Raw genomic sequence first — 53,295 nt, 5'->3', positions numbered from 1 at the left:
GGCCATAAAAATAGACAAACTCGATTTTCATCGAGTTTTTCTACAGTCTGAAAGCCCGTGTTTTATACACGGGCTTTTTCCTTTATCTGGGGCATTGTTTAAATATCGAAAGGGTTTTTTGATAGTACCTTAAACATGTTTCCATACAGGGAAAATGACGACCCTTTTTGGTCAAAAAGTCTAGATAGGGTAGAAGATTCTTGAGTACTCTCTTTAATACTTTGTTGTTTTGAAATCTGTTGAAAATGCGTGTATTTTAATCATTCCTCCTGTTTTAAACATGTCGATTTTAGATATACGGAAACATGAGATAGAAGATGGTATACAGCTGTATTTTTGAAAATTAAATAGTAACTAATTGGAAAGGTTAAATAAGAAAATCATAGTAACTTCGAGCATTGTAAGAATTGCTGGGATATTCCGCTAAACTTCTTATGAACTGCATAATACTAATAGAAAACTTGTAGATTTAACAAGCAAAAATTACTTATATTGAACTATCGAGGTAAGTTGGGGTTCAGACACTAAAGGGGAATAATTAATTTATATCCAAGCCTACGAAGGTATAGTCTGTTTTATTATTTGGAAAATATTGCGGTTGAATCAGTGTTTTTAAGGATACATTAGCAAATGGTTAGGTTATATATATCTTCTCTTAATTGATTTAAATCACTTGGCTACCTTTTTGAACTTGATACAGTACCGAATAATTGTGTGATGTAAGCAAAATGAACATACTTAACATAAAAGTATCCCTTAAAGTTAATAGAGTTTTTAGACCAAAGAGGTGTGTAGAAGTGAAGAAAGGTAAATGGAGTCTACAGTTTACTATTATGATACTGGTGTGTGGGGTAGTAGCCCTCTCGTTATTCATTACAGATATTCTCATTAGCCAAACAGTTGCAGATACTATAGAAAAGAGCCAGACTGAAAAAGCAGTAAACGTAGCACGCATGGCAGCACAAACCCCGCTTGTAATCGAAGCGTTAAGTGGAAGTGAAAACAATCAGGAAGTTCAGCAATTTACCAATAGGATTAAAAAATCGACAGATGTAGAATTTGTAGTAATAATTGATAATAATGGAATCCGGAAAACTCACCCCGATCCAAGTAAAATAGGAAAAAAATTTGTTGGAGGGGATGAGAAAGATGTGTTAAGAGGCAGAGAGCACATTTCTATTTCCAAAGGAACTTTAGGCAGGTCTTTGCGTTCTTTCACCCCTGTTTATGATTCAGAGGATAATCAAATTGGAGCCGTGGTGGTCGGTATTTCACTTCAAAAAGTTAATGATGCTGTTTTAAAAAGCCGTTTTAATATTTATGTAGGAACCGTTTTTGGAATATTGACCGGAATTGCCGGCGCAATACTTTTGGCAAGGTATATTAAGAAAATATTATTTGGGCTGGAACCTTTTGCTATTGCGAAGGTTTTAAAAGAGCGAAATGCCATTTTACAATCAGTTCGAGAGGGAATCATAGCGGTAGATCAGAGTTCAACCATTACTCTCGTAAACAAAGCAGCTTTAAAGATATTTAAGAAAGCGGGCATTAATGAAAATCCAACGGGTAAAAAGGTAACTAGTTATATGCCTGACTCAAACCTGGATAGAATCCTGGAGACCGGAAAAGTCGAATTAGATAAAGAGCAGGATTTAAAAGATAGTGTCTTACTAGTGAATAGGGTACCAGTATTTGTGAAGGATGAAATCGTAGGGGCTGTGGCTACATTTCGTGATAAAACAGAAATACATCTGCTGGCGGAACAGCTGACTGGAGTCCGCTTATATGCTGAATCGTTAAGGGCCCAGTCGCACGAATTCATGAACAAACTTCATGTAATACTTGGTATGGTGCATATGCATTATTATGATCAGCTTGCAGCATATATTAGTGATCTTGTTGACCACAGAGAAAACGAGATTGGCTTTATTACCAAAACCGTTAAAGATCCAGTACTAGCCGGTTTTTTAATTGGAAAACTAAGTTATGCAAGGGAAGCAGGTGCTAAGCTGGCGTTATCCTCTGACTTTCAATTGCCCGAACCAGAAAATGCAGCTATTACTCATGAGCTAATTACGATAATAGGAAATTTGATTGACAATGCTATAGAAGCAGTAGAAAAAAGGCCCGTTAAACGAATTGAATTAAAGTTTGATTATGCAGATGATATTTTAACTATTGAAGTTCATGATACTGGACAGGGAATATCTGATGCCAATCTTAATCATATCCTTCAAAAAGGATATACAACAAAAGGAGAGGACAGGGGGATTGGTTTATATTTAGTTAAGGCAAGCCTGGATAAGCTAGGAGGAGATCTCAATATTAGTTCAAAAGAAGGTCAAGAAACAACGTTTGTGGTTTATATACCATACAAAGCAAGGATGATGTAGGATGATTAAGGTAATGATCGTAGAAGATGACCCGATGGTTGCAGAGTTCAATAAGCGCTATTTGAATCAAGTCGATGGCTACGAATTAGCTGCTGTCTGTTCCTCAGTGGATCAAGCTCTGAATGTATTGGAAGATCAAAGAATAGGGTTAGTTCTATTAGACATTTTCATGCCTGGGAAAAATGGACTCGATTTACTCTCGCAAATTCGAGAAAGTGAAAAAGAGATAGATGTTATTGTCATTTCTGCTGCGTCGGACATTGAGAGGATTCAGAAAGCATTAAGACTAGGTGCTGTTGATTATTTAATTAAGCCGTTTGAATTTGACCGTTTTAACGCGGCCTTATCAGCATATCGGAACAAATCAGATTTTATTCAAGATAAAAATATGCTAAATCAAGAAGAATTGGATTATCGAATTTTGCATCAAGAAGAAATTCATTTACCAGAGGAATTACCGAAAGGATTAGCACAAGATACCTTAAAGATTATATGGAATGTGATACAGGAATTTAAAAATTCTCCCTTTTCAACAGAGGAAGTCGTAAATGTGGCGGGTATATCCAGGGTATCAGTAAGGAAATATTTAAAATTCATGAAGGATATCGGTGTCCTTGATGTTAAGGTAATCTATGGAACGGTAGGCCGACCAGTCTCCCAACACAAATTTAATGATGAAAAGAGCCATATTATTCAACGTTATCTGTAAGCAGCCAAAGTGCTGCTTACTTTTTTTAATTACATAATACTAAAATTAGTTAAATAAGCTAGTGTCCTCCGTAAATGACTACTAAGATATAGACTGGCGATTGAGTTATTTATAAATTTTTTCACAAGATTGAACAAATAAGCAGTAATGAGGAAATATTATTTTTGTGCTGTATATTTATTTTCCTTTTTACAGTTTTTTTTTAGTAATTACACTTCCCCAGGGAAGAATATACTCTATTGCCTGGTAATGATCATTTTTAAATATACATTTTTAGGAAGAGGGAACGTCTATGACAGCTTATGAAAAGACAAAAACGGGTTTGGATACAACTTTAAGAGGAAAAGGTGTTCTGTCAAACCCATTTATTAATAAAGGGGTCGCTTTCACTAAGGAAGAAAGAAAGGAGCTAGGATTGGTAGGCTTGCTACCATCCCAGGTGCTTACTCTTGAGGAACAAGTAAAAAGAGCTTATGAACAATTCTCCACTCAACCTAGCAATATTCGGAAGAATGGAATGTTATATGATTTATTTAATAGGAATGTGGTCCTGTTTTACCGTCTACTTAAAGACCATCTAAGTGAAATACTGCCGATCATTTACACACCTACTGTAGGAGAGGCTATTCAACAGTACTCCCAGGAATATCACCGTCCAGGAGGTCTTTACCTATCTATTGATAATATAGAGGGAATGGAAGATGCATTTAAAAACCTGGACCTTTCATCTGATGATATCGATTTAATAGTTGTTACAGATTCTGAAAGTATTCTTGGAATCGGAGATCAGGGAGTTGGTGGAATTAACATAGCCATTGGCAAATTGGCAGTCTACACAGCAGCTGCGGGAATTGATCCAAGCAGGGTGCTACCTATTGTCCTGGATGTTGGGACAGACAATGAAAGCCTGATTAGTGATCCACTGTATATTGGTAACAGGTTTGGGCGTGTTCGCGGTGATGAATACACCGAATTCATTGATTTATTTGTTAAAATGTCTCAAGCCTTCTTCCCAAGGGCATTACTTCACTGGGAAGACTTGGGGAATATAAATGCACGAAATATAATCGATAATTATGGCGAGAAAATTCTCACTTTTAATGATGATATACAAGGTACAGGTGCAGTAACACTAGCCGCCGTAATGTCTGCCTTACAAGTAACTGGTGTTCCTTTAAAGGAACAAAGGGTGGTTGTTTTTGGTCCAGGTGCAGCAGGAATCGGTAATGCTGATCAAATGGTTGAAGCCATGATCTTAGATGGCGTTTCCAGAGAAGAGGCATATGGTAACTTTTGGGCCGTCGATTATCGTGGATTGTTGATAGATGACATTCCAGATGTTTTGAAATTCCAAAAGTCTTATTGCCGGAAAGCTGAGGAAGTCGAGGACTGGGAGCGGAATGAAGTCGGAATTATTCCATTATTAGAGGTAATAAAAAAGGTTAAACCAACCATCTTAATCGGCACTTCTGGTCAAACAGGGGCTTTCTCAGAAGAAGTTGTAAAAGAAATGGCAAAGCACGTGGAACATCCTATAATTATGCCGATGTCAAATCCGACTTCCTTAGCGGAAGCTGTTCCTGAAGACCTGATAAAGTGGACTCAAGGTAAAGCCTTAATAGCGACAGGAAGCCCGTTTGATGATGTTGACTATAATGATGTGATTTATTCAATCGGACAATCTAATAATGCATATATTTTCCCAGGACTTGGACTTGGTGCGATCGTCGCAGAAGCAACAAAAGTCTCTAAGGGAATGCTTGCAGCAGCCTCATCTGCTGTTTCAAGATTATCGGATAGCAGTAAGCCTGGTGCTTCTTTACTCCCTTCAATCAAACAATTGCAAGAGGTTTCTAAATCTGTAGCCATTGAAGTGGCAAAGACAGCCATTGAAGAAGGCATTGCGAAAGCGGATATAACAGATATTGAAAAAGCAATAACAGAATCCATGTGGAAGCCGGAGTACAAAACTATTCGTGGGAAATAAATGGAAATAAATCCGGATTATTTTGTTGTCTCAAAAGAAAGGGGATCCGTTTTAGGGGAATCTCCGTATAAATCAGTCATAGTAATCTTTTAAATCGGACAATTTTTTGGAAAGAGAAGTGCATCTCGAGTGAATATTGGGAATATATTTTTAACATTAATACCAATCTTTTTTACAATTATTATTGGTTATTTGGGTGGATATTTTAAAGTTTTTAATTCAGAATCATCCAAAGGGCTTAACACGTTAGTTACAAAATTTGCATTACCTGCACACTTATTCATTGGGATCACAACAACCTCAAAACAAACCTTAATTAATCAATGGTCATTTTTCTTAACTATGACCATAGGTGTTATTGGCTTTTATATTATCCTTTTAATAGTGGCTCGTTTGGTGTTTAAATTCGATTTAACTAAAGCATCTATGTTTTCATTAAACGCAACTCAGCCAGCCTTTGCTTTTATGGGGATATCTGTATTAGGCAGCTTGTTTGGGGCGCAAGAGATAGCTATACCTATTGCGATTACCGGTATTGTGGTGAATGCCCTTCTGGATCCATTAGCAACAATAGTTGGTACGGTCGGACAATCCGGATTGGGTAAATCTAAAGATGAAAAAACAAACATTCTGGGTATCGTTTTGCATGGTCTTAGCGAACCGCTTGCATGTATTCCCTTACTTGCTGTTGTATTAACACTATTAGGGTTCCAGGCACCGGATATCATAAAAAATGCGCTCGATCAAATTGGGTCAGTGACATCTGGGGTTGCATTATTTGCTGTTGGTGTAACCGTGGGTATCCGTAAGATTAGCTTACGACCAATTGCTTTTGGTATTTCCATTTTAAAAGTTGTGGCTATTCCATTATATATGATTCTGGTTGCTCATCTAATTGGCCTTGATCATGCAGATACAATTAAAGCCATTTTGCTAGTATCATTTCCGGGATCTGCTGTAGCGGCAATGATTTCAACTAGATTTGATTCGTTATCAACTGAAACAGCATCTTCATTTGTAATTAGTACCATTCTTTCTTTAATTACATTACCTATCTATATATCCTTGTTAATGTAGCCTTCTAAGTATCCATCCTTCTTGGATGGATACTTTTCAACGGAAGTTTGTGAAATATTTAACAAACTTATTGTATAACATTAACCTTTTTTTGAAAAGAGGAGATGTTGGCTATTTTTATTTAAGGCTATGTTAAAGGTAAAGGTAAATTAATAAAATAGATAGTTTAAAAGGTATGGATGGCGATTTAATAAAGGTATAAGCCCAGGAAAATGCGTCGCAAAAAGTATCAATTGCAAAAATTCGCTATTAATCAAAATAAGAATATAATAAAAGAATTTGTGTAATTACACATTCGAATGCAGCAGTTGATGAAATTTTAAATCTAAATATTCGGCGTACAGGAATCATAGTTAAAAGCCAAATTATCTATGATCAGGAACGGTTTGCTGTTCATTTAGGTGGGACTACGACATAACTGAAAGAATTGTAGGGACATCGGTATTGGATTAAGACAGGGCCTTATTTGGGGGCAAAGCAAAGAAGAGGACTTATATCTTAGGGTATACTAGGCTGAGCCTATACGAAGCAAAGTATGGGTTTTCGTTTTGTGATAAAAAGGAATGAAGAATCGAATTCTACTAAAATAGATTATTATTCCTTTGACAATCTCCTGAAACTCCTTTATATTTAGCTAGTAACTTTAGTGCTTAAAAGCGTTTCAGTAATTATGAGGAGTGAAAAGGTCCGATCCTTACCTCAGTGAATACACAACATGAAAGCGGGGAATTACATCATGCGTCTTGAAGATGCAAAGCTAAAACTCTCCTTACCTGAAGCAATCGGGGTTTTGGCAGTTCTTTTCTTAATCATTGCAACTGGCATCATTCATTATGGACTTGCCCCCCATATTCCAATTATAGCGGCACTCCTTTTCTTATTTGTTTATGGGAAGATCAAGAAGCTGCCATTTTCAATTATGGAGGCAGCTATCGTCAAAGGTGCAGGTACTGGTATGGGAGCCATTTATATATTCTTTTTCATTGGAATGCTGATTTCCATCTGGATGGCAAGCGGGACAATCCCTACCATCATGTTCTATGGGTTTGACTGGATTTCTGGTGAATATTTCTATGCAATCACATTTCTGGTGTGTTCGCTAATTGGGCTCTGTATCGGGAGTTCACTTACAACATCAGCAACAATCGGCGTTGCTTTGATAGGGATGGCGGCGGCGATGGATTTATCGTTGGCGATTACAGCCGGTGCTATCATTTCCGGTGCATTTCTTGGCGATAAAATGTCTCCATTATCCGACTCTACCAACCTTGCATCAGGAACGGTTGGAGCACCATTATTTGAACATATTAATAATATGCTTTGGACTACGATTCCAGGTTTTTTCATATCGCTTATCATCTTTTACTTCCTTTCACCGAATGTCAAAGTTGCTCGCGTTGAGGAAATCGAAGCCATGACCAAAGCCCTGGAAATGGAAACGAATATAAGCATATGGAGTTTGATTCCGTTTGTCATCGTTCTAATCATGGCTTTGAAAAAGGTGTCAGCGATTCCGACATTGTCAGCAGGAATCATTTCGGCGGCTGTCATTGCTTTCATACAAACCCCAAGTTTGACGGTTGCAAAACTAGCGGATATCTTATACGGCGGTTTTGTACTGAAGAGTGGAATGGAACAACTTGACTCAATCCTATCKCGGGGCGGAATTGAAAGTATGATGTTCTCCGTTTCGATGGTGTTGCTGGCATTGGCGATGGGCGGACTATTGTTTGAATTGGGAGTCATTCCTTCAATTTTAAATGCAATCCAGGATTCATTGACGAGTGTAGCGAAAGTGGTTTCCGCTACTGTATTTGCAGGAATCAGCGTGAATTTCCTAGTGGGTGAACAATATTTGTCAGTTATACTGCCTGGGAAAGCTTTTCAGCAGAAATATGAAGATTTAGGCCTGCAGCCCAAAACGCTTGCGAGGGTACTTGAAGATGCGGGAACAGTTGTGAATCCTTTGGTTCCTTGGGGTGTCTGCGGTGTATTCCTGACACAGGTATTGGGTGTTTCAACCCTTGAATATGCTCCGTTTGCATTTTTCTGCCTACTTTGTCCTTTGCTTAGCCTGATTTCTGGCTTTACTAAAATCGGTATCCATTATAAATGAAAAAACAGGCAGTCGGATTCGACTGCCTGTTTTTTTTGTGATAACTTCCGTAACCTTACAGAGAAAGGAAACCCCTGACATGAACAGAAATGCCAGGGGTATTTGATCGTTTATTTTGAAGACGCGATCTCATCTTTTGGGATGGATACGACCTTTTCTTTCTGTTCAAGTAAATTCATTCTCATTACGACATTTTGGTATATGCCCATTGAGAGCATGAGCAATAGTAAGGAAGATCCTCCATAGCTGATGAACGGAAGGGTGATTCCAGTAATCGGAATGATTCCGGTCGCACCGCCGATGTTGATGCCAACTTGAATGCCGATCATGGATGAAATGCCGATCAATAATAGGCTTCCAAATGGATCTTTACATTTTGCTGAGAGTATAAATCCCCTAAGGACGATAAACCCAAGTGTCAATAGAACAAAGCCTACACCGAATATTCCAAGTTCTTCTGCAATGACGGAAATGATGAAATCCGTATGTGATTCAGGCAGGTACCCGTATTTTTGTACACTGTCACCAAGCCCCACACCTGTAAGGCCTCCTGATCCTATCGCATACAATGAATTAACGAGCTGATACCCATCTCCTCCCTCTTGACCAAAAGGATCTGCAAACCCCGTAAAACGAGACATCTTATTTTCAGAGAGAACGGATGAGAAATTTCCTGTCACGAGTACTCCTAATGCAAATATGGCAACGAATATCGCAGTAATCAAAGAGAGTTTGAATATGCTCTTAAAAGACATCCCGGATGAAATGATCATGGTACTTGAAATCAGGAAAATGACTGCTGCCGTTCCATAGTCAGGTTGTATCCCGATTAAAAAACAGATGAATACCAGAAAGAAAATCGGGGGGATGACGGCTTTATCAATACTATTGATTCGATCCTGCCTTTTTCCGTAAATGGCTGCCAGATAAATGATCATCGCCAATTTGGAAAATTCTGCAGGTTGGATCGATGCTGTCCCTAGCTTGAACCAGCTTGTGGCATTTCCTGCTGTATGGCCGAAGATAAATAGCATCAAAAGGATACCGGCCATTCCAAACATCATAGACATCAAGAACATTTTGTTTTTGTACATCTTATAAGGAAGGATCATCGTGACGATCATTGCCAGGAAGGAAATGAGAAAGGCCGTTTTTTGTTTCTCAAAAAAGAAATCCATGGGCTGACCGTATCGAGCAACAGCAGTAACCATACTCGAACTGTAAATCATGACTAAACCAAACAAACAGAGTAATACGACAGCGATGAAAATAGGGAAGTCGTATGCTTTAATTATTCTTTTCACTTGTGCGCTCACCTCAAATATGTATGCGCGAAAAAATCGCCTTCTTATATAGTAACGGAAAATCTGTTATATAGATAATAATTTATATTCGATAATATGAATTTATCCTCCATTACCCAGTATTAAACACTAAAACCGATAAACTTGTCTGCCGGATTATCAGAATTTCGATTCTTATATACATTACCTTCGATAAAAAAGTGAATATTCCTTTTTATAACGAAAAAATTTTACTATATATTCCATTTCGAAGTGCTATCATGTCTGGAAGATTAAGTTAATGGTATTTGCGATGGAGATGGATTTCATGGAGCCTTACCAATTGAGTTGTAAAACGTGATGGATGCAGTGGATACTGTAAACTGTAACGAATTTGTTAGTGTAATTCATCTTAAGGGGAATACACCGATTAAGCGGCAGGGAATCGGTCAGGAATCTTATGAAGAGAAAGAACCGGTTGTGAAGTTGGTTCCAAGCGATTATATTATACAGGCTGCTGTGTCTCTGGCATTATATAAAGAGGGTTCAGGGGAAGAATTTTCGTACGTTTAGTGAAGTATAAGAACGTATATCTGTTCAAGAAAAGTGCTCAGGCGCTCTTATCAATTCTTCCAGGCATCCTAATTTCACTTTTAAAAGGGCGTTTTGACAGCACTGCAGCCGAGAAGTTTTGCTGCATTTCAGAGGAGGTGTTCCTCCTCGGTCGATCTTTATTTAAAGCATAAAAATAATATGGAGTACCGATAAAAAAAGTTAAAGCAAGGGGAGTAGTTATGGAAGAAATACATGACAAGTTGGAAGTGTTTTCTCCGGCAACAGGTGAGAAGATTGCGGAAATCGTCCCAACACCATTGAAGTCGATTCCTCATATATATATGAAATCAAGACATGCGTTCCAATCATGGTCGAATCTTCCCATCAAGGAACGGCTGCACTATTTAAAACGGCTCCGTTTATTGATGGTTGAAAGGATGGATGAAATAGCAGAAGTCATTTCAAAAGATGCGGGAAAAGTGAAAATTGAAGCGCTGGTTGCTGACATCATGCCAACGATCGATGCAATCAAGCATATCGAGAAACATGCAGTGAAAACTCTTTCCGGACGGAAGGTCACCACTCCACTCTTGTTAATTGGTAAAAAATCTTATGTCCATTATATGCCCCGTGGAACGATTCTCGTCATTTCACCATGGAATTATCCGCTGCAGCTTTCCATGGTTCCCATTCTTAATGCCCTAGCGGCTGGAAATACTGTCATCGCCAAACCATCAGAGGTAACTCCTTTAGTTGGGGCGTGCATCGAAAATCTGTTTCTTGAAGCTGGTTTCCCAGAAGGAACTATACAGTTTGCCCATGGAGGGAAAGAATTGGGTGCGGCATTAACTGAGCAAAAACCAGATTATATATTTTTTACTGGATCTGTAAGGACCGGAAAAATGATTGGTGAGGTTGCAGCAAGAGACCTGATCCCAACGACTTTGGAGCTTGGCGGTAAGGATCCGATGATCGTTCTGCGTGATGCTAACCTGGAACGGGCTGTGAACGGGGCTCTTTGGGGGGCTTTCACAAATAGTGGGCAGGTGTGCATGAGTGTTGAAAGGGTTTATGTGGAACGTCCTGTTTATAAGGAATTCCTGATGCTTCTTAAAGAAAAAACGAAGTCTATGAGGCAGGGGGTGCAATCGCAGGATGATATCGGTTCAATGACTTTCCCTAAACAAGTCGATATTGTGGCTGACCAACTGGAGGATGCACTGAATAAAGGGGCCGTACTTGAAACCGGAACACCTCCGAAAGAGTGGAAAACGGGGCAGACCCATTTCATTCCGCCGACGATTCTTTCCAATGTCGATCATTCCATGAAAATCATGAAAGAAGAAACGTTCGGACCCGTGTTGCCTGTTGTGCCTTTCGATACGGAGGAAGAAGTGATCGCCCTGGCAAATGAAAGTGAATATGGACTCAATTCCAGCGTTTGGACAATGGATAGGGAAAAAGCAAGTCGGATTGCGTCACGGTTAGTAACCGGTGCGGTGACGATCAATGATGTGCTGATTACGGTTGCTAATCATCATTTACCATTTGGCGGTGCCAAACAAAGTGGGGTTGGCCGCTATCATGGCGAGCATGGATTGAAGATTTTCTGCCATGAAAAAGCAATCATGATCGATAAAGGTAAAAACGATACAGAAATACAATGGTATCCATATGAAGGGAAATACACGAGTTTTTTATCGCTGTTTCAGAACTATTTTTCTGCCAAACCGAACTGGATTCGTTTCGGCAAAGAATATTTATCGTTGGTAAAATTATCCAAAAGGAACAGAAAATGAGATCCATTTATAAAAAAAGATTGTTATTTTCATAACGAGCGCGTATACTATTAATATACTTAATAACTGATTTTCCTTTTCAAAGGGGAGTAGCGTTAGGGTTCGCCCTAAAACAAAGTCGTCATTACGTGAATGTTAAACATTCATCGGCTTTGTTGACATGATTTCATGTTCAGCAAGACCTTTGCCTATACGGCAGAGGTCTTTTTCTTTTTGCCAATGCCAATAGGAAGGAAATACCACTATTGGAGGTTGAATGGATGGAAGCATCAATGTTATTGGAATATGGCTGGGTCCTACTTATCTTGGTTGGATTAGAAGGGATACTGGCTGCAGATAATGCAGTCGTCATGGCTGTCATGGTTAAGCATTTGCCAAAAGAACAACAGCGGAAAGCCTTGTTTTATGGTCTGATGGGAGCTTTTGTTTTCCGTTTTGCCAGTCTATTCCTTATTTCCTTTCTTGTCGAGGTGTGGCAAGTTCAAGCAATCGGTGCGATTTATTTACTTTTCATCGCTTTTCAGCACATTTACAAAAAATACGCTGGTAAAGGTGAGAAGGAAATCACGAAACCTAAAAAGCAATCCGGCTTCTGGATGACCGTGGTAAAGGTTGAAGCGGCTGATATCGCTTTCGCAATCGATTCCATGTTGGCTGCCGTCGCGCTGGCTGTTACACTTCCTGCAACAGGCTGGATGAAAGTCGGCGGTATTGACGGAGGGCAATTCGCTGTCATGTTCCTCGGCGGCATGATCGGGTTGATCATTATGCGATTTGCAGCAAATGCGTTCGTTAAGCTGCTTCATCGGCGTCCTTCACTTGAAACGGCAGCATTTTTGATTGTGGGTTGGGTTGGTGTGAAATTGGCGGTACACACACTTGCACACCCTTCACTTGCTTTCATTGATCATCATTTCCCTGAATCAACTCTTTGGAAATCGATTTTCTGGACTGTATTGATTGGAATTGCAGCAGGTGCATGGATCATTTCAAGCAAAAAAGAAAAAAAAGAGAAAGAAGAGAAAAAAATACAGGAAGCGTAAAAAAACAGGCGTGCCGGTCACGCCTATTTTTTTTGCTTCTTAAAGTATTTATGGAGATGACCCTCAAAAGCGCAGGTATGTTTACGAATGATATGTTAAAAGATGTGAATATTAAATTCCGGTTATAAAAATGACAATTGTCCCATTGTATTGGGCAAAAAAACGGAAAAAGATATTTTACTGTAATTGCACTGTAACAAACGAGAAAAAACTAAGTATTTTATCATGTTGATAAATTGTGTGATTTCATTTTTATCGCAAAAATAGTTCTTTTGGTACTGTCTTTTAGACTCCCTCCGCTTAAGATAAGTATGTTGATGCGTATTTTATGTTCAACAGGAGCGAGGTGAGCAAATGCTTGGTTTGTTGTTTACAGCATTCAAAAAAAAGCGTTCTTTAGAAGAAACCGTATTGAAAATTCAACAAGGCGATAATAGCCTTCGTAATGATACTATAGAGTCATTCAAACCTTTTATTGCAAAAACAGTCTCATCGGTTTGCAAACGTTACATATACGAATCAGATGATGAATTCAGTATTGGAATGATTGCTTTTAACGAGGCAATTGAAAAATACTCCCCGGAAAAAGGCCGTTCTTTATTGGCATTTGCCGAAACCCTCGTTAAACGAAGGGTTATAGATTATTTAAGAAGCCAGTCCAAACAAAAAGAAATCCTATTGGATTTAACACTGAATGATGAGAATGATCAAAGCCAAATATATATCGATAATGAAAATTCCATCAATGAATACGAGATGCAGAAGGAATCGGAAAGAAGAAAAGAAGAAATTCAGCTTTACATAAGCCATCTAGAGGATTTTGGTCTGTCATTTGAGGATTTAGTTGAAAACTCTCCCAAACATGCAGATGCCAGGAAGGGAGCTATTATGATCGCTAAATTGTTAATGGAAGATGACGAACTGAAGGAAATCCTGTTTGCAAAAAAGCGGCTGCCCGTAAAACAGCTTGAGGGAAAAGTGGAAGTAAGCAGAAAAACGATTGAACGGAACAGAAAATACATCATTGCCGTGGCAATCATAATAAACGGAGATTTTTTGTATTTGAATGATTATATAAAAGGGGCTATCGATGAATGAAAAAAGGAGTTATTCTTTCAGTTAATAAACGATTTGTAACCCTATTGACCCCCGAGGGTGAATTTCTGAAAACCAAAAGGCAGGAAAGGGAATATGAAGTGGGTGAGGAAATCACTTTTTCACCTGCAAAACAAAAATTCACTTTAGCCTTTTCCAATATTCATTCATCTTTCAAAAAAACGGCCGTGCTAAGCATTGCCTCCACCTTCCTGATTCTCTTTTCAATTCTTCCTTCTTATTTCTCTGGTCCTGTGTCGGCATATATGACGATAGATGTGAATCCAAGCATTGAATTGGAGCTTGACGATGATTTAGAAGTTCTTAAGCTTACAGGATTAAATGAAGACGGAAAGCTTGTGATCGGTCAGCTGAAGGACTGGAAAGGCAAGGATATAAAGGCTGTTACAAACCGAATCGTTGAAACGACGAAGCAACTTGGTTATTTGAAAGGAAATAAACAAATAGTCGTTTCTACAACGTTAATGGAAAAAAATAAAGAACTGGATAAGAATTTAAAAGCGGAGATAAAAGAAATATCTGAGCAGGATAATGTTTCCAAAACAAAGATGAAAGTGATCCAGGCAACAAAAAGCGATCGGAAGCAAGCTAGGGAACAAGGCATATCCACGGGTAAGTATCTCGAAAAGAAGTTGAATGAAGATAAAGATAAGAAAAAGGTCAATAAGAGGGAGCCTGCCCCAGCGCCAGTTAAAAAAGTCGAGGAAAACGTTGGTATTCCGAAAGAAAAGGGCGTAATGCTAAGTGCGGAAAACAAATCGGATGGAGAAAAGAAAAAAGAGAATAATGAAAATGAAATAAAACAAAAGCCGGCCAATGAAGCCAAAACGACTGAACGGAAAAACGCGGAAGTTACCGAAATTAAGGAACAAACCGAACGGGAAGATACAAGTGGAAAACGGAATGCGATAAATGGATATAAGGAAAAAAGCAACGAGTCAAAAGGGAAATCGGATAGACATCACAGCAACCAATCAAAGGACAAGCAGAAAAATGAACAGAATGATAAAAAGTTCGATGAAAAAAAAGTTTCATCACTCAAAGAAAAGAATAGTGATGATTCTATAAAGCCCGACAATAAAAATAAGCAAAATAAACAGGGTAGGCATGATAGACAAGATAAACAGGATACACAGGATAGGCAGGAAAAACAAGTTAAACAAGGTAAACAAGGTAAACAGGGTGAGCAGTATAAACAAGATAGGAAAGATTGGGATAAGTCGAAAAGGGGTAAAGGCAATAATGGAAATGGAAATGGACATAATCATTAAAAAGAGTCCAGCATGGAGCTGGACTCTTAGCCATGGATATTTAATTGTGAATTATTGACCTTTAAGTTGAGATTGTGCTTGTTGTACAAGACGTTTCGTGATTTCTCCGCCAACTGAACCATTGGCACGTGCTGAAGTATCGGAACCTAATTGTACACCGAATTCAGATGCAATTTCATATTTGATTTGTTCTAATGCTTGTTCGATTCCTGGAACAAGAAGGTTGTTACTGCTGTTAGCCATTTAAATCTCCCCTTTACTTTTTCAACGGCTTTTGCCGCTGTAATGATAGTATAAGTAGAATGTGGAGTTTTACTTATGCGAGCAGCATCAAAGTTATTGGTAAACCTGCCTTTTTGTTGAAAGTAAGACAGTTTTAAAAGAGAATGGAAAAAAGAATGAAAAAAGGGTAAACTAGATTTTTAATGGTTATGTGATTTGCATAACTATAAAGGAGCAAGAAAGGAAACTCTTTATGTTTGCTATCAAAAAATTATTATCAAAGTTAACACCAGCTCAGCTTATCGTCGGTTATTATGTTTTGGCAGTCAGCATCTCGACCGTACTGTTGAGTCTGCCAGTCGCTCTTAAGCCAGGCGTGGAATTTGGATTCATGGATGCTTTATTCACAGCCGTAAGTGCAGTTAGTGTAACAGGTCTAACAGTTGTAAGTTTGCCCGAAGTGTATAATGAGGTAGGCTATTTCATTCTCATGTTCGTTCTCCAATTTGGCGGTATTGGCATCATGACACTCGGAACCTTTTTCTGGCTTATAGTGGGCAAGAAAATCGGCTTGAAGGAAAGACAATTGATCATGACAGATCAAAACCAATCGAATCTTTCCGGTCTTGTTAAATTATTGATCCAAATCATTCAGATATTTGTCGTAATTGAAATGATAGGGGCTCTCGTTTTAGGCATTTACTTTCTGAATTATTTTCCAAACGGGAAAGAAGCCTTTTTAAATGGCTTATTTTTAGCCGTAAGTGCCACCACGAATGCTGGTTTTGATATTACCGGTATATCGATGATTCCATTTAAAGACGATTATTTTGTACAGTTCATAACGATTATCCTGCTTACCCTTGGAGCCATTGGGTTTCCTGTCTTGATTGAGCTGAGGGAGTTTTTGTCCAATAAGGCCCGTACTTATAAGTTTCATTTTTCTTTGTTCACGAAGCTGACCTCAGTCACTTTCTTTTCCCTTATCGTTGGGGGAACGATCCTGATTTATCTCCTGGAAATTAATGGGTTCTTTAAAAATAAGAACTGGCATGAATCGTTCTTTTACTCATTATTTATGTCCTCCAATACGCGGAGCGGCGGGTTGGCAACCATGAATGTGAGTGACTTTTCGGAACCGACCCTTTTGTTGTTGAGCATATTGATGTTCATTGGAGCCTCCCCAAGTTCAGTCGGGGGAGGAATCCGGACAACTACACTGGCCATCATGATTCTATTTTTATGGAATTTCATGAGAGGAAGGCGTTCCATAAAAGTTTTCAAACGGGAGATTCATCCCGATGATATCCGAAAAGCGACAGCGGTTATGATCATGGGATCGCTTCTTTGCATAATGGCGGTCTTCATATTATCCATTACCGAAAATTTCACTTTGATGCAAATCATTTTTGAAGTATGTTCGGCTTTCGGTTCAGTCGGCCTTTCGATGGGAATTACACCTGACCTCAGCAATACCGGTAAAATTGTCATTATGATCATTATGTTCATTGGCCGTGTTGGGATAACCTCCCTCCTGTATATCATAGGCCATAAAGAAGTTAAGGAAAATTTCCATTATCCAAAAGAACGCGTCATCATTGGGTAAATGATTTAAGTTGAACAGTGACCTTTCCACCCGTGGGAAGGTTTTTTGTGTTGTTTGCAGGAATCATGGATAAAATGTTGAAATTTACCTATAAGTGAGTGTCCTACCATTTCAAATATGCATAATTTGATCCCTTACTTGGAATTCGAGCGGATGAAGTATAAATCATTTTGGTAAGGAGGTGGAGAATGTGAAGAAATATACTGGAAGGATCATTGTCCCTGTTCTTTTTTTTGTATTGATATTACCCTATATAGGGTGGCTGGGTCATGAAGAACGCGGGTTTTCCGCCTTTGCAGGAATATATTTAGTCGTAATTTTAACCATAGCCTGGTGTTTGGGTGCCATCTATGATCATAAACGGAAAACGATAGCTTTATTGCAGGATAGTGAAGGGCGTTATCGCATTTTCTCCAATTACTCTAAAGAATTGGTCAATAGCTTCAATGAGGTTATTTTCCAAACGGATGATAAAGGAAAATGGTTGTACTTAAACCCGGCATGGAAATCGATGAGTGGTGCATCCGTGAATGAATCCCTGGGGCTTCACTTTTCTAAACATATGGATAACAATTCTTATCAAGACGTATTAAAGGCCTTTGCGGACTCCTTTCATCGAGGGGATAAATATTTTCGTGCGGACATTAAACTAAATGCGAAAAAGGGAACAAGCTGGGTGGAGGCATTCGTTAAACTTATTTACGATGACGCTGGGAAATTCATCGGGACGGCGGGCATATTATCGGAAATTAATGAACGTAAACATGCGGAGGAAAAGCTTGTGAGCCTAAACGAACATTTGGCAATCACATCAAGCAAGTTATCAACGGCTGCCCAACTTGCGGCTGGGATTGCACATGAAGTCAGGAATCCGATGACGGCGATAATGGGATTCGTGAAGCTGATTAAAGATGGCGGTGCCGAAAGGGAGGAATACTACGATATTATTTTTTCGGAAATAAATCGAATCGAGAAAGTGCTGAATGAACTCTTGCTGCTATCAAAACCCACTGGGGCGGTATTCCTTGAGAAGGATATAAAGGAAAGCTGCAACCATGCCGTAACGCTGTTGGAGACAAATGCCGTACTGAACAATATTCAAATTCATAAAAATTATGATTCAGAACCAATTTTTATGTACTTTGATGAAAACCAAATCAAGCAAGTGCTAATAAACATGATAAAAAATTCCATAGAGTCGATGCCGAATGGCGGAAATATTTTTGTGAGCATAAATGAAAAAAATGGGGAAGTTTTTTTGAGCATTTTGGATGAAGGGGATGGTATTCCGGAAAACTCCCTTCAAAAAGTAGGAGAACCATTTTTCACTACAAAAACATCAGGAACGGGTTTGGGTCTTTCCGTTTGTTTTAGAATCATCGAAAAGCATGGAGGAAAAGTATTCATCACAAGTGAACTGAAAAAAGGTACGAAAATCGTTTGTATATTTCCAACCGTGCAACAAAAGCAATATAGTGAGAACGAAAAGGTCAAGATACGGGATCTTGAATGACAAGAAAACAAAAGATTTAATTATTGAAAAAATCAGAATCTTGTGTATATACTTTAAAAGTAATAACATACTAACCGGTTAGTAAGTTTAAAAGGAGGAATTCAATTTGCACTTTGAACATACTGAAAAGGTGAAAAATCTGGAAAAGAAGTTAACGGAATTCATGGAGAAGCACGTTTACCAAAATGAATCGACATACAAAAAGCAGCTCGAAGCACAGGAAAGTCGCTGGAGTGAAATTCCCCCGGTTTTATCTGAATTGACGGCAAAAGCAAAAGAAGAAGGATTATGGAATTTATTTTTACCTGATAGCGGTTATGGCGCGGGTTTAACAAATCTAGAATATGCCCCGCTTTGCGAGATCATGGGTAGGTCGACTATAGGACCTGAAATCTTCAACTGTAATGCGCCGGACACTGGTAATATGGAAGTGTTGGTGAGATATGGCTCGGATGAACATAAAGAACGCTGGCTGAAGCCTTTGCTTGCTGGGGAAATCCGTTCATGCTTCTCGATGACGGAACCGGAAGTGGCGTCTTCCGATGCGACCAATATCGAATGCAGGATTGAAAGGACGGGTAATGAGTATGTCATCAACGGCCGAAAATGGTGGTCTTCAGGAGCAGGCGATCCCCGATGCAAGATTGCCATCGTCATGGGTAAGACAGATCCTGAGGCGGCCAAGCATGAACAACAGTCAATGATTCTTGTCCCGCTCGATACACCTGGTGTCAAAATCGAAAGAATGCTCCCTGTGTTTGGTTATGATCATGCCCCGCATGGCCATGCCGAAATCACGTTTGAAAATGTAAGGGTCCCGGCAACGAATATTCTATGGGGTGAAGGAAAAGGATTTGCGATTGCCCAAGGAAGGCTCGGACCGGGAAGGATACATCATTGCATGAGGCTGATCGGCGCTGCTGAAAGAGCACTTGAAGAATTATGTAAGCGCATTCAAGAACGTGTCGCTTTTGGTAAAACATTGGCGAGACAAGGTGTAATCATGGAGTGGGTTGCTGATTCACGGATTGAAATCGAACAAGCAAGACTTCTGACCTTAAAAGCTGCCTATATGATGGATACCGTCGGGAACAAGGAAGCGAAGGCGGAGATCGCGATGATAAAAGTGGTGGCGCCAAATATGGCATTGAATGTGCTGGACAGGGCCATCCAAGGCTTTGGAGCTGCCGGGATTTCCGATGATTTCCCTTTTGCTGCTCATTGGGCCAATGCACGGACTTTAAGGCTTGCTGATGGTCCCGATGAAGTTCACCGCTCACAAGTTGCTAAAATGGAACTTCGAAAATACCAACAAAAGCATGAGGTGAAAATATGAAAGTTACCGACTTATTCGATCTAACTGGAAAGACGGCGATCATAACCGGTGGAGGGAGAGGGTTGGGAGCACAAATAGCGACCGGCTTTGCCGAAGCTGGGGCAAATGTCGTACTTTGTTCAAGGAAGAAGGAAGCATGTGACGAAGTTGCCTCGCAAATCGAAAAGCTTGGAGTCAAGGCGCTTTCCTTCAAGTGTGATATCACCAATCCGTCAGATGTCCAGGAAGTCGTTAACGAAACTTACCGTGAATTTGGTGCCATCGACATATTAGTGAACAATAGCGGGGCATCCTGGGGGGCACCAGCCGTCGACATGCCCCTTGAAGCGTGGCAGAAGGTGATGAATGTCAATGTAACCGGAACCTTTATCATGAGCCAGACAACAGGCAGGGTCATGATTGAGCAGGGACATGGGAAAATCATAAACATCGCTTCCGTTGCCGGATTAGGGGGTACCGACCCGAGGGTGCTCGATACGGTCGGATATAATACGAGTAAAGGGGCGGTCATTACTTTAACGAAGGATTTAGCCGTTAAATGGGGTCAGCATAATATCAATGTTAATGCAATCGCACCCGGTTTCTTCCCGACAAAAATGACGAAAGGGGTTCTTGAGCAAGGAAAGAATCCTATCTTGGATTCCACGCCGCTAAAAAGGTTAGGGAGTGATGATGATTTGAAAGGGGCAGCGGTTTTCCTGGCCTCAAAGGCATCTGATTTTGTGACTGGTAATATTTTGATCGTCGATGGGGGTTCACATGCAAAGTAATGAAAGGTAAGTAAATATGGCTGGAGGGTATGAAATGATGAATGAAAAAAAATGGCTTTCCGTTTATCCTGATTCAATTTCAAAGGAAATAAAAGTCCCTGAGTTCCCGATGCAAAGAATCCTTCAAAATGCATGTGAGTCCCATCCAAACAATACAGCTATTACTTTTTATGACCGAAAGATATCTTATCAGGAACTTTTTCATGCGTCGCGAGCCTTTGCTTCAGCCTTGCAAAAAAAAGGTGTTCAAAAAGGTGATCGTGTCGCCATCATGCTGCCTAACTGTCCGCAGTACGTCATAGCTTATTATGGATCATTGACAACAGGAGCCATTATCACCCAAATCAACCCAATGCTGGTTGAAAGGGAGCTGCAGCATATTTTACAGGACTCCGGTGCAGAAACGATCGTTGTATTGGATGGATTATACCCGAAAGTGAAAAGTGTGCAGCAACATTCAAATTTGAAAAATATTATCGTCGTAAGCCTGCAGACTTCGGATGCAGATTTTCAGCCTGATGCGTCTTTTGATCAATTCATGAAGACAGGAGACGGAAAAATCAATCCCGTATCAATCGATCCGGAAAATGATATAGCCGTTCTTCAGTATACAGGAGGAACGACTGGCCGTTCAAAAGGGGCGATGCTGACACACAGCAATATTCTGGCCAATGTCGTTCAAATGTATGAATTCTTCAAGCATGAATTAAAAATAGGTACTGAAAGAACGCTGTCGGTCATCCCGCTTTTTCATGTTTTTGGAATGTCGTCCGCAATGAATTTATCCGTGTATATCGCGGGTGACTCCATCATGCTGCCACGATTTGAAATAGAAGAAGTGCTGGAAACGATTAAGCGTGAACAGCCGACCACTTTTCCTGGTGTACCGACCATGTATGTAGCGTTGACGAATCATCCGAAGGCAGAAGAATATGGAATGGGCTCCATTCAGGTCTGTAACAGCGGAAGTGCACCGATGCCCGTGGAACTGCTGCGTGAGTTCGAACGAAAATCAGGTGCGAAGATATTGGAAGGCTACGGTCTTACGGAAGCTTCGCCAACAACGCATTGTAATCCGGCATTTGCAAAAAGGAAACCTGGGAGCGTCGGGATTGGTGTCCCTTCGACTGAATATAAAGTGATGGACCTGGGAGACGGAACAAAAGAAGTGGGATCTGGCGAATTGGGGGAATTGGTCGTCAAAGGGCCTCAAGTGATGAAAGGTTACTGGAATATGCCAGAGGAAACGGCGGTTACCCTAAGGGATGGTTGGCTTTATACGGGTGATATCGCCAAAGTTGATGAAGATGGATACCTCTATATTGTCGACAGGAAAAAAGATTTGATCATCGCAAGCGGTTATAATATATATCCGCGAGATGTCGAGGAAGTTCTCTATGAACATCCAGCTGTCCAGGAAGCCGTTGTCATCGGAGTTCCAGATGCTTACCGAGGGGAGTCGGTAAAAGCGGTGCTTGTACTTAAAAATAATAAAACGGCCAATGAACGGGAAATCATCGATTACTGCCGTGCAAACCTATCGGCTTATAAAGTTCCGCATTTCGTTGAATTTCGTGAAGAGTTACCGAAAACAAATGTCGGAAAGATTTTAAGGCGGGCTTTAAGAGAAGAACTTTCCAGGAAATAAAAGGGCTTTGATAGCACGAAAGCGTATGATATCAATTCAGCTGAAATTTTAACAGATTGCGAGGATGCATACATGAAAGAAAAAATGACAGAACATAGCATACGCTTATTTGAAAAGAAGGGCTTTAGTGAAACGTCGATTTCTGATATCGTCGAATCGGTCGGGGTGACGAAGGGAACGTTTTATTATTACTTTACGAGCAAAGAGCAGTTGCTAATGGATATTCATCTAGCTTATATCGACGAGTTGCTTAGTGATCAGGAAAGAATCATGTTGGAACCTGGGAAAAGCTGCAAGGATAAACTTTTCGATATGGTCTTGATGCTTTTAAAGAGCATTAAAACCAAAAAATCCAGCGCAACGGTCTTTTTCCGTGAAATGAAGAATCTAAGTGACGATAAGCTTGCACAAATCCTTCCTAAGCGGGATGAGTTCCGTATTAAAATCGAGCAAGTTCTGATTAGTGGCATCGAGAGCGGAGAACTGCGTTCCAATCTCGATGCATCGATCATCTCTTTTGCTATTTTGGGTGTGGCCAATTGGAGCTATCATTGGTTCGACCCAGAAGGTGAAAAAACCGAACAGGAAGTTGCAGCCATTTTTATGGGGATGATTCTGCAGGGAATTGAAGCGTGACCAGGTTACATACTAACCGGTTAGTCGAAGGGAGATAGAAGGCATGGCCAACAAGCAAATTCAATCAATTACCGTTATTGGGGCTGGGCAGATGGGGCATCAAATTGCGATGCTTGCTGCACTAGGAGGTTACGAAACGATTCTTCAGGATGTTCATGAAAACGCGTTGAATGCAGCCAAAGAAAAATTGGACGTCATTTTGACTAAATGGGTTCAAAAAGGGAAATTGTCTGAAGATCGTAAATTGGCTGCTTTTAGCCGTCTTCAATATACCACCGATCTTGAGAAAGCGGCCAGTGGGGCTGATTTGATCATTGAAGCGGTAGTTGAAAAACTTGATGTGAAGCAGGAGGTTTTCGCCAAACTTGAAGAACTGGCCCCAGCAGAAACCATCTTTGCCACGAATAGTTCAACGATTGTCAATAGCCTGATTGCGAGTGTAACGAATCGTCCGGATAAGTTCATTAATATGCATTTCTTTTTCCCGCCACTAGTAATGGATTGTGTTGAGGTTGTAATGAGTGACCAAACATCCGAGGAAACAGCGAAGCTTGCAATGGAAGTCACAGAGAATATGAATAGGACAGGAGTTTTGTTGAGGAAAGAGATATCGGGATTCGTAGCCAACCGAATTTTGGGAGCGTTGCAGCGTGAGGCCTTATATTTGTATGAAGAAGGAATTGTTGACTATAAGGATATCGATTTGATTTGCAGGAAAGCTTTAGGCCATCCCATTGGTCCTTTTGAACTGATGGATCTATCAGGTATTGATGTAGGATATTTTGTCATGCAGCAGCGTTTCAATGAAACTGGAAATCAAGAAGACAAGCCAAATGCTTGTATAGAAGAAAAGGTGAATAAAGGACATTTAGGCAGGAAAACAGGAAAAGGCTGGTATGATTATCCAAACCAAGGAGTGAAGAATTGATGACAAAATTAATTAAAGTGGTTAAGGAAAATAAGCTTGCGGTCATCACCATCGATAATCCTCCATTAAATGTAATCAGTAAACAAGTCTTCAGAGAATTGGGAGAATCATTCGATGAACTATCAAAAGATACTGAAACTGTTGCGGTACTCATAACCGGTGCAGGCAATATCGCATTTGCGGCAGGGGCTGATATAAAAGAATTCCCTAGCATGATGGGGAACCCGAATATGAAAGAAATGGTTAAGGAAAGTCATGCCGTCCTAACTAAAATCGAACAGTTTCCTAAACCTACGATGGCTGTATTAAACGGCCTGACCTTGGGCGGCGGATGCGAACTGGCACTGGCCTGTGATTTGCGAGTAGCTGAAACACAAGTTCAAATCGGACTGCCGGAAGTGAAATTAGGCTTATTCCCTGGAGCTGGCGGTACACAGCGTTTGTCAAGACTTGTAGGAAATGCAAAGGCAAAAGAGATTATATTTACCGGTGATCCGCTTGGTGCCGCGGAAGCGGAAAAGATCGGGCTTGTCAATAAAGTCGTTGAGCAAGGCAGCGGCTTATCGGAAGCGAAAATCTTGGCCTCACGAATGACAAGGCACTCACTTCAGGCACTTTCGAGAATCAAGAAGGCGATTAATGAAGGAAGTGAGGCAACGCTTGAACAAGGTCTAGAGATTGAAACGAATCTTTTTGAAGAAATCTTCCAAACTGAAGATGTTAAAGAAGGGGTTTCCGCTTTCTTGGATAAACGTAAACCTGCTTTCGTACATCGTTAATCAAGGAGGGGTCTTATGCATGAATTGGAAGTCAACGTCCGTTTTTCCGAAACGGATGCTTTGGGCCACATCAATAACACAAGCTATTTCGTATACCTCGAAGAAGCACGCATGAAATTTTTTGAAGCTTTAGGCCTGGCGACAAATGTAGAATCTTGGAATTTTTTGTTAGCCTCCACTAAATGCGACTTTATTGCTCAGGGATATTTCAATCAACTCTTGACCATTCGTACATCTTTGACAAAGGTAGGTACGAAAAGCTGTGATATGGTCCATGATATCCTCTGTTCACAAACTGGGGAAGTGATTGCTAAAGGAAGTGCAGTTTTAGTCTGTTTTAATTTTTTGAAACAAAAAAGTGAACCTATTCCTGAATTTATTAAAGAAAAGCTCATTTCACATCTTGTTCATAATTAGAATGACAAAGTCTAAAGGAGTGGAAGAACATGGTTGACGATACGATTCCTGTTCGGCCCGGTGAGGAATTGAATATTGGTGCATTAGAAGGTTTCCTAAGAAAAAATGTATTGGACCTTCCAAATGAACCGTTGGAATTACAACAATTTTCTATGGGCTATTCCAATTTGACCTATCAGCTGAAAGTTGGTGAGTGGGAGGCTGTTCTCAGAAGGCCGCCGCTTGGCCCTGTTGCTCCAAAGGCACATGATATGAAGCGTGAACATCATATCCTTTCCTCAATCAACCCATATTTCCAAGCAGCTCCCGAGCCTATTCTGTTCTCGGATGATGAATCGGTTGCGGGGGCCCCTTTTTTCCTAATGGAAAGGAAACATGGAATTGTAATAGATACTGAATTTCCGAAGGGAATCGAGCCTACTGTTGAAAAGTGCCGACAGCTTTCATATGTGATGGTGAATCGGCTTGCTGATCTTCACTCGATTCCCTATGAGAAAACGGGTTTGGTCGAAATATCCAAACCTGAAGGGTTCATTGAAAGACAAGTACACGGATGGATTTCCCGCTATGAGAGAGCAAAGACTGATGAAATAAAGGAAATACGTCCGCTTATTAATTATTTTCAACAGAATATCCCGAAGTATAGCCAGACTTCAATAATCCATTATGACTATAAGATCAATAATGCCATGTTCAATCAGGACCTTACAGAGATGGTTGGTTTATTTGATTGGGAAATGTCCACCGTTGGTGATCCGCTAGCCGATCTAGGAGTGGCATTAAGCTACTGGACTGAAAGCGGTGACCCGGAACTTATCAAAATCGGTGTGGGTCAAGCGTCCGTCACGACTTTAACTGGTTTCCTGACTCGAAGGGAGTTTATCGAGACGTATGCAGCAAGAAGTGGCAGGGATGTTACCAACGTCGATTTTTATTTAACCTTTGGTTATTTTAAGTTAGCTGTCATCCTTCAGCAAATCTATTATCGATATAAAAAAGGCCAGACTGATGATCCCCGTTTTTCCAATCTTGGAAAAACGGTGAAAAGCTTACTCACTCATGCTGCAAATGTAGCTGCGAAGGAAGTTTAATAAAATGGAATATATTCAAAACATTCATTTACTACTAAAAAAAGAAGAGATAGATGTGGAAAAGCTTCAAGAAGGGGAGAAAGTTGCGGTCATCCTGGATGTGTTATTAGCGACTACCACGATTATTTCAGCACTTCATGATGGAGCACGCCAGGTGATACCTGTCATGGATCCACTGGATGCCTTGGTGAAAAGCCAGGAATTGGACCATGGCGATTTTGTAGTGGCAGGAGAACTAAAAGCAAAGCCGGTTGATGATTTAATGTATCCAAGTCCAACGCTATTGAGTAAGTTGGTACGCGGCAAAACTTTAATATTGTCCACTACTAATGGAACGGTCGCGTTGAGGAATTCAGCCGCTGCCAAAAGGGTTTATATTGCTTCTTTGTTGAATAATCCGTCTGTTGCGGAAAAAATAAAAAAGTATCATAAAACAGAAACGATCCTCATCGTTTGTTCGGGAAATTCAGGTGAATTCAGTCTGGAAGACTTTTACGGTGCAGGCCATTTAATAGATTGCCTGATTGCTGGATCACAAGGTACGTTCATACTCAACGATGCAGCAAAGGGTGCCAATGCGCTTTATCGCACGAATAGCGAAAATGCCTTTGATATCCTGAAATCATCGTATGTCGGACAGTTGTTTGACAAACATAGTTTGATCGCCGATTTGGAATTGGCGGCGCAAAAAGGTTCGTTGGATCTTGTCCCAGAGTTGGTGGGTGGAAGGATCGAAGCGGAATTGAAAAGGCAGGAATCGTAGTTCAAAAATAAAGATAAGGAGTGAAGGGGATGAGGTTTTCGCAGTCAATAGCGGTGGTGACAGGTGCAGGCTCTGGTATTGGGAAAGCTACGGCGATGCGCTTGTCGGACGAAGGGGCAAAAGTGCTGTTGGTAGGGCGGACGAAAGGAAAGCTGGAGGAAGCAGCTGCAGAAATCAATGCCAGGCACCCGATTCCGGTTGCTGATATTTTCCCTGCAGATGTTACCGTCGAGGAAGAGGTAATGGAGCTGGCCAAGTTTGTGAAGGAAAAATATCGTGACCTTCACATTTTAATCAATAACGCAGGTGGTTCAAAGTCCTCGAAGCTCCTGGATACATCTGCAGCTGATTGGGATATGATTCAACATGTCAATTTGAAAAGTGTCTTTCTAGTTTCCAAGTATTTGGGGAAATTGATGGAAGAAGGAGCTAGTGGCGGAAATGAAGGTTCCAGCAATCGGGCAATCGTGAATGTTGCTTCACTGTCAGGACATCAGGCAGGAGCGTTCATCCCGCATTACAGCTCTGCTAAAGCCGGAGTCATCAGTTTAACGAAATCTTTGGCACTGGAACTCGCTGCTGTCGGCATTCGGGTCAATTCCGTATCACCGGGATTCATTGAAACGCCATTGACGGAGGATGGACTGCAAAATGAAAAATTCGTAAAGTCCATTCAACGGAACACGGCACTGGAAAGAGTGGGGAAAGCGGAGGAAATAAGTAATGTCATTACCTTTGCTGCTTCCCCGGAGGCTTCCTATATGACTGGTACGGATTTATTGGTGGATGGCGGCTGGTTGATCAAATAGAAAAAGGGGATGGGTAAATGTTAAAAGAACACTTATTGAAAGAAGTAATCGATAATGTAATGATCCTGACTTTGAATCGCCCTGAAAGCTTGAATGCATTTAGTCCGGATATGATTGCAAGCTTAACGAAAGCGATTAAGGATGTTAAACAAACACCGCATATAAGGGCAGTCATCATCAAAGGTGCGGGAAGGTCATTCACTGCAGGAGGCGATGTGAAGTCAATGGGGCAGGCCTCTGCAGGTCAATTGTATGATCATGTTGGCAGAATGAATGAATGCATATTGGCTCTGGATGCTTCCGAGGTTCCTGTAATCGCTGCCGTCCATGGATTTGCTGCTGGTGCCGGATTCAATTTGGCACTCGCCTGTGATCTGATCGTGGCTTCCGATGATAGTCAATTTGCCATGAGTTTTTCACAGGTAGGCCTGATCTCTGATGGAGGGGGTTCGTATTTTTTACCTAAATTAGTAGGGCCCCACCTTGCAAAGCAGCTCTTCTTTTCGGCCGAGCCAATTTCTGGGGAACGCTTATATCAGCTAGGTGTCATTAATTATTTATATCCACTCAATCAACTTGAAGAGGAATCATTGAAACTTGCGGTAAAACTGGCAAATGGACCGACAAAAGCATATGGGATGATGAAAAAGCTCGTCAGCCATTCATTTACGGCTACACTTGATGAAATATTGGAACAGGAACGTATTACGCAAACCTTGATGGCTTCCACGGAAGATCATCTGGAGGGGGTAGCGGCATTCAAAGAAAAAAGAAAGCCGGAATTTACAGGAAATTAATAAGGGAGGGATAAAGATGAAAGCTATTCATTTTGAAGAATACGGCGGACCGGAAGTACTGAAATTGACTGAAATGGAAAGACCTGTGCCAACAGGGCATGAAGTTCTGATTGAAATCGATTGTGTAGGCGTCAATTATGCAGATACAGCCAGAAGGGAAGGGCAATATGTAGTTCCTACGCCGCTTCCGTTCATTCCCGGTGCGGAAGTGGCTGGCGTAGTGGTGGAAGTTGGTGGAAAGGTGACCAAAATCAAACCTGGTACAAGGGTCGTCAGCTTAATTGAATCTGGTGGATATTCAGAATATGCCCTTTCTGATGAATTCTCGGCCATTCCGCTTCCTGATGCCATTCAGTTCCATGAAGCTGTTGCCTTGCCCCTCCAAGGTCTGAGCGCCTATCATATTCTTAAGACAATGGGACGCATGCAACAGGGTGAAACGGTATTGGTCCATGCTGCTGCAGGGGGAGTGGGATCGATTGCCGTACAGTTAGCCAAAATCTTCGGGGCTGGAAAAGTGATTGCCACCGCCAGTACAGTGGAAAAGTTGGAACTGGCTAAAGAGATGGGGGCAGATGAACTCATTGATTACACGCAAGAAGGATGGGAAATGAAAGTCCGTGAGGTCACGGGAGGAAAGGGAGTAGACGTCGCGCTGGAAATGGCTGGAGGGGATATTTTCAATAAAACGTTGAAATGTTTGGCTCCCTTTGGACGTCTTGTTGTTTTTGGCAATGCAAGTCGTAAGCCTTATACGATGAACCCGCAGCAATTAATGAGGCGCAATCAATCCGTCGTGGGATTTTTCCTGCCACAGATCATGAAACACCCGGATTTGCTGTTGCCTAGCATTCAAGACCTTTTTGCATACGTTGCGTCTGGGGAGCTTAAGTTAACTATCGGGGGCATCTACCCAATTGAAAAGGCAGCAGCCGTTCATGAGGAAATGAACGCCCGGCAAACGAAAGGGAAGTTGATTTTGCAGGTTAAATGAGAATAAGGGGTGTATGATGCACCCCTTCTAGGATTTCACTTGTTCCTTTGACCCTAAAGAAAGCACGCCTCAATCCGTATCAGTGCTAACATCTTTATCTGGATGCATGAAAGGCGGCTGCGGCGCTATTTTAGACTCTAATAGTTGGCGGTTTTCAGTTGAATTCCAGCCTATATCATTGGTGGGGTGTACCCATTCGTCTCCAGCCATGATTTCTGGGTCTGTATCTTCGCTCCAGTTTTCGAGTGGTGAGTTTTCAGAGGCATATTTACTGTCGCCAATGACGACTCCATAATCATTGACGAATGGAGCCTGTGGTTTTATGCCGGTCCCTTTAAAGCTTGGTGCGTTAATTTGGTGTGGCTGTGTATCGTTGACAATTGGTGAATCCAATTTCTTTTTCATGTAGTGTCTCCCTTTTCGTTTTACGGTTATTTTTCTCGTCTGTCCCTATATTATCCCTGAATAATTTCCGACATTTTTACCCCATTCTAAAAGGTAAACTATATTAAAAAGGGTGGATGAAAATGAAACGGAAAGCCAATGTGGATGGAGCTGTAAAAGCAAGTAAAACGCCAAAAAGAAATCAAGCTGAAAATGAATTTTCCAATGAGTTCGCAATGGAGGAAAATGCAATGAAAGGTGCCAACCGCAATTCAAAGCAAGGCAGAAAAGGAAGAAGTAATGGATAAAGAAAAACGGAACAGCGGGGAAAAGATGGGTGAACATGTACGAACTGAATTTGGAATCGAATTCAGCGGCGATATGAACGCAACTAAAATTTATGAAATTTTGGCAAAAGAAAATAAAAAACGTGAAAGTGATAAGTAAAAAAGGACGGACCCAGCCTTGGGTCCGTCCTTATTATTAAAGCATGATGCTGCCGGATTTTGAAAGAGGGAAAATCGTTGATCCCTTACCACTCGGATCAAAATAGGCAAGCATGAATGAAGGTTTATCGACGATTGTTCCCTCGGCTAAATACGTTTCCAAATCAAAGGGAAGTGCCTCGAGCAACGTGTGTTTGTGTATTTCTTTTTCATTCAGGGCCAAAGCTGTGAAAGAGGAACCAAGCTGTTCAGGCTTATTGAGAATATATTCATATATCTCTTTCCGACCACTTTTATCTAATGAAGCTTCCCACCAAGGTTTACGTGGTTTGTATTTTTGATTCATGAAATAATCCAATTTCATGAGTCCGATAATGTTTTTCAGTTCGGCAGATTCCCGGGAAGCCAAAAACTGCTGTAAACGTCTGAACAAGTCTTCAAGCTGATGGCCGATTCGTGACCACCCTTGTTCATCCCAATAGGTACCGAAATCTTGAAAGAAGTCGAACGGTGATTGAAATACCGTATTGACAAGATATTCCGTAGTATGATCCATTCTATGATCGTTCCAGTATTTTTCAAGTACATCTTCAACTTGTTTAATGCGGACAATGTCATCGAAGGATAAAACATTATTCCCCAATATTTCATAAGGAGCATGTTCGCTGTATATATATTGGTGTTCATCGGCTCGTATCCGTAAGCCGGTTCCACGAAGCATCTTTAAGAAACCAAGCTGCATCTCTTCGGGTCTAAGCTCGAAAACATCATTGAAGGTCTTTCGGAAAGAATGATAATCTTCTTCCGGTAAACCGGCAATAAGGTCTAAATGCTGATCAATTTTCTGACCATCTTTTACCATGGTTACGGTCCTGGTCAGTTTTTCGAAATTCTGTCTTCTCATTACTAGATCATTCGTATGATCATTCGTCGATTGTACCCCTATTTCAAAGCGGAACAGTCCTGCAGGGGCATTGTCGTTCAAGAACTGGATAACTTCCGGACGCATGATGTCCGCCGTGATCTCGAACTGGAAAACCACACCGGGAAGATGCTCATCGATTAAGAATTGAAACATCTCCATGGCATAGCTTCGGCTGATATTGAAGGTTCGGTCAACGAACTTAATGGTCTTTGCACCATTAGCCATAAGGTACCTGATATCTTCTTTAATCTTTTCACGATCAAAATACCTGACACCCACTTCAATCGATGAAAGGCAAAATTGGCAGCTGAACGGGCAACCTCGGCTAGTTTCGATATAGGTGACACGTTTAGATAGGTCGCCGCGGTCTTCCTCCAAACGATATGGAGAAGGGAGGGATTTTAAATCAACCTTGCCGTTCTGAGGCTGGATGATTTTTTTTCCATCCTGTCGGTACGCAATGCCGCCGATCTTCTTATAGTCATTCGAACCTTCAATTTCRGATAAAAGGGCCTTGAAGGTGACTTCACCTTCACCGATTACGATGAAATCAGCCCCGGGAATCTGATCAAGCCATTCCCCAACATCATAGGTGACTTCAGGTCCGCCGAGAATGATGACCAATTCCGGGTTGATTTTTTTAAGCATGGCTACGACTTTCGTTGTTTCCTCGATGTTCCAAATATAGCAGCTGAACCCTATGACATCAGGTTTTTTGGAATGAAGGTCACCAACGATGTTCATAATTGGATCTTTTATCGTATATTCTGCCAGCTGGACATCATAATCAGGCTGGGCGTAAGCTTTTAAATATCGGATGGATAGCGATGTATGGATATATTTTGCGTTAAGAGTACTGATTATTATATTCATGTTAAAGGGCGTAAAAGAAACGCCTGGCTCCTTTCGTGTACATGTCTTTTTAAGCCAACAAGCACTAACGAGTTATTTTACCATAGCGTGCTCCATTTGAAAAATGAGTTATGGTATTGAAGGGGAATCTTTTCTGCTTGAAAGTCGGATAAGAAATCGAATTTGAAAAAACGGATAAAGCAGGAAATGCTTCATCCGTTTTATTTAAAACGCTTGTTTAATATAGTCTTTCGTTTTAGTCATGAATCGTTTTGTTTTGGTCGCCTTCAATTCGATGATCGGCTGTGCCATGGAAGCGATCATTTCACTTGATAATAACACGGTAATCAAGAAAGAGAGTCCGGCGAGCATGATAAAACTCTCTGTATTGCTGAAGTATTCCTGTATGGTGCTTTCGCGGAAGAAACGAATGAAGAAACCATGCAGCAGATACACATAAAGGGTTTGTTTACCCCAATTCGTAAAGAAATATTGTCTGCGTGGGATGAACGAAAGGAAGCTGAACACTGAAATGATGCTCAATCCATAAAATCCCAGGCGTTTAAACATGGACACGATTGTCGCATCTTCAAGTTCGGCATATGGTTTCGAACCGAGCAGCCATTTATAATTAATATCGGTATTTAAATAAAAACCGATAAAAATCACTAACATGACAATAAGTGATGCCAAACGAACTTTGGGAGTGAATAGTTTTTTTAAATGTTCCTTGCTTAAATGGTACCCAATCAAAAACATCGGGAAAAAAACGAATGTCCTGGAGAGACTAAGGTAATTGGAAATATTGTCTATATAACCAATCAATAATGCGATTATTAAAGATAAACCTATGCCTACTGATGGCTTTAGCTTTGAGAAACCAAGCAGCATGATGTTCCAACAGAATAAACTGATCAAGAACCATAGCGACCATTGGGGGTCAAGCAGGTCTACAGTGATGGCGGAACGTTCATATAAGAAATAATAGTAAACGGTATATATCAATTGGAAAATGATGTAGGGTAAAATCAGCTTTTTAGTAATTTTACCTAAATACCCTTTTTGATAAAAACCTTTCGCAAAGAATCCTGAAACAAGGATAAAGGCAGGCATGTGAAAGGAATAAATGGTTTTATATAAAGCATATATCGTTTCACTGTCATGTATATACGTATTCAGCAAATGACCAAAGACGACAAATGCCATGAGAATGAACTTGGCGTTATCGAAGAAAAAATCACGTTGTTTCATTTATTGCCTCCATTTAATAAATTTTAAGGTAGCTAGAAAGCATTGTTATTTCTTATTCCCTAAATACCTTGTACTAAATCATTATTTATTAAATTTATTATAAAAACCTTAAATTAAGCTTAACGCTAAGTTTTACAGCATTCAATATACTATCATTTGATATATAGGTTAATTTTGGATAAAGGTGTTTGTGCTGATTTTCGAAAAATACCGAGGAAAATCAAGATGGATGTCGAATATGGTTGGGTAGGTATGGGTTTCGATGAGGGGGGTTAATATGAATATCGGTTATGAGAATGAAACGGAATATAAACAGGAAATTTTAAAATTGAATAAACAGATCGAAGGGTTTCTGAATATGTTCGATTCAATGTCAGAGCCTTATATCAGGATTGATGAGGAACTGCGTCTCACTTATGCCAATGATGCCGCTTGTGCCCTTCTGGAAACACCTAAAGATCAACTGGAGTCCATGAGGATAACTGATTTTCTCGATGTCATCCCTTTAAATAACCAGGAAGTGTCAAGCACCCTAAAAACCTCGAATGAAAGTGAAAGGCAAATTATCCAGCTACATACCGGAGCCCTTAAGCAAATAGAGTTTATACGAATGGGATCACTTTCCGAAGGACAGCAGTTCTATCGTTTGGGGGATGTGACATTGGATGTTTCTTCGTCAAGGGAAACAGGGATGTCAAGACAGATGTTTTTGGACATTTTCGATACAGCCATAGAAAGCATCGTTCTATTCGACAGTTCAGGAATAATAATGGAAGTGAACCATGCCTTTATCCATGCCTTGGGCATTCCGAAAAAAGAGATTGTCGGTAAGAATATGAGGGACCTCATCTCCCCAGATTATCGGGGATATTGGGATGAGAGCATACAAAGAGCCTTTGATGAGTCGAACTATAAAGGGGAGGTAGAGATAAAGGTCGGGGATGAACTGCATCATTTTACTTTTTCGATAAGTTCAACGGTAGGAAATGAACTATATATGTCTGTGCTTGGAAGAATTACAGAATCAAATATAATAGAAAAAAAGTTAGAGACGAGCGAACGGATTTTTGCGGAATTATTCGACCAGTCCATGGATGCAATCATATTCTGGAATGATGACGGGATCATTTTTCGGGTCAATCATTCAGCATGTAAAATATTCGAATCCAGCAGGGAGGATTTGATTGGCAGTTATATCTGGAAATACGTTTACAGCAACAATCACCATTTTAGTCAGATGATGGAAACTTTTGAAAGAGACACCCAGGTGCGGGGTGAGCTGATTTATAAAATGCCTAATAACCAAATTAAATTGCTAGAATTGACTGCAAAAAAACATGAAGGTGACGGATATAACGTAACGATCTTTCGAAATGTCAGTGAGCGCTGGCTGATTGAGAAGGAATTAAGGGATAGTGAGAAGAAGTTCAGGAAGATTTTTGAGGGAACATTAGACGGCCTGATTTTATGGAATCATGAAGGGTTCACGGATATTAATGAAGCGGGTCAGAAAATATTGGAAATTTCGAAGCGCAAACTGCTTTCTTTATCTGTTAAGGGGTTCATCGAAAAAATTCCTGAAAATGCTCCAGAATTGAACTCTCACATTGAAAATGTTTATAAGCATGAGGTATACTCCTCCATCATTCCGATAACATTCGAAGATGGAAGAGTTAAGCATATTGAATTTTTGACGAGGAAAAATTTATATTCGAATCTGAATTTAAGCATTTTCCGTGATGTGAGTAAAAATCTCGAAATGCAGGAACAAATCCGTAAATCGGATACTTTGAATGTCGTTGGTGAATTGGCGGCAGGTATTGCTCACGAAATCAGGAATCCAATGACAGCTTTAAAAGGTTTTATCCAGTTGCTTGAGGATGGTGTTAAAGGGGAGTTTTCCACATATTTTCATGTGATTACATCCGAAATTAAGCGAATCGAAACCATTATCACGGAATTTTTGGTTCTGGCAAAGCCGCAGGCGCTAAAAGTTTTCAAACAGGACGTTCATACCATATTGAGAGAGACACTGGAATTACTGGCCGCTCAGGCACTGTTGGAAAATATTCAATTCGAGACAAACTTTGAAGAAGATGAATGTAAGGTTTTATGTGAAGCGAACCAGTTAAAGCAAGTGTTCATTAATATCATCAAAAATGCATTGGAAGTCATGCCGGATGGCGGATCTGTTCACATTAAAACAAGCCGATTTTCAGAGAAATACGTTTGCATTTCAATTACTGATAAAGGCATGGGGATTTCAACGGAAATGCTAAAAAAATTGGGTGAACCTTTTTATACGACGAAGGATAGGGGAACAGGACTGGGGCTCATGGTCAGCTATAAAATCATTGAAGAACACAATGGCTATATAGAAGTGGAAAGCGAAGTGGGAAAAGGGACGAGCTTTCATATTTATTTGCCATTCGAGTAATGTAGAAGGGGATGCTCTATACCTTTCTTAAGTTAACGGAAAGCATGGATACTTCATTAGGGATCCTTTATCGGATTCCTTTTTTGTTCCATCATAATTATCCTGGGATTTCAAATGAGGGTTGTAATAATGATAAACATTTTTGCTTCACTTAAGGGGCTGTCCTGCTTTTAAATCATTGAGAAATTATTTGCTCGAATTGAATATGCGAAAACTAATAATAGCATCCAAATAGGGGAATCTTTCAAAGCGATTTTCGGAACTGGCTTCATATGAAATTTTCCTGATCAATATATGATGCTTATGCTTAGGAATTTCCGTCATATCCTGTCTGCTGATGGACCAAGCCATATCGCAATTTAAGAAGTTTTGTCTTTTTTTGCGAATCTATTTACATATAAGGCATATTTTGTAATACTTCTTTATTATAATGTAACTTTAAAAGGGCAGGAGTAGTGAATGTAGTTATGAATTCTAGGTGTGCAACGGAAATTTGTTCTGAGATTCGAATGAAGCGTTGGGAAATGATGGAGTTGGCGAAAATGTATGGACTTGGCCATGAGTATACCCTTCGCCAAAGTGAGCAGCTTGACAAACTTATAAATGAGTATCTGATCCTTCAACATCATTCATCAGTGGAAGTGAGAAATAAGCGAGATGAAATGGTTGTTATTGTACAGCAGCCCTTTAATGAAGACATTTCCTTTTAGAAGGAACTGAATGCCCATGACTTTTTATATTAGCAGGCAAGAGACAATCAACTTTGTGTGATTTCTGGTGAAATGAATCATATCTGAAAACAAATAAAGAAAGACTTATATAAACAAGAATATATCTTTTGAATTTCCTTTGGATTTGGGGTATATATCGAGGGGAGGTCACCAGAAGGTGTCCTTCGTGCATCGGATTGGTTTAGAAGTCTTAATTTTTCTGAATGGAATACACTGATAAATAAAAAGTAAGAGCTGACTCACTTGATGGAGCCAGCCATGGAAGTACCGCAATTATAAAATTTCCAATAATATGACCATGAACAAAAGGCCGATAATGAAGGAATAGGTGGATGTGCGTTCATTACCATCCCCATGGCTTTCGGGAATCAGTTCCTTATAAACAATGAAAAGCATGGCCCCGGCGGCGAAAGCTAGGCCGTATGGAACCAGGAACCCAATGTAAGAGGTTAAATAATAACCCAGTAAGCCTGTAATTATTTCGATGGTGCCGGTTAAGGTTGCAATCAGGAATGCTGTGAGTTTACCGATTTTTTGATTAATTAAAAACAAGGCGACCAGTAAGCCTTCCGGAGCATTTTGCAGGCCGATGGCAAAAGCGATCAAGTTACCTGTATCAGCTGTATCAGAGGCGTAACTGACCCCGACAGAAAGCCCCTCAGGAATATTATGGAGTGTAATGGCAGTGATGATGAGCAAGGCCTTTTCATCGAACTGAATACCACTTTTCGTATGGCTGAGATCGATATGAGGAATGTTTTGCTCCATGACCGTTAATGTCATTACCCCGAGAAAAACCCCAATTACCAGCTGAATATACCCTCCGGTGGCCAGAGACTCCGGGATCAGGCTCAATAACGAAGCAGCCATCATGATTCCAGCGGTAAATGCCAGTAGCGTGTCTCTGAATCGATGTGTGATTGAACCTTGAATGAACAAGATCGGTAACGCACCAAACCCTGTAGACATAGCAGATAGGATGCTTCCTAATAAAACTCCACTCATAAATTTCTCCTTTGTAAGGTACTTATCGTTACTTCTTTGCGGATTTTTGGGTGAAACAATAATTCATTGTATTTAGACATAAAGAATATGTTCCTGGAAAAAACCATTTTGCATCAATCTTCTGCATACCATTTTTTCAATGTTAGATCAGACGGTAGCAATATGCTGATGATTCCCAGTAATGGCAGGAATCCGACTAGTTTAATCATGGATTCAATTCCAATTATATCTGCAATGGCTCCCAATGAAACGGATCCAATGGCACCCATTCCGAAGGCTAAACCTACGGTCAAGCCTGCCATCGTACCGACTTTTCCCGGGACCAATTCCTGTGCGTATATTACCGTGACGGAAAAACTGCTCATTATAATGAATCCCGCTATCAATAATAAGATAAAAGCGGCTGTAGGAGGTACGAATGGTAAAAGTGCGGTTATTGGCATGCTGGCAGCGAAAGAAAAGAAAATGATGTTTTTACGTCCGAATCTATCAGCAAGCGGGCCTCCGAAAAAAGTACCAACAGCACCAGCTGCCAAAAAGGCAAATAGGAAAAATTGTGCGGCTTTTATCGTGAATGAATACTGTTCGATCAAATAAAAACTATAAAAGTTCGTCATGCACGATACATACCAGGAACGGGCAAAGATTATGAATAAAATCAATACCAGGGCTTTGGCCACTTGATGGGACCGCTCTTTATTGATTATTTTTGCAGCAAGCTTTTTAGGCTGGAAGTGAACTAATTTTTGGGCATACCAATTGGCAATATACAGCAATAGGATAACGGCCATTAAGGCAACCAGGGCAAACCAGAGTGCGCCCTTTTGACCAAATGGAACAAGTACGATGGCTGTGATGAGTGGGGCAAGTGCCTGCCCGCTATTCCCGCCGACCTGATAAATGGATTGTGCCAGGCCTCTCTTTGGTCCGCCTGCCATGTAGGCAACCCTGGAGCCTTCCGGATGGAATATGGCCGACCCTAAGCCCATCAGGATGACTGCACCAAGGATAATGGTATAGTTTGGGGCAATTGCGAGAATGATGACCCCGATTAAAGTACTGGTCAACCCAATGGGCAATGCATATGGAAACGGTTTTTTATCCGTATAAAACCCAACTGCCGGTTGCAGGAGCGATGAGACGATATTCAGGCAGAATGCAATCATTCCAAGCTGTGTATATGAAAGCGACATTGATTTTTCGAGGATTGGGAACATGGCCGGTACGACGGCCTGAAGAGAATCATTCATTAAATGGCATATGCCTATGATGATCATGATTTTCAGAGTCATATCTTGTTTTTGCGTTTTTGTTTTAATGGCAGCGATACTTCCCATCTGTATATATCCTTCTTCCTTATTAAGATTTTTACCTATTCCATAAATAGATTCAATAAGCATGCACCGTATGCATGACACCTTTAAATAAATCGGGATCGTTACTAGCCTTCATGAAAAAAAGTATTGCTAAGTGTGGTCTTTTATAAGCGGCAAGCTGATTGTAACGGTTGTACCGACCAGAGGTTTACTTGAAAACTCGATGGTGCCTTTAAAAGATTCAATGATTCGTTTACACACAAATAGCCCTAATCCCGTTCCTTCTTTTTTCGATGTATAGAAGGGATCGAACACTTTCCCTATATCTTTTTCAGTCAGTCCTTGCCCGTTATCGATGATCATGATTTTAGCCCATTCATTTTCATGGTGAATTCGAATCCTTAACTTTTTCCCAACTTCCATGGCCTCGAAACCGTTTTTGGCAATGTTGAGAATGACTTGTTTGAGTTGGTCCTTTGTACAATGAACCAGGATTGGCTCCTTTATGATATTCCATTCCACTTCAATATTGAAGTGGCGTGCTTCTGATTCTATTATTGGTCTCAATTCAGCAATGATACTGCGAATATCATATAAGGATAAAGTTTGTACCATTGGCTTTCCTAAAATCAAAAATTCGCTGACGATGCTATTGATCCGTTCAATTTCCTTCATGATGACAGAGTAATAGAACTGATCTTGCTCCTCAGGGTGTTTTTCTACCAGTAACTGAACTAGCCCCTTTATGCCGGTAAGTGGGTTTTTTATTTCATGTGCAGTACTTGCAGCCAATGTACCGACAAAATCTATTTTTTGGCTTTCGTTTAGTAATTTTTGGTTTTTGGCATGCCTGCGAACGATCAGTTCCTCCATGATGATATAAATCATGTGAGTAATAAAGAAGGTGAAAAAGACAAGCATTAAAAAAACATTCATGTTATTTGTGTTAATCTTGTCGGGCACTTTGACGGACAGTTTCCAATCGACTTCGGTCAAAGGAACATCCACCCATGTTGAATGTCCATTGAATCCCTCGGCATTTATATCTAAAATTCGGGTTTTGTCCTTTGTTTCCAATATAAAGGTATGACCAGGGCTGAGCATTTTTAATATTTTTTCCATATGATCCAGCCTGATATGTGCCAATAAAAACCCTTGCACTTTTTTATCTTGATCCAGTATGGGAGCAAAAATGGAAAAATAATTAAAATGAGCGTTATAAAGCTCCTTTGTTCCTGCTACAACTGCTTTTTGAGTTTTTACTGCACGTTCTATATCATTTTGTTCGATTAAATGGTAATGATGGAAATTCTTATTCGTACCCGAAATGGAAACACCGTCGCGATTTAGCCAATATACTCCGGCATACCTGGAATCTGTATCTTTGATCCAGTTCATAAGAAGTTCGGTTTTTTTATCATCCATATAAAGCACGGAACTGCTAAGGCTAAGCAACTCAAGGTTTTCCTTCGTTTCCCTTATAACTTGATCTATGTATTCTTGATAAACCGTTCCCGCCCATTCAGCTTGTTCCTGTCTTTCTTTTTGAAGGGAACGTTCTAAATGCATCCAATAAATGATAGAGAGAAAAATTAATGGTAAAATAACAATAAGTAGGTATGTGGTGAATTTATGCCTCGTTTTCATGTTTGTCACTACTTTAGCTTTTTTTTCAAGTATATCAAAATGATTGATTAAACAATAGTGCATACTAACAGGGCAGATTGACAAAAAATCCTTAATGTCATATAATAACTTTTAATTCAAGATATTTTAATTAAAAATTTTTAAGGTTGTGAAGTTATGGAGAATAATAACATCCAACAGTCTTTGAAACTGTTCATTGTGATGTCTAGAGCTCATCGATCCATTAATGATGTGGTTAATAAACATATAGCTGAAGAGGGTTTGAATCCAACTGAGTTTGCAGTACTGGAATTGCTTTATCATAAAGGGGATCAGCCTCTTCAGCAAATAGGCGGAAAAATCCTGCTAGCCAGCGGCAGCATTACCTATGTCGTGGATAAACTTGAACAGAAGGAATATCTGCAGCGCATAGCATGTAAAGAGGATCGCCGTGTAACCTTTGCAAAGATAACCGATAAAGGAAAGGCCTTTATTGAAGGAGTATTTCCTGAGCATGAAAAAAGAATCGATGATATCATGAGTGTACTTACGCAAGATGAAAAGGCGACCGTGATCGAATTGCTTAAAAAGATTGGGTATTCCGCTCAAAATTAGCTAAAGAACCAGCACCTGGATTTGACTACAGGTGCTGTTTTTTTTTGTCTGATAAAACATGAATTTGTTTTAGCGACATAAAAAGGTTTTTAATAAGCAATGGCGAATTAAATTACATTACGACAACCGTGATAATGGTGAATGTTACTTGGAAACGAATTCGATTGGATAACGTCACACTGGTTATACAGAAAAAATGTTTTATATTCGAAAGGGAGTTTACATATGAAATTTAATGAGTATGAATATAAGCGGCCTGAAATGGATGAAATTAAAACCCGGTTCATGAAAGCTTTGGAAAAGTTTACGGATGCTGCAAATGCCGATGCACAAATAAAAGCCATGGAAGAAATAAACGGAATACGAAATTATGTAGGTACGATGTTTAATTTAGTCTATATCCGGCATTCCATAGATACCAATGATGTTTTTTATAAAGCGGAGAATGATTACTTAGATGACTTCTCCCCTGAAATGGAAGAATTGACCTCGAAATTTTACAATGATCTCGTTCGCTCGAAATTCCGTAAGGAGCTTGAGGAGAAATGGGGAACTCAACTATTTGACCTGGCAGAGGCCCAACTCAAAACCTTTTCGCCCGAAATCATACCACAGCTGCAAAAAGAAAATAAATTATCAAGTGAGTATTCACAATTAATTGCCTCTGCAAAAATTCGCTTCGATGGAAAAGAATTAACGCTTGCGCAGCTTCAGCCTTTTATGGAGTCCTCGGACCGTGAGTTAAGGAAAAATGCAAGTGAGGCATATTACGGTTTCTTTGAAGAAAAGCAGGAGGAATTGGATCGTATATTCGATGAACTTGTCAAGGTGAGGAATGGGATTTCGACAGCGCTGGGTTATGGGAATTTCGTGGAACTTGGGTATTATCGAATGACAAGGACTGATTATGATGCTGATATGGTTGCTGCATTCCGCAAGCAGGTGAAAGAGGAAGTGGTACCGCTTGTCACCCGGCTGAAGGAACGGCAGCGGGAACGTCTTGGATTGGAGAAGCTGAACTATTATGATGAGAATTTTCATTTTAGAACGGGTAATGCCGTTCCAAAAGGCGATGCTGAGTGGATCATCGGAAATGGGAAAAGGATGTACCAGGAACTATCGCCTGAAACGAATCAGTTTTTCAACTATATGATTGATAATGACCTGATGGACCTTGTAGCGAAAAAAGGAAAAGAAAGCGGTGGCTACTGTACTTTTATAGAAGACTATAAAGCTCCATTCATCTTTTCTAATTTCAATGGTACTTCCGGGGATATTGATGTTTTGACACATGAGGCAGGTCATGCATTCCAAGTGTATCGCAGCCGTGATCTTGATATTCCTGAATATTATTGGCCTACATATGAAGCATGTGAAATCCATTCGATGAGCATGGAATTTCTAACTTGGCCATGGATGGAGCTATTTTTCAAGGGAGATACGGAAAAATATAAGTTTTCCCATTTAAGCGGTGCCCTCATATTCCTCCCGTATGGGGTAGCTGTTGATGAATTTCAGCATTTTGTCTATGAAAATCCTAATGCCTCCCCCGTTGAAAGAAAGCAGGCTTGGCGTAAGATCGAGATGGAATATTTGCCGCATCGCGATTATGAAGGAAATGAATTCTTGGAGCATGGCGGGTATTGGCAACGGCAAAGCCACATTTATCAATCACCCTTTTATTATATCGACTATACATTGGCCCAGATTTGTGCTTTCCAATTCTGGAAAAGGTCGACTGAAAAAGATGAAACGGCTTGGGAGGATTATTTGAATCTGTGCCAACTTGGAGGCAGCAAGTCCTTCCTTGATCTCGTTGAATCTGCGAATCTGAAATCACCGTTTGTTGACGGTACTGTACAGTCCGTTGTGAAGGTGATAGACGAATGGCTCTCCACTGTTGATGATAAGGCATTATGAAATGGTCTAACTCTGAACCATGATTATAAAAGAAGACTTGGTTATCCTTCATGAACACTTTTTTATATAGAATGAAACCTTATTGGACTGAAGAAATTTGCCACACTCCTGCCGAGGTGCTTGCAATGATGCGGCATGAAAGACAGTCGGCGGAAAGGGAGTGAATTTCTGGAATCAACTGGTACGTTTATTATTTAGTATACAGTCTGAACGCTTGGAGATTATTCCAAGCGTTTTTTTAAATATTCCTGCATTCGGAATGATGCTTCAAAGTGAAATGCATAGGGGGTTTCAGACTGCACTGTGAGAGAATGAAACCGAGGAAAAAAACAGCCGACGAAAGGAATATCGCCCGGCTTGTCTTAAATATCTCTTCCTTACATATAAATGTAGGGAGGAGGGGAGAGTATGCTGTCAAGATGGTCAGGGAGTTTTCAGATTGCAGCGGTTTATGTAGGCACAGTCGTCGGTGCAGGGTTTGCAACTGGAAAAGAGGTTGTCGAGTTTTTTACCCGTTATGGTTTTTATGGCTTTATCGGGATTTTAATAGCAGGTTATATTTTCATATTCACCGGGACGAAAATCATGCTCATTTCCGCAAGGATCAGAGCATCTTCGTATGAGGAGTTCAATCAATTTCTTTTTGGGAGGAAAATAGCGGGAATCATCAACTTCTTTTTCCTTATCATGCTGTTAGGGGTGACGGCTGTCATGATTTCGGGTTCTGGAGCCGTTTTTGAAGAACAACTTGGCGTGCCTAAAAGTATAGGAAGTTGGTCTACGATCATCCTGGCATCCTTGGTGCTGATGATGGGCATGCGCGGTGTTTTCACTGTGAACTCGTTTGTTGTACCAATCATGATCTGCTTTAGCGTGATTCTTTTTTTCTCGACTTTAGGTAATGGGGATTTCTTTAAGACCCTTACAAAAGTTCCGGATGAAGTGATCACCGTGAAAATGATTTTGTCCCCCTTTGCCTACACAGCCTTTAATCTTGCTTTGGCACAGGCTGTGCTGGTTCCGGTTGCGTATGAAGTTCGAGATGAGAAGGTCATTAAGCATGGAGCAATTCTTGGAGGGATATTCCTGACCATCATTTTATTGACGGGGCATTTTTCACTTATGACACTTCCTGACGTGAATCGTTATGAAATTCCTTCAGCAGTTATTATGAGAACTGCGGCCGGTCAGTTGTATTGGATGTTCATTTTGGTGATATACGGAGAGATATTCACATCGGTCATCGGAAACATATATGGCTTACAGAGGCAAATCAGCAGTTATATTAAATTGCCAAGCATGCTGATCATAGCGGTGATCTTTTTAGTAGCTTTAGTCATTAGTGAATTCGGATATGGAAGGTTACTAGGATATATTTATCCGGTTTTTGGATACATAAGCCTCCTTTTTTTAGTGCTGGTCTGGAAGAGCAAGGCAGGCAAGGAGTAATGGAGAACGGGGGGCCTGGCCCTAGCCCTCCGTACCATGAGGAAATCAATGGTCACCCTTTCATCAGCGTCTTAGCCATCTCTAGAAAAGCATCCCGGTAATCTTTATCTTTTTTCGTGAACATCGTTAAGCGGACGGGGGCTTTTTCATCCTTGAGCAAAATGGAAGTGATGACATCATCCCCACTTTCCACTTCAAATCCTGTGCCGCTCTCGATATCGAGTGAAGGATCCCTAATCGTTTCTGAAATGCTTTTCAGCTGGTCTTGAACATTTTCTTCCACCTCATCCCAACTGACATCGGCCTTCAACAATTCGATTCTCATATAAATGGAGTCATCTTCAATCAGGAACACAATATCTTTTCCAGGTTCTTCGGCACTTAACCTGAATTGTTGCAAAACATAGAGGCTGAACGGTTGATTATCGCTTTTTTTTAGGAATGCTGTTTTTTCTTTTGCTTCCCCGTTCATTGTATACTGCAGGTTTTGCTCCATCAGTCTTATTTTATTACGATTGCCTCTTTGAGAAGTGTTGCCTCCGTTCTCCTCTTCTATTGAATCTTCCTGTGGCTCATCTGCATTTTCGTCTGTGGCCGTACCGCATCCAGTCAGCAGAAAAGCGGCGAATGTGACACAGCCAATATAACGTGTCCAACATGTCATGTGTTTCCCTCCTCTTTCTGATAGAAATTTCAAACTGGATATTCCTGCATCACATACAGGTGCTTTTCCCTTTAATGAATTAGACGGCATGAAATGGAAATGGTTACAAAAAGCGGGGGAATCGAATGGGGCGATTGCTAAAAAGTGAAAAACGGAATGGTCATCTAGTAACCATCCCGTTTGATAAATTGAATTATCCTATGATTTTATAATTTTTATGGTTTACGACTGTTTTTTGTTCAAGCTCCAAATCACGATAATTTTCCATATACGTGACGTCCACGATTACTGAGTTCTCGTTCACTTTCTCGACGATTCCTTTTAAGCCTTCTCTAAATTCAATGATATTTCCAACTTCCGCTTTCTTCATGGTAATCATCCTTTCCCATTTTGTTTCCAATGATCAAAAAGTAACAATGGAGTAATTGGATTATTCGAACATCTTGCCGTTTAGATTTTGACGTGGGAAGTGCTAGTAAGAGAATTAGTTATCTCTTATGTCGGTACAGTAAGCTAAACTTTTAAAAGGAGGTACGATTCTTGTAATGGAGCGTTGTAAAGATGTGGCATAATTTGGTATATCTTGCAAACGCAGTTATGCGTACCAGTATGTAATTATATGTACAAAAAATGCCAATCATTTTACATTATGATATTTTAATATACAGTTTGCACTATTTTAAAGCATTCGTAAAGAATAATGTAGTAAGTGGGCAACAAAAAATTCCGATTTATATTAAGTGGCAAGTTTATGTTAAAATGAAAGCGGAATTTCTCCTGTCTGAAAATGATGGAACATTCGATAATTAAGGAGGATAATATATGAATGCAGAGGAAGCAAAAGAAGTACTCGATAAATTGGCAAATCGGGAAATGGAAGAGTTCCGGATAACAAAAGAAGAATTTTTAGCTTTTCGTGAGGTTCTTGTTAATAGGGATGACTTTAAACATTTTCGGGGGAATGCTCAACATAACGGTGTGATAATTTATACGTATTTAGAAGAAGCAAGAAGTTGATGGATGTATAATTGGGGGTGGCTCATGATTGAGCCGCCCCCAATTATTTATAATGGAAAAATCAATTGTTTCCTTAATTTATTTAAAGCGGACTTTCTCCATGATTTGACGGCTGCAGCAGTAACTTGATATATCTCAGCTATTTCAGTCACGGTTTTATTTTCAAGGTATGTCTGTAAAAGCCAGCGTTGCTGATTCAGTGTCAATCCTTCCGTATAGGTTAATATATTTTCGATCGCAAATGCCTCTTCATGCATTGAAAAAGGATCTTTAATCATCTCTAATAGGAAGGAATCAAAGGGTTCGGTACGGATTTCATATTTATGATGATGCTTTAATTCGTTCAGAATTTTGCCTTTGATTACCGTATAGGCATAGTTGGAGAATTGTCCGTATTCCTCATTGAAATTCCCTAATGACTCCCATAAAGCGATCAAGCCTACTTGAAAATATTCTTCCTTATTTTTATAGATGGAAAGTGAGCGGATAATATGATGGATCATCGGGGTGAATTCTTCCGTTAGCGCTGAGAAATCTTTCATTAAGCAAGTCACCTTTAGAAAGTGCACTTTCCTGTATTCCCGGGTGCTTCTACCATAAATAAATCGATCGGATAAAGCCAAATGGCATAACCGAAAAATGGCGGTAATAACAAGTGGGTTTTAAAGGAGCTAAGAGAACCTTTTTGATAAGAAAAGGATAATTAAGGAAATACTGAGTGTGTGGGACCAAATGAAAAAACACATCCTAAGATTGGATGTGCCGAAACATCATGTTCCGTTTGTCGACAAGGGTAGTTTGGAATGGCCTCATTTAAAACAAGGATATATTTTATAGTTCAACTTTGATTTCCACTTCATCATCTGGGAGCCTCCTCGGCACGCCTGCGGGGGTCCCCCTCAGACCGCTTTTCCTGCAGGAGTCTCGTACCTTCCGTTCCAATCAACTTTGTTTTAAAACATAGAAATCCTTTTGTCCACAGTTTTTTGAGGCGGTGTAAAATTTAGATTTCCACTTCAGGCACTCGCTTTCCGCGGGTGTTCCGGGAGCCCCTCGGCGCTCTTTAAGCCTGTGGGGTCTCCCTTGCCACGCTTTTTCCGCAGGCGGTCAGGGAGCCTCCTCGGCGCGCCTGCGGTGTCTCCCTTAGAACGCGCTTTTCCCCGCAGGAGTCTCGTACCTTCCGTTCCAATCAACTTTGTTTTAAAAGATAGAAATCCTTTTGTCCGCAGTTTTTTTGAGGCGGTGTAAAATTCAGATTTCCACTTCAGTCACTCGCTTTCCGCGGACGTTCCGGGAGCCTCCTCGGCACGCCTGCGGGGGTCCCCCTTGCCACGCTTTTTCCGCAGGAGTCTCGTACCTTCCGTTCCAATCAACTTTGTGTTTTAAAAGARAAAACAGCTGGCTTGTCTTATTCCGAACCCTATATAAGACTAGTATATCCTGTACTAATTAATGGATGGAGAAATTTGCTACACTCCAGCCGAATAACTGGCTGGCCGAGACCCCGCAGGCGCTTGCGTCGAGGAGGCTTGGCAGACAGTCGGCGGAAGGGGAGCGGATTTTTGAAATAATAAAACCAATGTATTTGTTAACTTTGCGATTTTCTGAATCCAGCATCCTGTGCGTCTTTTTCAGTACAAAACATTTCTTCTGGTTTAGTTATTTCGTAATATTGGCCCGAAGGAATGTGATAAATTTTATTGCCTTTGGAATTTATATTCCCTTTAATTTGCGGGTTATTGCAAGACCCAGTGGGCTTTTCCACGGATGCTTCTTTTGACTTCGAATCATCGAACCCTTTTGAAGTTGCATAGTTTTCAATTGACCAAATACCGATTTCGTCTTGTTGGGCTTGTTTTTGAATATTTTCCAATTCATCAAGGTATTTCGTGTTCGGTGCATAAACATAGGCTACCCTCGCCAGTCCTTTTTCTAGCAGGAGTTTATTCACCATTTTACCATCTACATAAAAATAGGCCAGCAGCCGGCCGTATTTATCTCTTTCACCTATGCCGGTTTCTACTTCCACTTTAGAGCCCGAAGGCATGAGTTCCTTGGCGAACTTGCTTGCTTCAGGTCCAAAAGGCTGAACGGGCTTGGATGGGTGCACGGTTTCTGGAGTATCTATCAACAGGAGCCTGACCGTTTCTTGATTTCCATTAGTCATTTTGATTTTTACTGTATCTCCGTCAATAACTTTGATGATCTCGGCAGTGAATGTCTTGCCTTTTTCTTCATTTGAAGAATCCGCACTGGAACGGGTGTCTTCGTTGGAAAGTGAATCTTCCTGTTTGGATTGATTGATCACGTTATCTGAAGCTGCCTGGCAGCCAGACAACGTGATTAGGCAAAGTGCAGTAAGGAGAAAAACATTCAGGTAAGAATGTAAAAAGGAATTTCCGTTCATGATAAGTCCCTCCATTTATTAAGGTGTTCCACGTCTTCATGGATATATTCGGCAGGAATAATACTAACCTATAAAAATGCGAAAGAAAATGAAAATCTTTACATGCATCGCTACCCCATATCAGGATAGTTTCTTATAATGATATCGTGGAGTAAGGGAGGCAGGCGGGTAAAATGATATTCAGGCTAGAAAATATTAAATATAAAGGGATTTTGAATATTGATGATTTGGAAATACCGGCGTGTATGGTTACTTGTTTGACTGGGGAAAGCGGTTCAGGAAAAACCTCGCTGCTACGGTTATTGAACAGGATGGATGACCCGGATAGCGGTTCGATTTATTATCAGGATCAGTTGCTGGATGAATTCAACCCGATAGAGCTCCGGCGTAAAGTCACAATGCTTTCTCAGGCACCATTCACTTTACCGGGTACGATTGAAGAAAATCTTCAGATTGGCCTGGAATTGACGGAACGGGAAAGAAAGGATAAAGAAGAATTGGTTAAAGCACTTGAAACGGTCCAGTTACAGAAGTCCTTAGACGAGGGTGCGGAATATCTTTCTGGCGGGGAGAAACAGAGACTGGCACTGGCGAGGTTACTTTTATTAAACCCCGACGTGTATTTATTGGATGAGCCGACTTCAGCTCTTGATGAGGAAGCCGAGCTGACGGTCATGGGGCGTTTTTTAGAAGAAGTGAAGCGGGAAAAAGGAACGGTCATCATGATAACCCATTCAAAACAGCTGGCGGACATGTGTGCTGAGCATAGGATCGTTCTGAAAAAGGCGAAGGAGAGTGACTATTAATGGAGTCGAATGGGATAATAGATATTGAGTTCTGGCGTCTTTGTGCGGCCTACGTGTTTGTAGTGATTCTGCTCATAATCGTGAAGTGGCGCGGGATTACACGGGAAAAGCAAATCATGCTCGCCACGGTGCGGATGACTGTCCAACTCATTCTCGCAGGATATGTTTTGACATATATCTTTGAAAATCCCCACCCATTACTTTCTTTAKGATTTTTATGTGCGATGGCCCTATTTTCCATCCATAATATTTTTAAGCAAGTGTCCCATACTCTTAATAAGAAAATCAAAAGGATCGTTATCTTAAGTATGTTGTCAGGTCCCATGGCTGCCTTGTTTTATTTTAATGTGGTCGTGATTCATTTCACGCCATGGTATGAGCCGAGGTACTTCATTCCAATTGCAGGGATGATCGTGGGGAATGCCATGACCGGAGTGACATTGGCGCTTAAGAACCTTCATGAAGGGATAAGCGGTAATCGTGAAAGGGTAGAAGCGATGTTGATGCTTGGAGCGACTCCAGCGAGGGCTGTGAAGAAATATGTGGATGCTGCATTCGACTCGGCTGTGCTCCCGACTTTGAACAATATGCTCGGGATGGGGATTATCTTCCTTCCAGGAATGATGACAGGGCAAATCATTTCGGGGATAAGCCCGCTAATTGCTATTGAGTACCAGATTGCGATTTTGATTGGAATTCTCGGAAGTGTTTCATTAACGGTGGTCCTTTTCATTATGCTGAGTTTCAGGGCTTTTTTTACCAAAAATGCACAGCTGTCCATTTAATCATTGAAGAATCTGAAAAGTAATAGTTGCAGTTCCATCTATATTTTTGTACTATTTTGTAGGTACCAATAGTTTTGGTTTGTTTGTTGGGAATGATAATGCTATCCTGATAAGGAAAAGGGCATTTCTTTTTTCATTTGGATAGAGAAAACCCCTTACATAACCTATTTTTGTTAATTTATCTTAAAGGAGATTGATCTATATGGTAGAAAAAACATTTACAGTAACTGCAGAAACAGGAATTCACGCGCGTCCGGCAACATTGCTAGTACAAGCTGCAGGAAAATTTGATTCAGAAATAAACCTTGCATATAAAGAGAAAAAAGTGAACCTTAAGTCCATTATGGGTGTAATGTCCCTAGGTATCGGCAAAGGTGCGGAAATTACGATTTCTGCTGAAGGAAGCGATGAAAATGATGCACTGAACACACTTGCTGAAACGTTGAACAGAGAAGGATTAGCAGAATAATGTCCACTTTGATTAGTGGAATAGCAGCTTCAAACGGAATAGCCATCGCTAAAGCCTATCGACTGACTGAGCCAGATTTATCGATTGTAAAAAGAAGCATAGAAGATGTTGGGGCGGAAATATCCCGTTTTAAGGAAGCTATTCAAAAGTCAATAAATGAATTGGAAATAATCAGGGATAAAGCCGAAAAGGATCTAGGGGCCGATAAAGCCGCAATCTTTGACGCGCACCTGCTTGTTTTGGCTGATCCGGAACTTATCACTCCAATTCAGGATAAAATACAATCAGAAAACGTCAACGCAGAGTTTTCCTTAAATGAAACCGCAAGCATGTTCATTACGATGTTTGAACAAATGGATAATGAATACATGAAGGAACGAGCAGCGGATATCCGTGACGTCACGAAACGGGTGCTGTCACATCTTTTAGGTGTTCATATTCCTAATCCGAGCATGATTGCTGAAGAAGTGATCATCATTGCGGAGGATTTGACTCCATCCGATACAGCACAGTTGAATCCGGCATATGTTAAAGGATTCACGACCGATATCGGTGGACGTACATCCCATTCAGCCATAATGGCCCGTTCATTGGAAATTCCAGCAGTCGTTGGAGCGAAGTCAGTGACCTCTTCCATTGAAAATGGTGACTTGGTCATAATTGACGGGTTAAAGGGTGAAGTCCACATCAATCCCACTCCTGAACTCGTGAAACGCTACGAAGAGGAGCAGGAAGCCTATGCCAGGCAAAAAGCTGAGTGGGCGAAACTTGTTCATGAAAAAACCGTTACGAATGATGGCCACCATGTGGAATTGGCAGCCAATATTGGCACGCCGAAAGATCTGGAGGGCGTACATCAAAATGGCGGTGAAGGCATCGGGTTATATCGTACGGAATTTCTTTATATGGGCAGAAATGACTTTCCAAGTGAAGAAGAACAGTTCGAAGCATACAAAGCTGTGCTGGAAGGAATGTCAGGGAAGCCTGTAGTCGTCAGAACGCTTGATATAGGCGGAGACAAGGAGTTGCCTTATTTAGAGCTTCCTAAGGAAATGAACCCTTTCCTTGGCTACCGTGCGATTCGCCTTTGCTTAAATGAGCAGGAGATTTTCCGGACCCAGCTGCGTGCCCTGCTTCGTGCAAGCATTTACGGGGATTTGAAGATCATGTTCCCGATGATTGCAACACTGGCTGAATTCCGCGAAGCTAAAGCCGTCTTGGCTGAAGTCAGGCAGGAATTGCTTGATAATGGTATTCAAGTTGCCGAAAAGATTGAAGTCGGAATCATGGTTGAAATCCCTTCAACTGCAGTGATGGCGGATATATTTGCTAAGGAAGTCGATTTCTTCAGCATAGGCACTAATGACTTGATTCAGTATACGATGGCCGCTGACCGAATGAATGAGAGAGTATCTTATTTATATCAACCATACAATCCAGCGATTTTACGCTTGGTTAAAATGGTCATAGATGCAGCTCATAAAGAAGGGAAATGGGCTGGTATGTGCGGGGAAATGGCTGGAGATGAAGTGGCCATCCCGATTTTAATCGGATTGGGCCTTGATGAATTCTCAATGAGTGCCACTTCGATTTTAAAAGCACGTTCTTTAATTAGCCAACTTTCGCTTGAAGAGATGAAAAAATTATCTCAGGAAGTTCTGGGGCTGGACACGAATGATAATGTGAAAGAAGCGGTTGTTAACGCTTTGAAGAAATAATTAAAATCAGGAAAACAGCACCCCATCCATTAGAACCTTCGGATGGGGTGATGTCCTGTAATTCTTGTTTACTTTAAAGAAAAAATGTTTATTGCACCAAAATAGGGGTAAATAAAAAGCAAGCACAGTTGTTTAGCTCTTTTAGGGCAGCTGACATTCTCATTTCCCCCTTTGAAGCCGGTTGGTTATCCAGCCGGCTATTTTTTTTGCAAATAAAAAATCACAAGAATGATTATTCGGATTTTTCACTTTACGGTTATAACGATATAATGGAATTATATTTTTAAGAAGATGGAGGTTAGATATAATATGGAATTACATTTGGAAAAGAAAAACGCCTTGATTTTAGCTTCAAGTCAAGGTTTGGGGATGGCTATGGCAGCCGAATTGGTTAAAGAAGGAGCAAATGTCATGCTAGCCAGCCGTGATGGGGAAAAGCTAGCCGCCGTACAAAGGGAATTATCACAGCTTGGGACGGGTAAAGTTTCTTATAAGGTAACGGATATAACAAAAGCTGAAGATATTAAAAGCCTGGTTGCGCAAACCGCTGAAGAATTCGGCGGTATCGATATTCTTATTAATAATGCCGGAGGTCCTCCAGGAGGTTCTTTTTCAGATTTCAATGATGAAGAATGGCAACAATCTTTTGAACTTAATTTACTAAGCTTCATAAGGACGATTCGTGAGAGCTTGCCACATTTAAAAAAACAAGGCGGGAAAATCGTTAATATTGCTTCTTCATCCATTAAGGAACCGATTCCAGGACTGATATTATCGAATAGATGCGGGACGGCTATCGTTGGTTGGTCGAGGA

49 protein-coding genes are annotated in these 53,295 nt (G+C 40.6%); 37 read left to right on the top strand and 12 right to left on the bottom strand.

All coding sequences use genetic code 11. The annotated features are described in order from the left end of the window. Positions 1 to 797: 797 nt before the first annotated feature. The 5 genes from dcuS to nhaC all read left to right on the top strand — a co-directional run bounded on the left by dcuS (position 798) and on the right by nhaC (position 8,282). Positions 798 to 2,393 (top strand): DcuS/MalK family sensor histidine kinase, encoded by a 1,596-nt coding sequence (dcuS, locus tag AC1DVB_RS10840; protein WP_264640605.1) that lies wholly within the window; start codon positions 798 to 800, stop codon positions 2,391 to 2,393. A gap of 1 nt (position 2,394) precedes the next feature. Beyond that, positions 2,395 to 3,102 carry a response regulator gene (locus tag AC1DVB_RS10835; protein ID WP_239860609.1) on the top strand — a complete coding sequence of 236 codons (708 nt, stop codon included), beginning with the start codon at positions 2,395 to 2,397 and terminating at the stop codon, positions 3,100 to 3,102. Positions 3,103 to 3,394: 292 nt separating this feature from the next. After that, positions 3,395 to 5,089 carry an NAD-dependent malic enzyme gene (locus tag AC1DVB_RS10830; protein ID WP_364278863.1) on the top strand — a complete coding sequence of 565 codons (1,695 nt, stop codon included), beginning with the start codon at positions 3,395 to 3,397 and terminating at the stop codon, positions 5,087 to 5,089. A 129-nt stretch (positions 5,090 to 5,218) separates the two neighbouring features. After that, positions 5,219 to 6,166, top strand: a complete 948-nt coding sequence (locus AC1DVB_RS10825) for an AEC family transporter (protein ID WP_034314223.1) — start codon at positions 5,219 to 5,221, stop codon at positions 6,164 to 6,166. Between the two features lie 736 nt (positions 6,167 to 6,902). After that, the gene (gene nhaC, locus AC1DVB_RS10820; RefSeq protein WP_278089462.1) at positions 6,903 to 8,282 is read left to right on the top strand and encodes a Na+/H+ antiporter NhaC; all 1,380 of its coding nucleotides are present in this window, start codon (positions 6,903 to 6,905) and stop codon (positions 8,280 to 8,282) included. A gap of 110 nt (positions 8,283 to 8,392) precedes the next feature. Here nhaC and AC1DVB_RS10815 read toward each other — a convergent pair whose 3' ends face one another. Then, complete coding sequence (locus AC1DVB_RS10815; RefSeq protein ID WP_057278980.1) at positions 8,393 to 9,586, bottom strand: FtsW/RodA/SpoVE family cell cycle protein; 1,194 nt, start codon at positions 9,584 to 9,586, stop codon at positions 8,393 to 8,395. 336 nt (positions 9,587 to 9,922) lie between these two features. On the opposite strand from AC1DVB_RS10815, the gene AC1DVB_RS10810 reads away from it, so the two are divergent. The 5 genes from AC1DVB_RS10810 to AC1DVB_RS10790 all read left to right on the top strand — a co-directional run bounded on the left by AC1DVB_RS10810 (position 9,923) and on the right by AC1DVB_RS10790 (position 15,349). Then, a complete protein-coding gene (locus tag AC1DVB_RS10810) occupies positions 9,923 to 10,138 on the top strand; it encodes a hypothetical protein (protein WP_454862136.1) in 216 nt (71 codons plus the stop codon). A 221-nt stretch (positions 10,139 to 10,359) separates the two neighbouring features. After that, the gene (locus AC1DVB_RS10805) at positions 10,360 to 11,919 is read left to right on the top strand and encodes an aldehyde dehydrogenase family protein (protein WP_454862137.1); all 1,560 of its coding nucleotides are present in this window, start codon (positions 10,360 to 10,362) and stop codon (positions 11,917 to 11,919) included. Positions 11,920 to 12,179: 260 nt separating this feature from the next. Then, positions 12,180 to 12,962 (top strand): TerC family protein, encoded by a 783-nt coding sequence (locus AC1DVB_RS10800; RefSeq protein ID WP_048689105.1) that lies wholly within the window; start codon positions 12,180 to 12,182, stop codon positions 12,960 to 12,962. 354 nt (positions 12,963 to 13,316) lie between these two features. After that, the gene (gene sigI, locus AC1DVB_RS10795; RefSeq protein ID WP_034314203.1) at positions 13,317 to 14,060 is read left to right on the top strand and encodes an RNA polymerase sigma factor SigI; all 744 of its coding nucleotides are present in this window, start codon (positions 13,317 to 13,319) and stop codon (positions 14,058 to 14,060) included. Beyond that, entirely contained in the window at positions 14,057 to 15,349 is a 1,293-nt protein-coding gene (locus AC1DVB_RS10790; protein ID WP_477589216.1) for an anti-sigma factor domain-containing protein, read from the top strand. The genes sigI and AC1DVB_RS10790 overlap by 4 nt, the downstream gene beginning before the upstream one ends. A 51-nt stretch (positions 15,350 to 15,400) precedes the next feature. Here AC1DVB_RS10790 and AC1DVB_RS10785 read toward each other — a convergent pair whose 3' ends face one another. After that, positions 15,401 to 15,592: an alpha/beta-type small acid-soluble spore protein gene (locus AC1DVB_RS10785; RefSeq protein WP_034314196.1), complete on the bottom strand. Its 192-nt coding sequence runs from the start codon at positions 15,590 to 15,592 to the stop codon at positions 15,401 to 15,403. Positions 15,593 to 15,782: 190 nt separating this feature from the next. On the opposite strand from AC1DVB_RS10785, the gene AC1DVB_RS10780 reads away from it, so the two are divergent. The 14 genes from AC1DVB_RS10780 (at position 15,783) to AC1DVB_RS10715 (ending at position 29,658) form a co-directional block, all read left to right on the top strand. Beyond that, positions 15,783 to 17,177 (top strand): TrkH family potassium uptake protein, encoded by a 1,395-nt coding sequence (locus tag AC1DVB_RS10780; protein WP_290368925.1) that lies wholly within the window; start codon positions 15,783 to 15,785, stop codon positions 17,175 to 17,177. Between the two features lie 190 nt (positions 17,178 to 17,367). Beyond that, entirely contained in the window at positions 17,368 to 18,690 is a 1,323-nt protein-coding gene (locus tag AC1DVB_RS10775) for an ATP-binding protein (protein ID WP_239860617.1), read from the top strand. A gap of 106 nt (positions 18,691 to 18,796) precedes the next feature. Beyond that, complete coding sequence (locus AC1DVB_RS10770; RefSeq protein ID WP_477589213.1) at positions 18,797 to 20,026, top strand: acyl-CoA dehydrogenase family protein; 1,230 nt, start codon at positions 18,797 to 18,799, stop codon at positions 20,024 to 20,026. Further along, positions 20,023 to 20,796, top strand: a complete 774-nt coding sequence (locus AC1DVB_RS10765) for an SDR family oxidoreductase (RefSeq protein ID WP_034314189.1) — start codon at positions 20,023 to 20,025, stop codon at positions 20,794 to 20,796. The genes AC1DVB_RS10770 and AC1DVB_RS10765 overlap by 4 nt, the downstream gene beginning before the upstream one ends. 37 nt (positions 20,797 to 20,833) lie before the next feature. After that, the gene (locus AC1DVB_RS10760; protein WP_477589222.1) at positions 20,834 to 22,444 is read left to right on the top strand and encodes a long-chain-fatty-acid--CoA ligase; all 1,611 of its coding nucleotides are present in this window, start codon (positions 20,834 to 20,836) and stop codon (positions 22,442 to 22,444) included. A gap of 72 nt (positions 22,445 to 22,516) precedes the next feature. Then, positions 22,517 to 23,080: a TetR/AcrR family transcriptional regulator gene (locus AC1DVB_RS10755; protein WP_328134762.1), complete on the top strand. Its 564-nt coding sequence runs from the start codon at positions 22,517 to 22,519 to the stop codon at positions 23,078 to 23,080. Between the two features lie 43 nt (positions 23,081 to 23,123). Then, positions 23,124 to 24,008 (top strand): 3-hydroxyacyl-CoA dehydrogenase family protein, encoded by an 885-nt coding sequence (locus AC1DVB_RS10750; protein WP_057278989.1) that lies wholly within the window; start codon positions 23,124 to 23,126, stop codon positions 24,006 to 24,008. Further along, positions 24,008 to 24,787: an enoyl-CoA hydratase gene (locus tag AC1DVB_RS10745; RefSeq protein WP_057278990.1), complete on the top strand. Its 780-nt coding sequence runs from the start codon at positions 24,008 to 24,010 to the stop codon at positions 24,785 to 24,787. The genes AC1DVB_RS10750 and AC1DVB_RS10745 overlap by 1 nt, the downstream gene beginning before the upstream one ends. A 15-nt stretch (positions 24,788 to 24,802) precedes the next feature. Further along, on the top strand, positions 24,803 to 25,204 hold the full coding sequence (locus tag AC1DVB_RS10740; protein ID WP_053534255.1) for an acyl-CoA thioesterase: 402 nt from the start codon (positions 24,803 to 24,805) through the stop codon (positions 25,202 to 25,204). A 29-nt stretch (positions 25,205 to 25,233) separates the two neighbouring features. Beyond that, a complete protein-coding gene (locus AC1DVB_RS10735) occupies positions 25,234 to 26,295 on the top strand; it encodes a phosphotransferase family protein (protein ID WP_095679437.1) in 1,062 nt (353 codons plus the stop codon). 4 nt (positions 26,296 to 26,299) lie between these two features. After that, positions 26,300 to 27,058, top strand: a complete 759-nt coding sequence (locus tag AC1DVB_RS10730) for a 2-phosphosulfolactate phosphatase (RefSeq protein ID WP_230136899.1) — start codon at positions 26,300 to 26,302, stop codon at positions 27,056 to 27,058. Between the two features lie 29 nt (positions 27,059 to 27,087). Then, a complete protein-coding gene (locus tag AC1DVB_RS10725; RefSeq protein WP_057278992.1) occupies positions 27,088 to 27,867 on the top strand; it encodes an SDR family NAD(P)-dependent oxidoreductase in 780 nt (259 codons plus the stop codon). A 17-nt stretch (positions 27,868 to 27,884) separates the two neighbouring features. Next, positions 27,885 to 28,664 carry an enoyl-CoA hydratase/isomerase family protein gene (locus tag AC1DVB_RS10720; protein WP_034314172.1) on the top strand — a complete coding sequence of 260 codons (780 nt, stop codon included), beginning with the start codon at positions 27,885 to 27,887 and terminating at the stop codon, positions 28,662 to 28,664. A 16-nt stretch (positions 28,665 to 28,680) separates the two neighbouring features. Continuing rightward, positions 28,681 to 29,658 carry a quinone oxidoreductase family protein gene (locus AC1DVB_RS10715; RefSeq protein ID WP_057278993.1) on the top strand — a complete coding sequence of 326 codons (978 nt, stop codon included), beginning with the start codon at positions 28,681 to 28,683 and terminating at the stop codon, positions 29,656 to 29,658. 69 nt (positions 29,659 to 29,727) lie between these two features. On the opposite strand, the gene AC1DVB_RS10710 is transcribed toward AC1DVB_RS10715, so the two are convergent. Beyond that, complete coding sequence (locus tag AC1DVB_RS10710; protein ID WP_034314168.1) at positions 29,728 to 30,063, bottom strand: DUF3905 domain-containing protein; 336 nt, start codon at positions 30,061 to 30,063, stop codon at positions 29,728 to 29,730. A gap of 122 nt (positions 30,064 to 30,185) precedes the next feature. Here AC1DVB_RS10710 and AC1DVB_RS10705 point away from each other — a divergent pair, with 122 nt between their 5' ends. Further along, positions 30,186 to 30,350: a hypothetical protein gene (locus AC1DVB_RS10705; protein ID WP_057278994.1), complete on the top strand. Its 165-nt coding sequence runs from the start codon at positions 30,186 to 30,188 to the stop codon at positions 30,348 to 30,350. Next, a complete protein-coding gene (locus tag AC1DVB_RS10700; protein WP_164468810.1) occupies positions 30,343 to 30,489 on the top strand; it encodes a hypothetical protein in 147 nt (48 codons plus the stop codon). Before AC1DVB_RS10705 ends, AC1DVB_RS10700 begins: the two co-directional genes overlap by 8 nt. 36 nt (positions 30,490 to 30,525) lie before the next feature. Here AC1DVB_RS10700 and AC1DVB_RS10695 read toward each other — a convergent pair whose 3' ends face one another. Both AC1DVB_RS10695 and AC1DVB_RS10690 read right to left on the bottom strand, forming a co-directional pair. Beyond that, positions 30,526 to 32,286: a B12-binding domain-containing radical SAM protein gene (locus AC1DVB_RS10695; RefSeq protein ID WP_477589208.1), complete on the bottom strand. Its 1,761-nt coding sequence runs from the start codon at positions 32,284 to 32,286 to the stop codon at positions 30,526 to 30,528. A 204-nt stretch (positions 32,287 to 32,490) separates the two neighbouring features. Then, complete coding sequence (locus tag AC1DVB_RS10690) at positions 32,491 to 33,516, bottom strand: acyltransferase family protein (protein ID WP_063596374.1); 1,026 nt, start codon at positions 33,514 to 33,516, stop codon at positions 32,491 to 32,493. Between the two features lie 277 nt (positions 33,517 to 33,793). Here AC1DVB_RS10690 and AC1DVB_RS10685 point away from each other — a divergent pair, with 277 nt between their 5' ends. Next, entirely contained in the window at positions 33,794 to 35,953 is a 2,160-nt protein-coding gene (locus AC1DVB_RS10685) for a PAS domain S-box protein (protein ID WP_454862144.1), read from the top strand. Between the two features lie 467 nt (positions 35,954 to 36,420). Next, positions 36,421 to 36,663, top strand: a complete 243-nt coding sequence (locus tag AC1DVB_RS10680) for an aspartyl-phosphate phosphatase Spo0E family protein (RefSeq protein ID WP_034314155.1) — start codon at positions 36,421 to 36,423, stop codon at positions 36,661 to 36,663. 294 nt (positions 36,664 to 36,957) lie between these two features. Here AC1DVB_RS10680 and AC1DVB_RS10675 read toward each other — a convergent pair whose 3' ends face one another. From AC1DVB_RS10675 to AC1DVB_RS10665, 3 genes are all read right to left on the bottom strand, one after another. Further along, complete coding sequence (locus tag AC1DVB_RS10675; protein ID WP_057278998.1) at positions 36,958 to 37,689, bottom strand: ZIP family metal transporter; 732 nt, start codon at positions 37,687 to 37,689, stop codon at positions 36,958 to 36,960. Positions 37,690 to 37,802: 113 nt separating this feature from the next. Then, a complete protein-coding gene (locus AC1DVB_RS10670) occupies positions 37,803 to 39,026 on the bottom strand; it encodes an MFS transporter (protein ID WP_057279045.1) in 1,224 nt (407 codons plus the stop codon). A gap of 129 nt (positions 39,027 to 39,155) precedes the next feature. Continuing rightward, positions 39,156 to 40,652 carry an ATP-binding protein gene (locus tag AC1DVB_RS10665; RefSeq protein WP_170946956.1) on the bottom strand — a complete coding sequence of 499 codons (1,497 nt, stop codon included), beginning with the start codon at positions 40,650 to 40,652 and terminating at the stop codon, positions 39,156 to 39,158. A gap of 156 nt (positions 40,653 to 40,808) precedes the next feature. Here AC1DVB_RS10665 and AC1DVB_RS10660 point away from each other — a divergent pair, with 156 nt between their 5' ends. The 3 genes from AC1DVB_RS10660 (at position 40,809) to AC1DVB_RS10650 (ending at position 44,615) form a co-directional block, all read left to right on the top strand. Next, on the top strand, positions 40,809 to 41,246 hold the full coding sequence (locus AC1DVB_RS10660; protein WP_034314147.1) for a MarR family winged helix-turn-helix transcriptional regulator: 438 nt from the start codon (positions 40,809 to 40,811) through the stop codon (positions 41,244 to 41,246). A gap of 225 nt (positions 41,247 to 41,471) precedes the next feature. Next, entirely contained in the window at positions 41,472 to 43,166 is a 1,695-nt protein-coding gene (locus AC1DVB_RS10655; RefSeq protein WP_057279000.1) for a M3 family oligoendopeptidase, read from the top strand. A 408-nt stretch (positions 43,167 to 43,574) separates the two neighbouring features. After that, entirely contained in the window at positions 43,575 to 44,615 is a 1,041-nt protein-coding gene (locus AC1DVB_RS10650) for a YkvI family membrane protein (protein WP_477589204.1), read from the top strand. Between the two features lie 52 nt (positions 44,616 to 44,667). Here AC1DVB_RS10650 and AC1DVB_RS10645 read toward each other — a convergent pair whose 3' ends face one another. Both AC1DVB_RS10645 and AC1DVB_RS10640 read right to left on the bottom strand, forming a co-directional pair. After that, a complete protein-coding gene (locus AC1DVB_RS10645; RefSeq protein WP_145504949.1) occupies positions 44,668 to 45,279 on the bottom strand; it encodes a hypothetical protein in 612 nt (203 codons plus the stop codon). Between the two features lie 193 nt (positions 45,280 to 45,472). Continuing rightward, a complete protein-coding gene (locus tag AC1DVB_RS10640) occupies positions 45,473 to 45,649 on the bottom strand; it encodes a YkvS family protein (protein ID WP_064505160.1) in 177 nt (58 codons plus the stop codon). Between the two features lie 452 nt (positions 45,650 to 46,101). Here AC1DVB_RS10640 and AC1DVB_RS10635 point away from each other — a divergent pair, with 452 nt between their 5' ends. Then, a complete protein-coding gene (locus AC1DVB_RS10635) occupies positions 46,102 to 46,296 on the top strand; it encodes a hypothetical protein (RefSeq protein WP_048678216.1) in 195 nt (64 codons plus the stop codon). Between the two features lie 47 nt (positions 46,297 to 46,343). On the opposite strand, the gene AC1DVB_RS10630 is transcribed toward AC1DVB_RS10635, so the two are convergent. Further along, positions 46,344 to 46,838, bottom strand: coding sequence for a sigma-70 family RNA polymerase sigma factor (locus AC1DVB_RS10630; protein ID WP_063576960.1), 495 nt, complete (start codon positions 46,836 to 46,838; stop codon positions 46,344 to 46,346). A 1,046-nt stretch (positions 46,839 to 47,884) separates the two neighbouring features. Next, the gene (locus tag AC1DVB_RS10625) at positions 47,885 to 48,703 is read right to left on the bottom strand and encodes a thermonuclease family protein (RefSeq protein ID WP_057279004.1); all 819 of its coding nucleotides are present in this window, start codon (positions 48,701 to 48,703) and stop codon (positions 47,885 to 47,887) included. A 176-nt stretch (positions 48,704 to 48,879) separates the two neighbouring features. On the opposite strand from AC1DVB_RS10625, the gene AC1DVB_RS10620 reads away from it, so the two are divergent. From AC1DVB_RS10620 to AC1DVB_RS10600, 5 genes are all read left to right on the top strand, one after another. After that, a complete protein-coding gene (locus AC1DVB_RS10620) occupies positions 48,880 to 49,509 on the top strand; it encodes an ABC transporter ATP-binding protein (RefSeq protein ID WP_057279046.1) in 630 nt (209 codons plus the stop codon). Further along, positions 49,509 to 50,294 (top strand): ABC transporter permease, encoded by a 786-nt coding sequence (locus AC1DVB_RS10615; RefSeq protein WP_477589201.1) that lies wholly within the window; start codon positions 49,509 to 49,511, stop codon positions 50,292 to 50,294. Before AC1DVB_RS10620 ends, AC1DVB_RS10615 begins: the two co-directional genes overlap by 1 nt. 202 nt (positions 50,295 to 50,496) lie before the next feature. Then, on the top strand, positions 50,497 to 50,763 hold the full coding sequence (locus tag AC1DVB_RS10610) for a phosphocarrier protein HPr (protein ID WP_034314127.1): 267 nt from the start codon (positions 50,497 to 50,499) through the stop codon (positions 50,761 to 50,763). After that, on the top strand, positions 50,763 to 52,481 hold the full coding sequence (gene ptsP / locus AC1DVB_RS10605; RefSeq protein WP_034314124.1) for a phosphoenolpyruvate--protein phosphotransferase: 1,719 nt from the start codon (positions 50,763 to 50,765) through the stop codon (positions 52,479 to 52,481). Before AC1DVB_RS10610 ends, ptsP begins: the two co-directional genes overlap by 1 nt. Before the next feature lie 309 nt (positions 52,482 to 52,790). Then, a partial coding sequence (locus AC1DVB_RS10600) for an SDR family NAD(P)-dependent oxidoreductase (RefSeq protein WP_477589199.1) occupies positions 52,791 to 53,295 on the top strand: 505 nt, incomplete at its 3' end.

This window comes from Peribacillus sp. P4_D6, from assembly GCF_056401795.1.
Note: the sequence above shows the minus strand (reverse complement) of the source record. Positions and strands in the feature narration are given on the sequence as shown.

What these genes read in the sequence shown, in the direction of transcription:
- AC1DVB_RS10750 (WP_057278989.1), top strand. Translation starts at nt 23,124, where the DNA reads ATGGCCAACAAGCAAATTCAATCAATTACCGTTATTGGGGCTGGGCAG.
- AC1DVB_RS10635 (WP_048678216.1), top strand. Translation starts at nt 46,102, where the DNA reads ATGAATGCAGAGGAAGCAAAAGAAGTACTCGATAAATTGGCAAATCGG.
- AC1DVB_RS10665 (WP_170946956.1), bottom strand. Translation starts at nt 40,652, where the DNA reads ATGAAAACGAGGCATAAATTCACCACATACCTACTTATTGTTATTTTA.
- AC1DVB_RS10650 (WP_477589204.1), top strand. Translation starts at nt 43,575, where the DNA reads ATGCTGTCAAGATGGTCAGGGAGTTTTCAGATTGCAGCGGTTTATGTA.
- AC1DVB_RS10835 (WP_239860609.1), top strand. Translation starts at nt 2,395, where the DNA reads ATGATTAAGGTAATGATCGTAGAAGATGACCCGATGGTTGCAGAGTTC.
- AC1DVB_RS10745 (WP_057278990.1), top strand. Translation starts at nt 24,008, where the DNA reads ATGACAAAATTAATTAAAGTGGTTAAGGAAAATAAGCTTGCGGTCATC.
- AC1DVB_RS10700 (WP_164468810.1), top strand. Translation starts at nt 30,343, where the DNA reads ATGGATAAAGAAAAACGGAACAGCGGGGAAAAGATGGGTGAACATGTA.
- AC1DVB_RS10685 (WP_454862144.1), top strand. Translation starts at nt 33,794, where the DNA reads ATGAATATCGGTTATGAGAATGAAACGGAATATAAACAGGAAATTTTA.
- AC1DVB_RS10740 (WP_053534255.1), top strand. Translation starts at nt 24,803, where the DNA reads ATGCATGAATTGGAAGTCAACGTCCGTTTTTCCGAAACGGATGCTTTG.
- AC1DVB_RS10640 (WP_064505160.1), bottom strand. Translation starts at nt 45,649, where the DNA reads ATGAAGAAAGCGGAAGTTGGAAATATCATTGAATTTAGAGAAGGCTTA.
- AC1DVB_RS10805 (WP_454862137.1), top strand. Translation starts at nt 10,360, where the DNA reads ATGGAAGAAATACATGACAAGTTGGAAGTGTTTTCTCCGGCAACAGGT.
- AC1DVB_RS10680 (WP_034314155.1), top strand. Translation starts at nt 36,421, where the DNA reads ATGAATTCTAGGTGTGCAACGGAAATTTGTTCTGAGATTCGAATGAAG.
- AC1DVB_RS10655 (WP_057279000.1), top strand. Translation starts at nt 41,472, where the DNA reads ATGAAATTTAATGAGTATGAATATAAGCGGCCTGAAATGGATGAAATT.
- ptsP (WP_034314124.1), top strand. Translation starts at nt 50,763, where the DNA reads ATGTCCACTTTGATTAGTGGAATAGCAGCTTCAAACGGAATAGCCATC.
- AC1DVB_RS10645 (WP_145504949.1), bottom strand. Translation starts at nt 45,279, where the DNA reads ATGACATGTTGGACACGTTATATTGGCTGTGTCACATTCGCCGCTTTT.
- AC1DVB_RS10760 (WP_477589222.1), top strand. Translation starts at nt 20,834, where the DNA reads ATGAATGAAAAAAAATGGCTTTCCGTTTATCCTGATTCAATTTCAAAG.
- AC1DVB_RS10630 (WP_063576960.1), bottom strand. Translation starts at nt 46,838, where the DNA reads ATGAAAGATTTCTCAGCGCTAACGGAAGAATTCACCCCGATGATCCAT.
- AC1DVB_RS10675 (WP_057278998.1), bottom strand. Translation starts at nt 37,689, where the DNA reads ATGAGTGGAGTTTTATTAGGAAGCATCCTATCTGCTATGTCTACAGGG.
- AC1DVB_RS10705 (WP_057278994.1), top strand. Translation starts at nt 30,186, where the DNA reads ATGAAACGGAAAGCCAATGTGGATGGAGCTGTAAAAGCAAGTAAAACG.
- AC1DVB_RS10610 (WP_034314127.1), top strand. Translation starts at nt 50,497, where the DNA reads ATGGTAGAAAAAACATTTACAGTAACTGCAGAAACAGGAATTCACGCG.
- AC1DVB_RS10625 (WP_057279004.1), bottom strand. Translation starts at nt 48,703, where the DNA reads ATGAACGGAAATTCCTTTTTACATTCTTACCTGAATGTTTTTCTCCTT.
- AC1DVB_RS10790 (WP_477589216.1), top strand. Translation starts at nt 14,057, where the DNA reads ATGAAAAAAGGAGTTATTCTTTCAGTTAATAAACGATTTGTAACCCTA.
- AC1DVB_RS10755 (WP_328134762.1), top strand. Translation starts at nt 22,517, where the DNA reads ATGAAAGAAAAAATGACAGAACATAGCATACGCTTATTTGAAAAGAAG.
- AC1DVB_RS10730 (WP_230136899.1), top strand. Translation starts at nt 26,300, where the DNA reads ATGGAATATATTCAAAACATTCATTTACTACTAAAAAAAGAAGAGATA.
- sigI (WP_034314203.1), top strand. Translation starts at nt 13,317, where the DNA reads ATGCTTGGTTTGTTGTTTACAGCATTCAAAAAAAAGCGTTCTTTAGAA.
- AC1DVB_RS10830 (WP_364278863.1), top strand. Translation starts at nt 3,395, where the DNA reads ATGACAGCTTATGAAAAGACAAAAACGGGTTTGGATACAACTTTAAGA.
- AC1DVB_RS10735 (WP_095679437.1), top strand. Translation starts at nt 25,234, where the DNA reads ATGGTTGACGATACGATTCCTGTTCGGCCCGGTGAGGAATTGAATATT.
- AC1DVB_RS10800 (WP_048689105.1), top strand. Translation starts at nt 12,180, where the DNA reads ATGGAAGCATCAATGTTATTGGAATATGGCTGGGTCCTACTTATCTTG.
- AC1DVB_RS10725 (WP_057278992.1), top strand. Translation starts at nt 27,088, where the DNA reads ATGAGGTTTTCGCAGTCAATAGCGGTGGTGACAGGTGCAGGCTCTGGT.
- AC1DVB_RS10660 (WP_034314147.1), top strand. Translation starts at nt 40,809, where the DNA reads ATGGAGAATAATAACATCCAACAGTCTTTGAAACTGTTCATTGTGATG.
- AC1DVB_RS10690 (WP_063596374.1), bottom strand. Translation starts at nt 33,516, where the DNA reads ATGAAACAACGTGATTTTTTCTTCGATAACGCCAAGTTCATTCTCATG.
- AC1DVB_RS10720 (WP_034314172.1), top strand. Translation starts at nt 27,885, where the DNA reads ATGTTAAAAGAACACTTATTGAAAGAAGTAATCGATAATGTAATGATC.
- AC1DVB_RS10710 (WP_034314168.1), bottom strand. Translation starts at nt 30,063, where the DNA reads ATGAAAAAGAAATTGGATTCACCAATTGTCAACGATACACAGCCACAC.
- AC1DVB_RS10765 (WP_034314189.1), top strand. Translation starts at nt 20,023, where the DNA reads ATGAAAGTTACCGACTTATTCGATCTAACTGGAAAGACGGCGATCATA.
- AC1DVB_RS10715 (WP_057278993.1), top strand. Translation starts at nt 28,681, where the DNA reads ATGAAAGCTATTCATTTTGAAGAATACGGCGGACCGGAAGTACTGAAA.
- AC1DVB_RS10785 (WP_034314196.1), bottom strand. Translation starts at nt 15,592, where the DNA reads ATGGCTAACAGCAGTAACAACCTTCTTGTTCCAGGAATCGAACAAGCA.
- AC1DVB_RS10670 (WP_057279045.1), bottom strand. Translation starts at nt 39,026, where the DNA reads ATGGGAAGTATCGCTGCCATTAAAACAAAAACGCAAAAACAAGATATG.